General features: G+C 35.0%; 51 protein-coding genes (2 of these 51 cut by a window edge). 29 read left to right on the forward strand and 22 right to left on the reverse strand.

Annotation, left to right across the window (positions count from 1 at the left end):
- The 3 genes in view from BM371_RS11405 to BM371_RS11415 are tightly spaced (at most 3 nt apart) and all read right to left on the reverse strand, a layout consistent with a single transcriptional unit that may run on beyond the window.
- Positions 1-690, reverse strand: the 5' portion of a protein-coding gene (locus tag BM371_RS11405) for an anhydro-N-acetylmuramic acid kinase (RefSeq protein WP_034674364.1). Its footprint begins 360 nt before the window's first position; 690 of the gene's 1,050 nt are visible here — the first part of the coding sequence; the start codon lies at positions 688-690; the stop codon falls past the left edge of the window.
- A gap of 3 nt (positions 691-693) precedes the next feature.
- Positions 694-1,290 carry an LPS export ABC transporter periplasmic protein LptC gene (gene lptC, locus BM371_RS11410; protein ID WP_034674366.1) on the reverse strand — a complete coding sequence of 199 codons (597 nt, stop codon included), beginning with the start codon at positions 1,288-1,290 and terminating at the stop codon, positions 694-696.
- 2 nt (positions 1,291-1,292) lie between these two features.
- On the reverse strand, positions 1,293-2,567 hold the full coding sequence (locus BM371_RS11415) for a membrane protein (protein WP_034674368.1): 1,275 nt from the start codon (positions 2,565-2,567) through the stop codon (positions 1,293-1,295).
- A 250-nt stretch (positions 2,568-2,817) separates the two neighbouring features.
- On the opposite strand from BM371_RS11415, the gene BM371_RS11420 reads away from it, so the two are divergent.
- From BM371_RS11420 to BM371_RS11440, 5 genes are all read left to right on the forward strand, one after another.
- Positions 2,818-3,936, forward strand: coding sequence for a DNA polymerase III subunit (locus tag BM371_RS11420; protein ID WP_034674370.1), 1,119 nt, complete (start codon positions 2,818-2,820; stop codon positions 3,934-3,936).
- Positions 3,937-4,106: 170 nt separating this feature from the next.
- A complete protein-coding gene (locus tag BM371_RS11425; RefSeq protein ID WP_034674373.1) occupies positions 4,107-4,733 on the forward strand; it encodes a TetR/AcrR family transcriptional regulator in 627 nt (208 codons plus the stop codon).
- Positions 4,717-6,030, forward strand: coding sequence for a TolC family protein (locus BM371_RS11430; RefSeq protein ID WP_034674375.1), 1,314 nt, complete (start codon positions 4,717-4,719; stop codon positions 6,028-6,030). Before BM371_RS11425 ends, BM371_RS11430 begins: the two co-directional genes overlap by 17 nt.
- Before the next feature lie 19 nt (positions 6,031-6,049).
- Entirely contained in the window at positions 6,050-7,153 is a 1,104-nt protein-coding gene (locus tag BM371_RS11435) for an HlyD family secretion protein (RefSeq protein WP_034674378.1), read from the forward strand.
- Between the two features lie 235 nt (positions 7,154-7,388).
- Complete coding sequence (locus BM371_RS11440) at positions 7,389-8,966, forward strand: DHA2 family efflux MFS transporter permease subunit (protein ID WP_034674380.1); 1,578 nt, start codon at positions 7,389-7,391, stop codon at positions 8,964-8,966.
- A gap of 38 nt (positions 8,967-9,004) precedes the next feature.
- On the opposite strand, the gene BM371_RS11445 is transcribed toward BM371_RS11440, so the two are convergent.
- Positions 9,005-9,646 carry a response regulator transcription factor gene (locus tag BM371_RS11445; RefSeq protein ID WP_034674382.1) on the reverse strand — a complete coding sequence of 214 codons (642 nt, stop codon included), beginning with the start codon at positions 9,644-9,646 and terminating at the stop codon, positions 9,005-9,007.
- On the reverse strand, positions 9,633-11,621 hold the full coding sequence (locus tag BM371_RS11450) for a tetratricopeptide repeat-containing sensor histidine kinase (RefSeq protein WP_051882634.1): 1,989 nt from the start codon (positions 11,619-11,621) through the stop codon (positions 9,633-9,635). The genes BM371_RS11445 and BM371_RS11450 overlap by 14 nt, the downstream gene beginning before the upstream one ends.
- Positions 11,622-11,818: 197 nt before the next feature.
- Here BM371_RS11450 and BM371_RS11455 point away from each other — a divergent pair, with 197 nt between their 5' ends.
- Both BM371_RS11455 and BM371_RS11460 read left to right on the forward strand, forming a co-directional pair.
- Complete coding sequence (locus tag BM371_RS11455) at positions 11,819-12,235, forward strand: hypothetical protein (RefSeq protein ID WP_034674383.1); 417 nt, start codon at positions 11,819-11,821, stop codon at positions 12,233-12,235.
- Positions 12,236-12,424: 189 nt separating this feature from the next.
- Positions 12,425-12,838 (forward strand): hypothetical protein, encoded by a 414-nt coding sequence (locus tag BM371_RS11460; RefSeq protein WP_034674386.1) that lies wholly within the window; start codon positions 12,425-12,427, stop codon positions 12,836-12,838.
- Positions 12,839-12,913: 75 nt separating this feature from the next.
- Here BM371_RS11460 and tyrS read toward each other — a convergent pair whose 3' ends face one another.
- Positions 12,914-14,209 carry a tyrosine--tRNA ligase gene (tyrS, locus tag BM371_RS11465; protein ID WP_034674387.1) on the reverse strand — a complete coding sequence of 432 codons (1,296 nt, stop codon included), beginning with the start codon at positions 14,207-14,209 and terminating at the stop codon, positions 12,914-12,916.
- A 189-nt stretch (positions 14,210-14,398) separates the two neighbouring features.
- Here tyrS and BM371_RS11470 point away from each other — a divergent pair, with 189 nt between their 5' ends.
- Positions 14,399-14,959 carry an RNA polymerase sigma factor gene (locus BM371_RS11470; RefSeq protein ID WP_034674389.1) on the forward strand — a complete coding sequence of 187 codons (561 nt, stop codon included), beginning with the start codon at positions 14,399-14,401 and terminating at the stop codon, positions 14,957-14,959.
- A 156-nt stretch (positions 14,960-15,115) separates the two neighbouring features.
- Positions 15,116-15,982 (forward strand): lipoyl synthase, encoded by an 867-nt coding sequence (gene lipA, locus BM371_RS11475; protein ID WP_034674391.1) that lies wholly within the window; start codon positions 15,116-15,118, stop codon positions 15,980-15,982.
- A gap of 178 nt (positions 15,983-16,160) precedes the next feature.
- On the opposite strand, the gene BM371_RS11480 is transcribed toward lipA, so the two are convergent.
- The gene (locus BM371_RS11480; protein ID WP_034674393.1) at positions 16,161-17,012 is read right to left on the reverse strand and encodes an AraC family transcriptional regulator; all 852 of its coding nucleotides are present in this window, start codon (positions 17,010-17,012) and stop codon (positions 16,161-16,163) included.
- A 170-nt stretch (positions 17,013-17,182) separates the two neighbouring features.
- On the opposite strand from BM371_RS11480, the gene BM371_RS11485 reads away from it, so the two are divergent.
- The gene (locus BM371_RS11485; protein ID WP_177225352.1) at positions 17,183-18,385 is read left to right on the forward strand and encodes an MFS transporter; all 1,203 of its coding nucleotides are present in this window, start codon (positions 17,183-17,185) and stop codon (positions 18,383-18,385) included.
- A gap of 36 nt (positions 18,386-18,421) precedes the next feature.
- Here BM371_RS11485 and BM371_RS11490 read toward each other — a convergent pair whose 3' ends face one another.
- Entirely contained in the window at positions 18,422-18,802 is a 381-nt protein-coding gene (locus BM371_RS11490; protein WP_034674394.1) for a SpoIIAA family protein, read from the reverse strand.
- 111 nt (positions 18,803-18,913) lie between these two features.
- On the opposite strand from BM371_RS11490, the gene BM371_RS11495 reads away from it, so the two are divergent.
- Complete coding sequence (locus BM371_RS11495; protein WP_034674395.1) at positions 18,914-20,119, forward strand: NAD(P)/FAD-dependent oxidoreductase; 1,206 nt, start codon at positions 18,914-18,916, stop codon at positions 20,117-20,119.
- Between the two features lie 261 nt (positions 20,120-20,380).
- Here the strand turns inward: BM371_RS11495 and BM371_RS11500 are convergent, their stop codons facing one another.
- From BM371_RS11500 to BM371_RS11520, 5 genes are all read right to left on the reverse strand, one after another.
- Positions 20,381-21,571: a vWA domain-containing protein gene (locus BM371_RS11500; protein ID WP_034674397.1), complete on the reverse strand. Its 1,191-nt coding sequence runs from the start codon at positions 21,569-21,571 to the stop codon at positions 20,381-20,383.
- 148 nt (positions 21,572-21,719) lie between these two features.
- The gene (locus BM371_RS11505; RefSeq protein ID WP_034674399.1) at positions 21,720-23,315 is read right to left on the reverse strand and encodes a DUF4139 domain-containing protein; all 1,596 of its coding nucleotides are present in this window, start codon (positions 23,313-23,315) and stop codon (positions 21,720-21,722) included.
- A 297-nt stretch (positions 23,316-23,612) separates the two neighbouring features.
- The gene (locus tag BM371_RS11510) at positions 23,613-24,287 is read right to left on the reverse strand and encodes an SIMPL domain-containing protein (protein ID WP_034674400.1); all 675 of its coding nucleotides are present in this window, start codon (positions 24,285-24,287) and stop codon (positions 23,613-23,615) included.
- A 148-nt stretch (positions 24,288-24,435) separates the two neighbouring features.
- Complete coding sequence (locus tag BM371_RS11515; RefSeq protein WP_131430901.1) at positions 24,436-25,551, reverse strand: hypothetical protein; 1,116 nt, start codon at positions 25,549-25,551, stop codon at positions 24,436-24,438.
- A gap of 31 nt (positions 25,552-25,582) precedes the next feature.
- On the reverse strand, positions 25,583-26,155 hold the full coding sequence (locus tag BM371_RS11520; protein WP_034674405.1) for a hypothetical protein: 573 nt from the start codon (positions 26,153-26,155) through the stop codon (positions 25,583-25,585).
- Positions 26,156-26,285: 130 nt separating this feature from the next.
- On the opposite strand from BM371_RS11520, the gene BM371_RS11525 reads away from it, so the two are divergent.
- From BM371_RS11525 to BM371_RS11535, 3 genes are all read left to right on the forward strand, one after another.
- Positions 26,286-28,073 carry a histidine kinase gene (locus BM371_RS11525; protein WP_034674407.1) on the forward strand — a complete coding sequence of 596 codons (1,788 nt, stop codon included), beginning with the start codon at positions 26,286-26,288 and terminating at the stop codon, positions 28,071-28,073.
- A gap of 30 nt (positions 28,074-28,103) precedes the next feature.
- Positions 28,104-28,838 (forward strand): LytR/AlgR family response regulator transcription factor, encoded by a 735-nt coding sequence (locus tag BM371_RS11530; protein ID WP_034674409.1) that lies wholly within the window; start codon positions 28,104-28,106, stop codon positions 28,836-28,838.
- A 186-nt stretch (positions 28,839-29,024) separates the two neighbouring features.
- A complete protein-coding gene (locus BM371_RS11535) occupies positions 29,025-29,564 on the forward strand; it encodes a lipocalin family protein (protein ID WP_034674411.1) in 540 nt (179 codons plus the stop codon).
- Between the two features lie 124 nt (positions 29,565-29,688).
- Here BM371_RS11535 and BM371_RS11540 read toward each other — a convergent pair whose 3' ends face one another.
- A complete protein-coding gene (locus tag BM371_RS11540) occupies positions 29,689-30,171 on the reverse strand; it encodes a DUF7832 domain-containing protein (protein WP_034674413.1) in 483 nt (160 codons plus the stop codon).
- A gap of 120 nt (positions 30,172-30,291) precedes the next feature.
- Between BM371_RS11540 and BM371_RS11545 the strand changes: the two genes are divergently transcribed.
- The 12 genes from BM371_RS11545 to BM371_RS11600 all read left to right on the forward strand — a co-directional run bounded on the left by BM371_RS11545 (position 30,292) and on the right by BM371_RS11600 (position 45,025).
- A complete protein-coding gene (locus BM371_RS11545; protein ID WP_034674415.1) occupies positions 30,292-31,542 on the forward strand; it encodes a CinA family nicotinamide mononucleotide deamidase-related protein in 1,251 nt (416 codons plus the stop codon).
- Positions 31,543-31,850: 308 nt separating this feature from the next.
- Positions 31,851-33,905: a M13 family metallopeptidase gene (locus BM371_RS11550; RefSeq protein ID WP_034674417.1), complete on the forward strand. Its 2,055-nt coding sequence runs from the start codon at positions 31,851-31,853 to the stop codon at positions 33,903-33,905.
- A gap of 208 nt (positions 33,906-34,113) precedes the next feature.
- Complete coding sequence (locus BM371_RS11555; protein ID WP_034674419.1) at positions 34,114-36,213, forward strand: M13 family metallopeptidase; 2,100 nt, start codon at positions 34,114-34,116, stop codon at positions 36,211-36,213.
- A gap of 150 nt (positions 36,214-36,363) precedes the next feature.
- Entirely contained in the window at positions 36,364-36,900 is a 537-nt protein-coding gene (locus BM371_RS11560) for a type VI secretion system contractile sheath small subunit (protein WP_051882635.1), read from the forward strand.
- A gap of 23 nt (positions 36,901-36,923) precedes the next feature.
- Positions 36,924-38,285 carry a DUF5458 family protein gene (locus tag BM371_RS11565; RefSeq protein ID WP_034674421.1) on the forward strand — a complete coding sequence of 454 codons (1,362 nt, stop codon included), beginning with the start codon at positions 36,924-36,926 and terminating at the stop codon, positions 38,283-38,285.
- A 79-nt stretch (positions 38,286-38,364) separates the two neighbouring features.
- A complete protein-coding gene (locus tag BM371_RS11570) occupies positions 38,365-38,838 on the forward strand; it encodes a hypothetical protein (RefSeq protein WP_034674422.1) in 474 nt (157 codons plus the stop codon).
- A 33-nt stretch (positions 38,839-38,871) separates the two neighbouring features.
- The gene (mutY, locus tag BM371_RS11575) at positions 38,872-39,918 is read left to right on the forward strand and encodes an A/G-specific adenine glycosylase (RefSeq protein ID WP_034674424.1); all 1,047 of its coding nucleotides are present in this window, start codon (positions 38,872-38,874) and stop codon (positions 39,916-39,918) included.
- A 243-nt stretch (positions 39,919-40,161) separates the two neighbouring features.
- Positions 40,162-40,719 carry a gliding motility lipoprotein GldD gene (gldD, locus tag BM371_RS11580; RefSeq protein WP_034674425.1) on the forward strand — a complete coding sequence of 186 codons (558 nt, stop codon included), beginning with the start codon at positions 40,162-40,164 and terminating at the stop codon, positions 40,717-40,719.
- 71 nt (positions 40,720-40,790) lie between these two features.
- On the forward strand, positions 40,791-41,714 hold the full coding sequence (locus BM371_RS11585; RefSeq protein WP_034674427.1) for a PfkB family carbohydrate kinase: 924 nt from the start codon (positions 40,791-40,793) through the stop codon (positions 41,712-41,714).
- Positions 41,715-41,801: 87 nt separating this feature from the next.
- Positions 41,802-43,169 carry a peptidylprolyl isomerase gene (locus BM371_RS11590; RefSeq protein WP_034674430.1) on the forward strand — a complete coding sequence of 456 codons (1,368 nt, stop codon included), beginning with the start codon at positions 41,802-41,804 and terminating at the stop codon, positions 43,167-43,169.
- A 90-nt stretch (positions 43,170-43,259) separates the two neighbouring features.
- Positions 43,260-44,249 (forward strand): NAD(P)H-dependent flavin oxidoreductase, encoded by a 990-nt coding sequence (locus BM371_RS11595; protein WP_228376715.1) that lies wholly within the window; start codon positions 43,260-43,262, stop codon positions 44,247-44,249.
- Between the two features lie 2 nt (positions 44,250-44,251).
- On the forward strand, positions 44,252-45,025 hold the full coding sequence (locus BM371_RS11600; RefSeq protein ID WP_034674432.1) for an alpha/beta fold hydrolase: 774 nt from the start codon (positions 44,252-44,254) through the stop codon (positions 45,023-45,025).
- Positions 45,026-45,231: 206 nt separating this feature from the next.
- Here the strand turns inward: BM371_RS11600 and BM371_RS11605 are convergent, their stop codons facing one another.
- Positions 45,232-45,849 (reverse strand): HD domain-containing protein, encoded by a 618-nt coding sequence (locus BM371_RS11605; RefSeq protein WP_034674434.1) that lies wholly within the window; start codon positions 45,847-45,849, stop codon positions 45,232-45,234.
- A 53-nt stretch (positions 45,850-45,902) separates the two neighbouring features.
- On the reverse strand, positions 45,903-46,181 hold the full coding sequence (locus BM371_RS11610; protein WP_034674435.1) for a rhodanese-like domain-containing protein: 279 nt from the start codon (positions 46,179-46,181) through the stop codon (positions 45,903-45,905).
- Between the two features lie 105 nt (positions 46,182-46,286).
- Here BM371_RS11610 and queG point away from each other — a divergent pair, with 105 nt between their 5' ends.
- The 3 genes from queG to BM371_RS11625 all read left to right on the forward strand — a co-directional run bounded on the left by queG (position 46,287) and on the right by BM371_RS11625 (position 48,949).
- Positions 46,287-47,243, forward strand: a complete 957-nt coding sequence (queG, locus tag BM371_RS11615; RefSeq protein WP_034674437.1) for a tRNA epoxyqueuosine(34) reductase QueG — start codon at positions 46,287-46,289, stop codon at positions 47,241-47,243.
- 356 nt (positions 47,244-47,599) lie between these two features.
- The gene (locus BM371_RS11620; protein WP_034674438.1) at positions 47,600-48,283 is read left to right on the forward strand and encodes a TIGR02117 family protein; all 684 of its coding nucleotides are present in this window, start codon (positions 47,600-47,602) and stop codon (positions 48,281-48,283) included.
- Between the two features lie 6 nt (positions 48,284-48,289).
- Positions 48,290-48,949 (forward strand): murein L,D-transpeptidase catalytic domain-containing protein, encoded by a 660-nt coding sequence (locus BM371_RS11625; RefSeq protein ID WP_034674439.1) that lies wholly within the window; start codon positions 48,290-48,292, stop codon positions 48,947-48,949.
- Between the two features lie 6 nt (positions 48,950-48,955).
- Here BM371_RS11625 and BM371_RS11630 read toward each other — a convergent pair whose 3' ends face one another.
- The 6 genes from BM371_RS11630 to BM371_RS11655 form a co-directional block, all read right to left on the reverse strand.
- Positions 48,956-49,288, reverse strand: a complete 333-nt coding sequence (locus BM371_RS11630; protein WP_034674440.1) for a helix-turn-helix domain-containing protein — start codon at positions 49,286-49,288, stop codon at positions 48,956-48,958.
- Positions 49,289-49,334: 46 nt separating this feature from the next.
- On the reverse strand, positions 49,335-49,793 hold the full coding sequence (locus BM371_RS11635; protein WP_034674441.1) for a hypothetical protein: 459 nt from the start codon (positions 49,791-49,793) through the stop codon (positions 49,335-49,337).
- Positions 49,794-50,196: 403 nt separating this feature from the next.
- On the reverse strand, positions 50,197-50,712 hold the full coding sequence (locus BM371_RS11640; protein ID WP_065720512.1) for a hypothetical protein: 516 nt from the start codon (positions 50,710-50,712) through the stop codon (positions 50,197-50,199).
- An 84-nt stretch (positions 50,713-50,796) separates the two neighbouring features.
- Positions 50,797-56,799 carry a beta strand repeat-containing protein gene (locus BM371_RS11645; protein ID WP_143106488.1) on the reverse strand — a complete coding sequence of 2,001 codons (6,003 nt, stop codon included), beginning with the start codon at positions 56,797-56,799 and terminating at the stop codon, positions 50,797-50,799.
- Between the two features lie 34 nt (positions 56,800-56,833).
- Complete coding sequence (locus BM371_RS11650) at positions 56,834-57,397, reverse strand: hypothetical protein (protein WP_034679857.1); 564 nt, start codon at positions 57,395-57,397, stop codon at positions 56,834-56,836.
- A gap of 145 nt (positions 57,398-57,542) precedes the next feature.
- Positions 57,543-57,671, reverse strand: partial view of a hypothetical protein gene (locus tag BM371_RS11655; RefSeq protein ID WP_034679855.1) — the end only. Its footprint extends 387 nt past the window's final position; only the last 129 of its 516 coding nucleotides appear in the window; the start codon falls outside the window, past its right edge — the gene reads right to left on this strand; the stop codon is at positions 57,543-57,545.

Here is a 57,671-nt window from a genome sequence, read left to right on the forward strand (position 1 = left end):
TGGATGCGGTAGATTATAAAATTCCAAAGAATTTAATTTTGCTAATACGTCTTGATTAATGTTTCCTTTCCTGGCTAAATCACCATTTTCATCGTAATTCTGATTGAAATTCTGCGCCAGATTATTCAGAACAATATTTAAAGGAGCAATGTCAAAAGCAATTCTTTTGTTGTTTATTTTAAATGAAATATTAGAAAATCCTCCCAAATTAAGACAGGCGTCATACTCTGAAAAAAGCATTTCATCACCTATCGGAACCAGAGGCGCACCATTTCCGCCCAGCAAAACATCCTGAGAACGGAAATCGTAAATAACAGGAATTTCCGTCATTGTTTTTATAGCTCTTCCGTCACCAATCTGAAGGGTGAATTTTCTTTGTGGCTGATGAAAAACGGTATGACCGTGAGAGGCAATCAGATCAATTTTTTCAAGTTGATTGTTTTCAATAAAATTCCTGACAGATTTACCTAAATAAAAGCCATAATCAGAATTTAAAGCTAATAAATCCTGTGAAGAAAGGTATATTGAATTCCTTAACTGATCTTCTAAGTCTTTGGGATAGGGAAGTGTTTCAGCCTTTAATATTTTAAAATTCCATTTAGAATTTTCTTTCCAAAATTGAGCAAAACAAATATCCAGACCATCAAGACTGGTTCCGGACATCAGACCTATCGCTTTTAGAACAGTCATAATTTATGGTCTTGGTTGAGCAATCTGAGTTTTACTCACATCAAGATCCCCCGAATTATTGAAGAACTTGTATTCTGAGAAATCGTCTTTGGCTGTCATTCCGTTGGCATGAACCATTGTAGAACCATCTTCCATAGTGGCATAAACGGTATCACGTGTGTAAATTCTTTTCTTATTCTGATCCCAGAAAACACTTTGCGTTGCAAATCTCTGACCTTCACTGGTTAAAATCTTTACATTTCCGCGTGCCTCATAAAACTTTTTATAGTCGTAGATTTTGGCAAACTTTGCAGTAATATTACCTGGATTTTTTGGTTTTTTCTTATCAAAAAATTCTATTCTCATTCCTTTTCTGGCAACGGTATATTGACTGTCGATCAACTCATATTTTTCAATAATAGGAGCGGTCGCCCTTAAGGTAATAAATCCTGAATCTCTCTGAATGATTACAGCATTATGAATAACCTGCGAAGGAAAATTTTTATTATCATTCCCGTTTAATTTGGTGAGGTCTTCTTCGCACGATGTCAGTATAAAAAATATAGCACAACTGAAAAGGTATGCTATATTTTTAAATGCTTTATGTGAAATTAAATTCATTATTAATTATAAAGATTCTTTCTGAACCATCTGTCAGCAAAATTGAAACCAATTTTTAGGTTGAAGAAGTTCTGATTAATCAGATTGTCTTTAAGCGTTCCTCTTTTCCCAAGTTCTAAACCGATTTCCAGACCGCTCATTCTGGTGATACTGCTGGTCTTGAAAGGTAGCATAACTCCTGCAGAAATACCAAATTTATTAATGCTGTTTCCTGCAAGCTCTATATTTCCTTTTTCATAAAAAGCTCCGTAACGGTAAACGATTCTTGAGAAATAACTTCTGAAGTTATTGTAATTTGGCAAATACCAACCTCCTGCAGAAATTCTGTAAGAATCTTTAAAATCGAATGAATTTCCGAAATAGCTTACAGATTCTCCTTTTTTATAATCAATCTGCCCAGAAACAAACCATTGGTTTTCACTTCCGTAACCAACTCCCACAGAAGCCTGTAACGGCAAAAGATTGTTGGAGCTTGTACTTCTTTTTTCGATGATCGTTTCGTTTGCTTTTACGTCTACATCACTGTAATAATAAGTACTGTTAACATACTCAGTCGTCATATTACTGGTATTACCGAAAGTAGCAGTTGCACCGATCGTCAATTTATGATCATTACGATCTACACTTTGGTAACTTGATCCCAATGTGAAATTGAAGTTTTTTATACTGTTTTTGGTTTCGTAACCGTTGATCAATTCTGCATTAGATGCCGTAAATTCATTGAGGTCGTAAAGGTTTCCGAAATAGAAATTAGCTCTTGCACCAAATGATAAATTTGAATTGACCTTATAAGAAACAGCAGCCTGAGCTGTATTCAGAGTTCCGCTTCCTTTGAATTTGTTTCCGTAAACATTTCCGTCACCTAAAGTTTCTGTATGAATGATCTCATAGCTCTTAGAACTATAAGGCTGATACAAAAGTCCCATTTTTATTTTTGATGAAATAGGAAAAGCGATCGAGATATTAGATAAATACGTAGAATGTTTTGTAGACTTCGTATTGTTGTAATCAGTTTTAAAGTAATTATTTTCGTTTGTTGCTTCAAGTTTGATGCTTGTCAGTTCAAAATTGTTGTTGTTTGCAGGGTTTCCGAAATTAAAATTACTGCTGAAATCACTTATAAAAGCAGTCGAAATACCTCCCATAGAAGAGGTTTCAATCGTATTATCATATTTTACATCCCCAATTCCGTAAACTGCATAGGGAGAGTTGCTTAAACTCTGTGCGTTCAGGAAATACCCCACCGAAATGAATGATAGTACAAAAATTTTTTTCATTCTAGATTTTTAAAATAATGCGCAAATATCTTAAATATTAATGAATTGTAAAAATTTACTGAGGTTAAAGTTTGTTAAGGGGGATTTTGTTGTGAATGGTCAATAGCGAATAGTGAATCAGCTTCGCTGTGAATTGTGAATTCTCATTATTCAATAAATATTAAATTGTTATGTGAAATTGACCATTAACTTGCGAAGCAAAATTGATCATTGACAAATTATCAGTTCCAAAAATTATTATCTTTGGTGCATGAAATGGGAAAACATTGCCGGACAGGAAAATCTTAAAAAATTACTGAAAGACAGCATCACCGAAAACAGAGTGAGCCACGCCCAGCTTTTCATCGGAAAAGAAGGTTATGGTACGATGCCACTGGTTTTAGCTTACGCAAGAGAGATTTTAAAAGGTGAAAACGAGCATGCAGCTTCAAAAGTTGAACATCTTAATCACCTCGATCTGCATTTCAGCTTTCCGGTTTTTACGGAAGGAAAAACGGCGGTCAGCAAAAACAGGTTTGATGATTTTCGTGAAATGATTCTTAATTCCGCTTATGCAAGTTTTGATGACTGGACTGCACATTTAGAATCAGAGAATAAACAATTCTTTATTTCTGCGGATGAAGTAGATGACCAAAACCAAAAGTTTGCTTTAAAAAGTTTTGAAGGCGGAACAAAAATTCTCATTGTCTGGAGAGCAGATAAAATGAATGTTGCAGCATCCAATAAATTTCTGAAATTTTTGGAAGAACCGCCTGCGAAAACAATTATTCTTCTTACTGCAGAAAGCACAGACGATATTTTGCCGACAATCTTATCAAGAACTCAACTCATCGAAGTACCAAGAATTAATGATGAGGATATTGAAGCTTATCTAAAGAATAATTTTCAGGTTTCTGCAGAAAAAATAAGAGAAATTGTACATCAGGCGCAAGGAAATCTTAATGATGCCATTAATTTTTTAAACTCAGAAAACAAAAACCCGGAATTTGAAAAGTTATTTGTGCAATGGGTTCGCGATGCATTTATGGTGAAAAAGAAACCGGAATTTCTTAAAAATATCATTTTGTGGGCAAGAGAAATAGCGGGCTGGAACAGAGAAAAGCAAAAGAACTTCCTAAATTATGCTTCGGAGATTTTCAGATTGGCTTTGTTGCAGAATTATCAGTCGCAGGATTTGGTGTATAAAAAAATTGATGCGAATGGTTTCAATTGGGAAGGCTTTTCAAAATTCATCAGTGGTGCAAATATCATCAGTATTTTAGATGAAATAAATGATGCAGATCTACATTTAACAAGAAATGGAAATCCTAAAATTGTGTGGACTGATTTAGGAATAAAACTTTCAAGATATATTCATAAGAATTCTTAGAACTCTTTGTTATTGATTAATACAGGCGTTTTCATTCATTTGGAAACGTTTTTTTATTGATAAAAATTAAACATGAATTTTAATAAAAATTAAAAATAAATTAAAAATTCAATCAATCGTTTGATTTTATCAGAAAAGCATTGTACATTTGCACCCGAAAATTATTACATATGATTTCAAAAGAAGAAAATATATTATTTGCTGCCGAGAAACTTTTTGCCGAAAAAGGTTTTGAAGGAACTTCTACAAGAGAGATTTCGAAAGCCGCAAACGTAAATATTTCGATGATCTCTTATTATTTCGGTTCAAAAGAGAAGCTTTATGAGAAATTGGTAGAATACAGAATGAATGAAGGGCAGTTTTTTTCTAAAGATATTTTGGAACGAACTGATATTAATGAATGGGAGAAAATTGAAAAGATCGTAGACCAGTTTGCAGGAAGAGTAAGACATCACAAATGCTTTTACAGAATAATGCAGAGAGAGCAGCTGCATACAGAAAATCCACAGATTGTTCAGTTTTTAAAGGAAACTAAAATGAGTTTCATCTCAATGTATTCTAAAGTTTTGGAAAGTGGTATACAGAAAGGGATTTTCACTAAAAATCCACCCATTTATTTGTTGCATTCCACAGTAAGCGGAACTTTATTTTACGCATCCAACGCGAAGGAAATGTATAAAGAATTCCTTAATAATACAGATGAAGAGGAAGTTTTCGAAGAACAATATTACTCAGAACTTAATAAACATATTAAATATATACTAAAAGACCTTTTAGGTTATGAAGAGAATAAATAACTCAGTTATTGCATTGTCCCTTCTCGCAGGAATAATGTACACTCATGCTCAGGAGAAAAAGCAGTTAAGCCTTGACGAGGCAGTTCAGCTTGGCATCCAGAACAGTAAAAGTTTAAAAATTGATGCTGCCAAAATTGAAGAAGCAACGGCTGATCTTTTGGAAGCAAAAAACAGACAGCTTCCGGAGCTGAAAGTTTCGGGAAGCTATATGTATCTCCCGATTAAACCGACTATCGATTTGAAAATTCCGGGTGTTTCTTCAGCGGGCGGACCGGAAGTCCATCAGGTTGCATTTGGTTCGGCGAATTTAAGTGTTCCATTGTACAGTGGAGGTAGAATTAAATACGGAATTCAGTCGGCAAAATATTTGGTGGAAGCATCAAAATTAAGCTCAGAAAACGATAAAGTTGCGATTGCTTATAATGTTGCAGAAGCTTATAATAATTTATTCAAAGCCAATCAATCCATTAAAGTTTTAGAAGAAAATCTTACAGCTTCTCAGAAAAGAGACGAGACATTTTTAAAGCTGGAAAATAACGGAGTAATTGCAAGAAACGACCGTTTAAAAGCAAATCTTCAGACCTCAAATATTGAATTGCAGCTTTTAGAAGCAAAAAATAATTACAATATCGCCAATATCAATATGGATTTGCTTTTGGGACTTCCGGAATCTACGGAAATCGAAGTAGACCAAAATTACATTGGTGAATCTGATGAAGTAAAAACCGTCGACTTTTATCTGAATGAAGCAAAAGAAAACCGTAAAGATCTTCAGGCTTTAGACCAACAGAGAAAAGCGGCAGAATTGGGAACGAAATCGGCAAAAGCAGAAAATCTTCCTTCGATCGCTTTAACTGGTGGTTACGTTGCAGCGGATGTTCCGAAGTTTTTAACATTATATAATGCTGTAAACGTGGGAGTGGGGATATCTTACAACCTATCAAATCTCTGGAAAGAAAACTCTTCTTTAAAACAATCTAAAGCCAGAGAAATGCAATTGTCTGCAACCAATGAATTGCTTAATGATAATATCAAACTGGATGTAAACAGAGAATATCAAAACACAGATTACTCGAAAAAGAGAATTGCGGTATTTGAAAAATCTGCCGAACAAGCCAACGAAAATTACAGAATTACAAAAAATAAATACGACAACGGTTTGGCAACGATGACCGAACTTTTGGATGCAGATGCAGCACAAATTGCAGCAAATGTCGGTGTAATCAATGCCAAAGCAGATGCTTCTCTGGCATACAGAAAACTATTACAAACTACAGGAACTTTAACAATTAAATAAAAACAGAACGATACCCAAAATGGAAAATAATAATACACAGGCAACCGAACCTAAAAAGAAAAAAAGTTTAGTCTTTCCTATTATTTTGGCGGTGGTTTTAGTAGGAGGTGGAATCTTCGGATACAGATCTTACTCTTACGGACAAGTGCATGAAGAAACTGATGATGCTCAGATTGCATCAAACTTAGCTCCCGTGATTTCGAAAATTTCTGGTTATGTGACGGACGTAAAAGTGAAAGACAACCAGTTTGTGAAAAAAGGAGATACTTTGGTGATTCTGGATAACAGAGACCAGAAAATGGCTCTTCAACAAGCAGAAGCTGCTTTAGTTACGGCAAAAAGTAATATTTCCAACGCTGAAGCTTCTACAACAGCAACCTCAAAAAACATCGGTTCTTCTCAGGCAGCAGTGACAACCGCTAATGCACAGATTGAAGCAGCAAAAGTAAATGTTTGGAAAACCGGGCAGGATTTAAAGAGATACGAAATTCTTGTAAAAGATCACTCGATTACAGAACAGCAGTACGAACAGGCTTTAGCAGCAAAACAGTCTGCAGACAGACAATTGCAGGTTTTAGTTGATCAAAAAAATCAGATTGCTCAGCAGACGAATATTGCTTCTTCTCAGACAGCGGCAAGTTCTCAGCAAATCAGTGTTGCGGGATCTGTGGCAAAACAAAGAGAAGTAGATGTTGAAAATGCTAGATTAAATTTATCATATACCGTAATTGTTGCTCCTGAAGACGGTTTTGTAGGGAAAGTGCCTATTCAGGCAGGACAATATTTGCAGGCAGGTTCTCAATTATTTGCTTTGGTTAAAAATGATCAGAAATGGGTTGTTGCCAACTTTAAAGAAACTCAGGTTGATAAAATGGTTGAAGGACAGAAAGTAAAAATCGAAATCGATGCTTTTCCTGACAAAGATTTTGAAGGGGTTGTAAGCTCATTCTCTCCGGCAACAGGTTCTACATTCTCTATTCTTCCTCCGGATAATGCAAGCGGAAACTTCGTAAAAGTAGTACAAAGACTTCCTGTAAAAATAGATTTTGTAAATCTTGATAAAGATATTGCAAAAAGACTGAGAACAGGAATGAATGTAAAAGCAGAAGTTTCTTTAAAATAAAGAGACAGGTTAAAAGGAAAAGGTATAACGTTTATATTCTTTCTGTTTGGAAAGATTTTAAAATAAGTGAATTGTCAGTTTTGCTGAAGAAAGTCAATTGTGAATTGAAAATGAAGTAAGATTGATGGAGTTTTGGAAATGAAGTAGTAAAAATTGACAATGAAGTTGATTACTGATAATTCACTTTTTTTAAACCTCAACCTTAAACTTAGCCTAATAATACATTAAAAAATCAATGCAAGATTCATTAGTAGAATACGGAGCCCGAAGAGTAATCATTACGATTACAGCGATTCTTTGTGCTTTGCTGGAAATTGTCGATTCCACGATTGTAAATGTTGCCCTCAACGAGATGAAGGGAAACCTGGGATCTACACTTTCTGAAGTGGGTTGGGTAATTACAGCGTATGCCATTGGTAACGTAATTGTAGTTCCCATGACGAGCTGGCTGTCTCAACAGTTTGGACGTAGAAATTACTTTGCGGCATCCATCATTATATTTACCATTTTTTCTTTTCTCTGCGGAAATGCAGATAATATTTGGGAACTGGTATTTTTCAGACTGTGTCAAGGTATCGGAGGTGGTGCATTGCTGGTAACATCACAGACCATCATTACCGAATCTTATCCTATCGAAAAAAGAAGTATGGCGCAGGCAATTTATGGTTTGGGAGTTATTATTGGCCCGACTTTAGGTCCGCCATTGGGGGGATATATTGTTGATAATTACAGCTGGCCGTATATATTTTATATTAATATTCCAATTGGGATTGCGGCTACCTTAATGACTCTACAGTTTATTAAAAGTCCTAAATTTTCCGAAAAACGTAAGGCTTCAGATGTAGACTGGTTGGGAATTGCACTTTTGGCAGTTACCGTAGGATCTCTTCAATTTATTCTGGAAAGAGGCCATGAAGAAGACTGGTTTGAAAGCGGAATGATCGTCACCTTTACTTCTACAGCTGTTTTAGGATTTATATGTTTCCTTTGGCGTGAACTCACTTTCAAATATCCAATTGTGGAGCTCAGGGTTCTGAAAAACGGAAACTTAAGGATCGGAACGGTGATGTCTTTCGTGTTAGGATTCGGTCTTTATGGTTCAACGTTTATCGTTCCTTTATATACGCAAAGTATTTTGGGCTGGACAGCGCTTCAGTCAGGTGCTTTAATGATCCCGGCTGCACTTACAACCGCATTTATGATGCCGATTATTGGCCGATTACTTTCAAAAGGAGCGAAACAGCAGATTCTCGTTTCTTTGGGATTGCTTATATTCTTTATTTACAGTTTCTGGGGTTATAAGATTCTGACACCCGATACCGGGAAAGATGCCTTTTTCTGGATGCTGATTGTGCGAGGAATGGGATTAGGTTTATTATTTATTCCGATTACATCTTTATCACTAAGTACCTTAAAAGGTCAGGAAATCGGTCAGGGTGCAGCTTTTACAGGAATGATGCGACAGCTTGGTGGTTCTTTCGGAGTTGCGGCCATCACAACGTTTATTGCCAATGCAAGTCAGAAATACCGTGTGAACTTAATAAGTCATTTAGATTCTACCGATTTTGATGTTCAGCAAAGAATAAATGGTTTAAAAGCCAGTTTCATGGCAAAAGGAATGACTCCCGATGCTGCATTGAATGCTGCTTATAAAGTATTGGATATGTCTGTGACAAAACAGGCAACCGTACTTTCTTATATGGATGTATTTCTTTATCTGGGGATTGCGTTTCTCGTTTGTATACCTTTCATCTTGTTTGTGAGAGAAAGAAAAAGCAAAGAGAAAATAGACCTGAGTGAAGCCATGCACTAATTTTTCTTAGAAACCTCCGGATTTTTTCGGAGGTTTTTTTATTCCAGAATCATATTCTGCTGAATCGCCATATTTACAAGCTCGGCTGAGTTTTTTGCACCAAATTTATTAAGCAGATTTTTACGATGCGTATCAACAGTTAATGAGCTTAAACAAAGTTCATTCGCAATCTCATTACTCGTTTTTCCTTTTGCTAAAAACTGAAGAATCTGTTTTTCTCTTTTCGTCAGACGTGGAGTAGTAGTTAATTGCTGTGGAGAAGGCTTGCTGATGATGTTTTTGGTCTCGTTGCAGAAAACAATATTTCCTGAAAGTGCACCCTGAAAACATTCCATTAACTCTTCAATGGAAACATTTTTCAACAAATAACCACTGGCTCCATTTTGAATACACTGCATAATAATACTTCTTTCGGAGCGGTTACTGAACATAATAACAGAAGTATTCGGCGAAATTTTCTTAATCTCTTCACATAATTGTATTCCGCTGATGTCGGGAAGAGAAATGTCAAGCAAAACAATATCAACCTCATTCGTTTTCACAAATTTGATGACTTCAGAACCATTGGTAAATGTTTCGGAAATTTGAAAAAACGGTTTGTCGGATAACATGATTTTCAGTCCTTCAATGACGATCGGATGGTCATCTACAATAACAATATTAATTTTATGAGATTGCATGAGTATTGAGTTCTATATTAATTGCCGTTCCTTCATTATCAGAATTGATTTCCATTTTTCCTTTTAAATAATCAACACGGATTCGTAAATTATGAAGACCCATGCTTTTTGTTTTTGAATGATAATTTTCATCAAAACCTCTGCCGTCATCTTCAATGGTAATCATAAAAATATCATTTGACTGGGAACATTGCAGCAATATATTTTTTGCTTCTGAATGTTTAACCGCATTTGCCAGAATTTCCTGTACAATTCTGAAAATATTAATCTGAATAGCTAATGAAAGCTTTGAATTGATGTCGATTGCCTGAAAATCAATATGTAAATCGTTTCGGGTGTAAAATTCACAAAGGTCTTTTAATGCGGTTTCTAAACCAAATTTTAAAAGAGATTCAGGCATAAGATTCCGTGAAATATTTCTCAGCTCAGAAACAGATTGATCCAGCTGATTAAGAATTTCATTAAAGTTTTCTTTATTTTTTTGTTCTAAATTTTGCGAGGCCCATGTCGAAAAATTAATTTTCACTCCGGCAAGCATTCCGCCAAGTCCGTCGTGAAGGTCTTTTCCGACTCTTTCTCTTTCCTTTTCTTCACCTTCAAGAATGGCTTTTGTTATTTTTAATTCTTCCTGCTGCGCAATTTCTTTAAGTTTTTGATGGTGATTAATTTCCTTTTGCTTGCTTAATTTTTTAGTATAAAAATAAATGGCAATCATTAAAATAATCAGAAATAAAGACGCAAAACCAAGAAGCCATAAATACTGGTTTTTCTTATTGATTTCCAGTTCTTTTTGTGCTTTTTCAGTGTTCAGATTGGCAATTTCTTTTTGTTTTTCTGCGGTTCTGAATTTGGTTTCCAGCTTATTGAGTTCCAGCTTTACGTTTTCAGTATTTAAACTGTCACTCAATTTCGAATACTTCTTTTCCCAGATTAAAGCTTCAGGAAGATTTCCCATTTGTTCATTTAGGCTTGAAAGCTGGTTGTAAAACGTTTTTCTGTTATTTACATCAATAATCAGTGTTTTTTCAGACAAAATATCTTCCAGAACTTTTTTTGCTTCATTTAGTTTATTTTGCTTTCTCAGAATATCATATTTGTTGAGATAAAACATCTGGGTCAAAAGATTCTGATTCGATTTTTTAGCATAAACCAACCCTTTTTCAATCATCGGAAGCGCTTCTTCATTCTTTTGTTTGGTAATAAAATAAAGTGTCTTTCCGTAATAATAGGAAGCATTGGATGAAGATTCAGGATAAGGCTGAATCAATTTTTCTGCTTTGTCTAAAAACCTTTTCGCTTCATCTCCTTTAGCCTGATAACAGAAATTACTTGCCGTATTTAAGTAGGCAAAAAACAATTCAGGAGAGTTGGGTGCATTTTTTTCTAATAATTGAATGGCTTTTGTGTTGTATTCAAAAGCTTTTGCAAACTCAGCATTATAGGTAAGAATAATCGCAAGTTGAGAATAAAGCTGACCTAAAGTTTTATGATCCTTATACTTTTCCACCTGCGGAATGCTTTTTTCAACTAAAATTTTAACCAAAAAAGGATAACCTTCTTTATTCTTCTGCGTAACTCCATAGTTATACCATGAGGAAGCGATGTAAAAATCGGCTTCTTCAGTTTTAATTTTAGAGAATTCCTTTATAGCTTTTTGGAAAGAGAGTGCTGCTTTTTCTTTGTTTCGTTCTATAAAATGTTGTCCTTCATAATAATGATATTTTGCTTTGTTTAAAGGATTTTTTAAACCTAAAGTGGCGGCTTTCTGTAAATAATTTTTACTTGAAAGCGAATCTGTATTTCGGTAAAAGCTTGATAGTAAGAAATAGGCTGTTGCTTTTGAATGATTGTCGGTTTTTCCGTTGACCACATTTTTTAAGCTGTCCGAATACGCTTTTTCGTTAAGAGGAATAAGTTGTTGCGATTGCAGGTAAAGAGATAAAAAAATACAGAGGGTGATAAGGTGTTTCTTCATGCTATCAATTTCATTATTTGAAATAAAAACTCCACAATTTAGTGATAAAATTAATATCAGAAAATACCTAAAATCTGGTAGAAAATTTTACTTGATTCTGAGGATTGATTGCCGCTTCGCACAATCATAGTTTTGCAGGTACTAAATCAGACAGATTACGGAATTAACAATAACAGTAATATTTAACAAGAGAAATTATGAAAAAAATGAAATTGAAAAACGTTTTAAGAGGATCATTTGTAATGGTGATGATGGCGTTGATTTTTGGCTTTGTAACCTCGTGCAGCAATGATGACGATGACAACATTCAGGGAACGAATAAATCTCACAAAGTGGTTTTCAAAGCGGAAGCATCTGCGGGAAGCAATATTGAGATCGCTGTTTACGGAATCGACGGAAATCCTACCACTGCAAGCAGCTTAAGCGGTACAACATGGTCAAGCCCGGAAATTACTTCTGAAGCAGGAGCATTGAGTGCTAATGTTGCGGTAAATGCAATTGGAGCAAGCGCTTCATCTACTTTGAAAGTTCAGATCTGGGTAGATGGTGAACTTAAAAAAGAAGGAACTTCAAGCGGACAATATTTATCTGCATCTGCAGCATATACGTTCTAAAAATTAAACTGATGATGAAAAGGAATCCGGCTCAATGTTGAGTCGGATTTTTTATTACCGAATGAACTGAAAAATACCTGAAATAAGCTAGAATATTTTTTTTAAATTTGATGATTGACAGAATTTAGTCTATCATATTCTTGCGGATGCTCAATAAAGAGATTCCGGATAAGATTAACAAATAAATTTATGAAAAAAATAAAATTGAATCAGGTATTTAAAGGATTATTTGTTGCTTTGATAACAGTAATGGTTTTTAGTTTTGTTGAATCTTGTCGGAAAGATGATGATGATACTTCTGAAGATGTAAAGACACAAAAAATAGTCTTTAAGGCGGAGGCGTCACCTGGAGTTAATATAACCAAAGCCGTTTACGGGATCGACGGAAATCCTATTACGGTAACCGGTTTGAACGGAACGACCTGGACGAGCCCGGAAATCAATGCAGAAGGCGTAGTATATAATTCTAATGTTGTGGTAAATGCAACAGGCGTTGATGCTTCGTCTACTTTAAAAGTTCAGATTTGGGTAGATGGTGTATTGAAAAAAGAAGGTATTTCAAGCGGTCAGACTTTATCTGCTTCTGCAGCATATTCTTTCTAAAATTAAACTAAACTGATGATAAAAATAATCCGGCTCAAAAACTGAGTCGGATTATTTTATGTATTTTTTTTAAGATTAAATTACTTTTACAATAAAGTAGCTTTTCTTTCCTTTTTGTAATAATAGGAATTTACCGTCAATCAAGTCGCTTTCATTGGCGGTGTAAACTTCATTGATTTTATCTTTATTTACAGAAATTGCATTTCCTTTCAATTCTCTGGTTGCCTCACTTTTAGACTTTAAAAATCCAGATTTTTCTGATAATAAATCAACGATATTAATTCCTAAAACATCCGCTTTTGCCACTTCTTTCTGTGGAACTCCGTCAAAAATATCCAAGAAAGTTTCTTCATCAAGGCTTACCAAATCTTCTGCTGTAGAACGACCGAATAGAATTTCAGAAGCTTTCAAAGCTTTTTCGTACTCTTCTCTTCCATGAACCCAAACCGTCACTTCTTCAGCTAATTTCTTTTGAAGTTTTCTTTCGTGAGGAGCAGTTTTGTGGTCTTCGATTAAGTCTTCGATTTCTTCTTTAGCTAAGAAAGTATAGAATTTTATAAATCTTTCAGCATCATCATCGGTTGCATTCAACCAGAATTGATAGAATTTATAAGGTGAAGTTTTCTTTTTGTCTAACCAGTAATTTTCTCCGCTTTCAGATTTTCCGAATTTTGAGCCGTCTGCTTTTGTAATCAACGGAACGGTTAATGCAAAAGCTTCTCCCTGAGCTTTTCTACGGATTAGTTCTGTACCCGTGGTGATATTTCCCCATTGGTCAGAACCACCCATCTGAAGCTTTACATTGTTATTTTGGTATAAATGTAAAAAGTCATAACCTTGGATCAATTGATACGTAAATTCTGTAAAACTCATTCCGTCTGCTCCCGATTCTCCTGAAAATCTTTTTTTCACAGAATCTTTCGCCATCATATAATTTACCGTAATATTTTTTCCTACATTTTTTGCAAAATCCAGAAAAGAAATATTTTTCATCCAGTCATAATTGTTAACCAGTTCAGCTTTATTTTCTCCACTTCCGGAAAAATCTAAAAATCTTGATAATTGGTTTTTCAAACAGTTAACATAATGTAAAAGTGTTGCTTCATCCAAAAGATTTCTCTCTGCAGATTTTCCTGACGGATCGCCAATCATTCCTGTTGCACCACCAACCAAAGCAATTGGTTTGTGACCGTGTTGCTGAAAATGAGCTAAAATTTTAATCTGAATAAGACTTCCGATATGCAAAGAATCTGCGGTAGGATCGAAACCGATATAGGCAGTTGTCATCTCCTTATTCAGTTGCTCGTCTGTTCCGGGCATCATGTCTGCAAAAAGACCGCGCCATTTTAATTCTTCTATAAAGGAATTCATTATTTTTTCAGTTTAAAATTTAAGGTGCAAAGATAATCATTTCGTGCGAGTTTTGGAATCGAGTTCCGAGTTTCACATTCAAGGTTCGAGATTCAAGATTTATTTTCAAAGCTGTAAACTTTAGACACCAATTCCCCAACTTCCAGCTCTTATTGTTTCATTAGCAAAATTCAATTATATTTGTTAGTAATGAAAGACGAGCAATTATTTCCTCTCATCCAAAAAGCAAAGGAAAAAGACCAGAAAGCGCAGACCAAACTCATCAATGTTTTTTGGGTGGATGTTTTTTCTTTTGTGATGAAAAAAGTTCGTGACGAAAACGATGCTGATGAAATTACAGTGAATGTTTTTTCAAAAGTTTTGTCTAAACTGGATATGTATGATCCGCATTTTCAATTTAAAACATGGATTTTAACGATTGCTCAGAATACCATTATTGATTTTTGGAGAAGAAAATCAAGGGAAAATCAGGATCCGACAGAAAATTTGGATGAAGTGAAAAATCAGTTTGCAAAATCTCCGGAAGAACTGATGATTTCGGAAGAAGAGCAGAAGAAAATTATCAAAACCATTGAATCTTTAGACGCCAATTATCAGGATATTATAAGATTAAGATTTTTCGAGGAAAAAAGCATTAAAGAGATTGCTGAAGAATTGGGGATTTCCGTTGCCAATACGAAAGTTCGTGTGATGCGCGCTAAAAAAGTCTTAGCTGAATTGCTGAAAAATAATGAGTTTGAGGATAATTAATATTATTAATGCCACAAATGCATGAATTTATATTTAAAAATTACCAAATAATCATTCGTGCATTCGTGGCAGATTTAAATTATCATTTCCATCAATTAGTATCGTAGACACAGTCGATAAAAAATTCCTTAACTTTGAGGTCAATTTTAGAAATAAATGGAGAATTTAGTTCAGGATACTACCGTTCAGAAACCAAAATGGATTCGCGTAAAACTTCCTACCGGAAAGAATTACAGAGAATTGAGAACTTTGGTTGATAAATATAAATTAAATACAATTTGCCAAAGCGGAAGCTGCCCAAATATGGGTGAATGTTGGGGAGAAGGAACAGCAACTTTCATGATTTTAGGAAATATCTGTACAAGAAGCTGTGGATTTTGTGGTGTAAAAACAGGAAAACCCATGGATGTCAATTGGGATGAACCTGAAAAAGTAGCACGTTCTATTAAATTAATGAAAATAAAGCATGCTGTTTTAACTTCAGTTGACCGTGACGATTTGAAAGACATGGGCTCGATTCTTTGGGGTGAAACTGTAAATGCTGTAAGAAGAATTTCTCCGGGAACGACGATGGAAACATTGATTCCTGATTTTCAAGGGTTGACAAAACACCTTGACAGATTGGTAGATGTTGCTCCGGAAGTGATTTCTCATAACATGGAAACGGTAAAACGTCTGACCAGAGAAGTGAGAATTCAGGCGAAATATGAAAGAAGCCTTGAAGTTTTAAGATACCTAAAAGAAGCAGGACAAAACCGAACTAAAACAGGATTAATGCTTGGTTTAGGAGAAAATAAAGATGAGGTTTTCCAGACGATTGAAGACATCAGAAACGCTAACGTTGACGTCATTACGATGGGACAATATTTACAGCCAACAAAAAAACATCTTCCTGTAAAGAAATTTATCACTCCGGAAGAGTTTGATGAATTCGGAGATTTTGCAAGAAGCTTAGGTTTCAGACACGTTGAAAGTTCGCCTTTGGTAAGAAGTTCTTATCACGCTGAAAAACATATTCACTAAAAATATCAATCGCTTCAAATTCAGAAGCGATTTTTTATTGTCATTGCGAAGAGCGAAGCGATGAAGCAATCTAGTTGAATAAACAAAGTATATAACTCTCGCAGATTACGCAGATGTTGCGTTATATTATTAAAATCAAAAAAAATCTGCGTAATCAGCTAAATCTGCGAGAAAAAAACTAATCAACCTTACTCAAATGCTTTTTCTTAAAAGCAGAAGGTGTTTCACCAATATATTTTTTAAATAATTTATTGAAATAGGAAAGACTTTCAAAGCCAACGTGGAAGCAAACATCAGTAACGCACTCATTTTGGAGAAGTAAAAGTTTTGCCTGATTAAGCCTATAATTATTCACAAAATCGGTAAATGTCATATTGGTTTGCTTTTTAAAATAACGACAAAAAGCAGGAGTACTCAAATTTACATTTTCTGCAATTATGTTGACATTTGGGTGTTTGTCATAATTCTCATGAATATAATCGTAAATCGTTCCCATCCTGATTTTATCATTCAAAAACCATTTTATTCTGGTGTCTTCGTTATTCAGTTCTTTTACTTCATTTGAACTTGCAAGAATCTGCAAAATCTCAATTAAACCCATGAAAGAACTGAATGAATTTTCATTTTTAATCTGATGAAGTTTTTCGACAACTGTTGCTTTGGTTTCGCCTGAAAAAGATAAACCTAAATAAGAACGTTCCAATAATTTTTTAATATTGTCAAATTCGGGGATAGGAAAAATAAGCTCCTGAAGGAAGTTTTCTCTCATTTGGAGAACCAATTGTTTGCATTCTGTCTGAATTTTATAATCAAAATTAAGGTGCGGAACATTTGAACCAATCAATAGCAGCTCGCTATCTTTAAAATCTGAAATATTTTTCCCGACATGACGGATTCCTTTACAAGCTTCTACGTATACAAGCTCTATTTCAGGATGATAATGCCAAAAAAAACAGTCTTTCAAAGATGGAGAGAACAGTTTGAAAGATTTGCCATCTTCAAAATCGATGATTTCCTTCTGTATTTTCATTGGGTTCTATTTTGATTAATATTTGATTTAAATTAAAATAAAAAAGTTAATACAGAGCAAATTTATATCATTTCTGTTAAAGTTTAAATGATATTTTCTATCGAATTTTGTGCTGTTAAAAGAAGCAATGAATAATTGCTCAAATCAGGTTTATTTTTAAAGAATTTACAATGCAGATTGATAAAAGAATTATTCCGCTCGCAATAGGCGGTTTGGGAATTGGGACAACGGAATTTACGATTATGGGATTGCTTCCCGATTTGGCAAGAAGTTTACAGATTAGTATTCCGGAAGCGGGACATCTGATTTCTGCATACGCTTTTGGAGTTGTTGTAGGAGCACCAATTTTGATTGGATATTCGGTGAAATTTCCACCTAAAAAAGTGTTGATGGTATTAATGATGATTTTCACATTGTTTAATGGATTGTCTGCAATAGCTCCTGATTATAATTCGATGATGATTATTCGTTTCTTGTCAGGACTTCCACATGGAGCATTTTTCGGTGTGGGAACAGTGGTTGCAACGAGAATGGCTTCAAAAGGGAAGGAGGCATTTTATATTTCCTTAATGTTTACGGGATTGACTGTGGCTAATTTGGCGATGGTTCCATTAGTGACTTACATTGGTCATATGTTTCACTGGAGATGGTATTTTGCAATTGTTGCGGTGATTGGTTTATTTGCTTTGCTATTTTTAAAACTTTGGCTTCCCGCAATGGAGGCAAATCAGGATACCCATTTCAAGGAAGAAATTAAATTTCTGAAGAGAAAACAGGCTTGGTTGGTTTTGGCGATAACAGCGATCGGTTTTGGAGGTTTGTTTACATGGTTCAGTTATATCACGCCATTAATGACCGTTATTTCGGGAATTGCAGAAAGCAGCATGGCATATGTAATGATTCTTGCCGGAGCCGGAATGGTAGTCGGAAATCTTGTCGGAGGATATTTATCTGACCGATTAAGTCCGGAAAAAACCTGTATTTTATTGCTTGCATTAATGATGGTTTCTTTATCCGGCGTATTTTTTCTTTCAGAATATCAGTATATTTCTTTAGGATTAACCTTTATCTGCGGTGCGTTATCAATGTCCGTTGCAGCTCCGATTAATATCATGATGATGAAAGCAGCACCGAAAAGTGAAATGATGGCGGCTGCGTTTATGCAGGCTGCATTTAATATTGCCAATGCAATGGGAGCATTTCTCGGAGGAATTCCTTTGGAAAACGGATTTTCATATAATTATCCTTCGTTGGTCGGAGTTTTTATGACATTGATCGGATTGGTCATAAGCATTCGATACATGTTCCTTTATCGTTCTGCACAACCTGTGGAAAAAGAAGTTGCTGTGGAATGTGTCCCTTGTGATAAATAAAAAAAGAGAAGCAATTTTGCTTCTCTTTTTTGCTAACTAACTTTCGACTTCGTTACCGTTTTCACACCAGTACAAAGCATTATAAAGATTTTCTTTTGGAAAGGATTTAAATTCTCCGGGCATTAAAACACTGAAAATATCAGTAAAATTCTGTACGCCTTCTTTATCCGTTACAATGGCGCACCGGTTCCATTTTGAAAGATTTTTTAAACCTAAAAGAGCGTCCTGAAGCCATGCTCCCATTGTGAAATTGCTTAAATCTGTATCTAAATAAAGGAGGTAATTCAGTTCATCAAATTGTTCGACTTTGCTTTTGACGTATGGAATAACTAGATTTTCAAAATCTTCTTTCGTTATATCACCTGCTGCATTGAAAGCAGCCACATTTTCCGGAGCGTCATTAATAATCGTTATCATAATTTATATTTTAAATGGTTTTGGTGAGATTAATTGATCAATAATTAAACCATAAATGTAGAAATGCTGTATTAAAGGCGCAATTCTTGATGAGATTTTGAAAAATAATCTATGGACCTGAAATCTAACGAACCTTTCTGGCTTTTGAAAAATGGGTTGGTAGCTTCCTATCCCTCGCTTAAAAATGATGAAGAATGTGATGTTCTTATTATCGGTGGCGGAATTACCGGCAGTTTAATTGCCCATCAAATGATAAAAGACGGATATCAAACAATTTTAATTGATAAAAGGGAAGTCTGCAACGGAAGCACTTCAGCAACTACTTCAATGTTGCAGTATGAGATTGATGTTCCGCTTTATAAATTAATTGAAATGATTGGCGAAAAAGGTGCGGTAGAAAGTTATAAAGCCTGTTCAAAATCCATTGACCAAATAGCCAAACTCACCAAAGAAATAAAATCACGTTCAGGTTTTAAAAGGAAACAGTCACTGTATTTCGCTTCAAAAAAGAAAGATGCCATCTGGCTTGAAAAAGAATATGAAGCCAGAAAAAAAGCCGGATTTGATGTGGCTTGGCTGGGAACTGAAGAGATTGAGGAAAAATTCAGTTTTCAGAACACCTATGGCGGAATTTTATCGAAACATGGCGCAAGTATCGATGCCTTTAAATTTGCGCATGAATTACTGAGATTTAACGTTAATAAGGGATTAAAGATTTTTGATAAAACAGAAATGAAATCCGTGAAATATCTTCGTGATCATAATTTGGCTTTAACAACTGATGGCTTTAATATTAAAGCAAAAAAAATTATTTACTGTATCGGCTATGAAAGTAAAATGCTCATTAAGGAAAACTTTGTCAACCTGAAAAGTACTTATGCGATTGTTTCTGAAATTGATAAAGATAAGTTTAAAAATATTGAACATACTCTCGTCTGGAATACCGATGATCCTTACATTTATATGCGGTCAACCGATGATGAAAGACTTTTGATTGGCGGTGGAGATGAAGATTTCTACGATCCCGAAAAGCGTGATTCTGTGTTGGATAAAAAAGAAAAAGAAATTCGCCGACATTTAAAGAGAATACAGCCTGATTATCATTTTTATACCGATTTTATCTGGGCAGGAACTTTTGGTGAAACAAAAGACGGATTGCCTTACATAGGAACACATGATCAATTTAAAAACTCCTATTTTGTTTTAGGGTTTGGCGGAAACGGAATTACTTTCTCGGTTACCGGAATGGAAATGGCTTCCGCATTTATGAAAAATGAAACGCATAAGCTTTCTGAATATTTTAAATTTGGCAGATGATGTAAATTTTATTTTTTGAAGATCAATATAAATTGAAAAGTTTCGGGCTCGGCGAAGCCGAGCCCGAAACAAAATAAACAATAATAACATTCACATCATCCAAAGGGATTTTTAATCATATGTGGAACTGGTGTTTGAGACCAATTCTTTTATTTATTATTGATAGGACTTCATCCTATCCTCTAAAAGACCGTCCTTTCAGGACTATGGATTTTAAATCTTGAATCTTGAATCTTGAATCTCGAATTTCAAATCTCAAATTCAAAACGCGTATCCATTTTTCTTTGCAATCTCGGCAATCGATTTTTCAATCGCTTTTCCCAAATCATCAGAATCTGAATTGCCACGTTTTTTGGTTTCAACATTAATGAATTCCTGGCGTTTTTTTGCTAAAACCTCAATTTCTTTCTGAATTTTTTCCCGGTCTGCAGATTTTTGAGCCACAATTTTTGTGATTTCGGCTTTGCTTTTTCCTTTTAATTCTGAAGGCAGTTCTTCTTCTTTCATCGATGAAATGTAAGCTTTATCTTTTTCAATTCTGTCTACCAAGTCCCAATGGTCATTTTTGTAAGCATTTTTCTTTGATTTGCTCACGGCTCTTTCCACTGCATTTGAAGCTGATAACGATTCCGCATTAACATCCTGAACTGCCTGTTTGTTTTTCATTTCAGAACCTCGGTTTCCGTAAGAAATATAAGTATTATTCAATTGGGAATTGTACTGTGAAATCTTTACGTCATAAGGCGTTTCAATGTAAATTACCTTTTGGTCGCTGTCGATATTAAAGAATTTTCCGTCTCCTAAAGTCGCTCCGGTTTGCCAATGCGACTGAATTCCTTCCTCACGACTTCCGCAGAAAATCGTATTGGTGTAAATGTTTTTGGTTTTAGCTTTAGAAATCACATCTTTATAACCTATTCTTCCCTGATCAAAAGGTTCGTTTCCGGCAATGTAAATCAGTTTCATGCTTTTTTCGTTTCCGTCCCATTTCAGATTGGTGGATGCATCACGAATGACCGCTCCGCAATATTCATTTCCGCCATTGGTTTTTAAAGCGAACAGTTTTTCCGAAACCAAATCCAAATCTTGTGTAAGCGGAGTAACCTGTCTGATGTAATTTTCATCCTGCAATCCATCATTTCCGTATTCATACAGAGCAATTTCCACTTGTGGCGATTTTCCGTTGTATTTTAAAGTCGTTAGAGTATTAACGATATTCCACAATCTCGATTTTGCCTGATCAATCAGTCCGTCCATACTGTTGGAAGTGTCCAAAAGCAAGGCAACCTGAATTTTATTATCCTTTGAAACCTCCATTGGTTTTTCGGAAACATTGCTTTCAAGAATTTGTCTTTCGTCTGTATTTTTGCTACAGCGAATTCCTGAAGTTTTTTCTGCGCTTAAAAATGCTGCAATACTTAAGCTAACTGTAATTAATTTTAAGGTGTTCATATTGTTTTGTTTTAATGATTTTTATTTTTTGTTACGAGTTACGAGTTACGAGTTACGAGATTCGTGTCATCACTTAATTTTAAATCCCGAACCTCGAATCTCGAATCTCGAATCTCACATCCCGGAACCCGAACCTCGTATCCCGAAATTACCTGCTGTAATACTGGATCTGCACTTCTTTAGGATACTTCAATTCATAAGAGAAGTTGATTTTTTCTGATGCTCCGCTGGAAATTTTTCTGTTCCAAAGAATGCTTCCGGTTTTTGCATCAAACTTTCCGTTTCCGATATCTAATGTTTTGACTGTGATTTTCTGATTTTCGCTTAATGGAATCTGGTCTAAAATTTCCAGTTCGATATTTTCTTTCGTATTATTTCTGATGGATATTTCGTAAGATTCGGTTTCTAACTTATTTGAGCTGAGTGATTTTTGAGCGGTTTTATCTTCTATTTTAATGCGTTTTACCACAATTCTTTCATCAATGCCAAGTGAAATCGGGAATTCATCTTTTACATAATTGCTTGTGATATTGGTTTTGCCGATATAATTGTCTTCAAAATAAATATTCGCTTCACCTGAAATAAGATTTAAATTCTGCCAGTTTTTAACAAAAGCCATTAAGAAAACCTGATTGTTCAACTTCGGAACGGTGTGATATTTATATGTAGATTCTACATTTTTCTTATCTAAAATCACATATTGCTCTTTTTCCTGACTTAGAATGGTTTGATTATAATTTAATTCATACAAAATATTCATCTGATTATCTGAGACTGTTGCTACAGGAATCTGACTTGGTGCTGCAACTTCTTCTCTCATCTGATAAGAATTAGACATTTCAGCTTTTGCTTTTTGCATATATCCAACTTTCACATCTTCATTATTGTAAGCGGTATATTCTGCAACGTAAAGTGGCGATAAAATCGGACGGTTTTGATTGTAAGAAGGTCTGTAAGTGGAGACAAAAAGTTTTACGTTGTTCCAGTCTTGTCCTGTTTTCTGATAAATTTTCCCTTTATATACAATCTCCAATGGTTTTTTCGTAGACTGCGCTCGCAAATCATAAGACGGAACCCATCCTGCATTGGAAACGATGTAGCTCACTCCGAGATTCAAATTCATTTCATTTTCGGCAAGAATTTCAAGAATTAGCTCTTTTCTGTTGCTGTTTTTGTGGGTTTGTTCTTCAGAGAATTGTTTGTTGATTTTAGCAATACTTTCATCCAAGACAGATTTTTGTTCGTTCAAAAGAAAAACCTGATTATCAATTTCCAGCATTCTTTTTCTGTAAAATTCTGTCAGTTTAATTAACTGTTCCTGCGGAGTCGATTTATCGTTGGTTGAAACTTTAAGATTATCATTAATGATATTTTGTTCGCCCGTCAGATTTTTAATCTGAATATTTAGTAAATTCACCTGTCTCTGAAATTTTTTTCTTTCATCATCTAATTTCTTTTCTCCTTCGGTCAGTTCATCATTTTTAAGAAAATTACTTTGTGGAGTGATCGATAAAAGCGTTGTGTTTTTTTCAAGATTTATTTTGTAGGTGTTTTCATCCAAATCATTCGGAAGATTGATGATTTTGACGGTGTTTCTTCCTTTTTGAAGATTTACATTCGTGCTTCCGAAAACTTTGGCTCCCTGCAAAAATACAGTTGCCTGTTTCACATCGATTTCTTTTTTAATTTCCTGAGATTTAAAAAACGAAAGCGAAAAAATGAGGATTAAAATGGAGTGTCGCATTGTTTATTATTTAAAGTTCTACAGTAAAATTACCCTGATTTTAAACCGGAACTTTGAAGACTTGGTGAACAGAGGTTTTCACTTGGTGGAAGTTTTTTAGAACAAAAAAAGACAGTCATTTCTGACTGCCTCTGTAGGATTTTTTACCGCAAAAGAAACAAAAGATCGATTCAGTTTGAGCTATTCAAAAGTTTGCAAAATCATCATTAATTGATAGAATTCTACATTTTGTCAACTTTTGAAATCTTTTTCTCAATAATTTCTTTTGATTCTTTTGCGGTAAAAATTTATGCAGCATCAAAGAATCTCGTATTTTGTTTTAATGCTGTATTTCAGCTTGATATTTTCAATGTTGTCGAAAGAATAATCCAGACTTTGGTCGGCTGCTTCCAGTTGCACATTGGCCATTTTGCTTCTGTAAGCTACAGGAAGCACAGAATCGCTCATGTAATCTTCAATTTCTAGAATTTCGAGCGGTGTTCCGGTTTTTTTGCCAATACTTTCCAGAAGGTAATCTGCTTTTTCTTTTGCGGCTTTCAACGCATTGATTTTTACCGTTTTTCTGAAATCTGCAATTTTTGTGTTTTTAATTTCAGCAATATTCAGATTGCTTACCCATTTTTGATTCAGTTCTTCAAAAAGCTTACTCACATTGGTTTTTGCATTGACTTTAAACTGAAAACTCTTGGTAAACGTGGTTGTTTTCGAATACAAATTCTGGTACATCGACTTAAATTTGATGTCTTCGTTTTTTACACTGTTATTTTTCAGGGTTTCAAACAAAAGCTTTTCGCTGTCTGCCAATTGATTTTTGTTATCGGCTTTTATTCCGATGTTAAAGATGATTTCATCCGGTTCTACTTCCATTTCGGCAACTCCGGTTACTTCAATGGCGTTTTTCTTAATTTCCTGCGCATTCACCAAACTTCCTGCTGCAAAAATTCCTACTAATAAAAGGTGTTTCAATTTCATAATGTAAATATTTATTGTTTTTGTTTGTCTTCAATCGCTTTTGCGATTTCATCATGTTTATTTTAAATTTCTAAAGTAAAATTACTGCGATTAGAAACCGAATTTTTGTAAACTTGGTAAACTTGGGTTTTCACTTGGTGGAAGAAGATTAATCTACCAAAATGTGAAATCTATCCTGCAATGCATTCATTTTTTCATACTGAACAGGTTTAGCATGAATGGTCTGATTCTTAAAAGTAAAAGTAATAGAATTGTCTTTGTTTCTGATCACGAAATGTTTGGAAATATGATGATTATAATCTTTGAGTATAATTTGGCTGTCAAAAGAAACATCATAATGAAATACAGTCATCTTTTCCGAAGATTTTTCCATCAAAATCAAATATTGGTCTTTATGGAAGAATAAATATTGAAACGGACTTTCTAAAGCCGTCACTTCATAAGCCTCATTGAATTGCATTAAATTCTTTTCTTCTTCTGTATTGAAATAAGGTAGTCCTATTTTAATGAATATAATTCCGGCAATTAAAATTTTAAAAAATGTTTTATAAGGCAATATTGAATTTTGGTCTAAAAAAGTTCTTTTCGGAAGCTGAATTATTCTAATGATTAATTTCCATCCGTTTTCTCTTACCAGAAAAACACTCATTAAAAGTAAAATCAGCGAAAAAAACTTCACAGAAATATCAAAGCTGATATTGATAATTAATATCTGAGTAAAACTGATCATCGCCAATAATAATCCTAAAAACCGGGAACGTCTGAGCAACAATAAAATTCCTGAAAAAAGTTCAACAGAACCCATAATCATATTGTAGATTTTGGAAGTTCCAATCGTGCTCCAGAATAAAATATCTTTATCTAAATTCCCAAATCTTGTAAAAAGAATATTAGGTTCCGGTTCTGGAAACTGAGCTTTGAAGATTTTATCGAAGCCGTATTTAATCAGAATAATGGAAATGTAAAAAATACAAACATATTCTGTGATTATTAAAAATCTTTTAGTCTTTTTCTGGTTAATAATGAAACTGAAAATTACCGAAGAGAATAATAAGATGATGATTAAAACCAACATCGAATAACTATCCGAACTGTAATCTATGCGAGTGTTTTTTTTCTTTAGAAAAAATTCTAAAACAAGTTGAGTAAAATCTCCAAATATAAAATGCGTAATTTTCAATTGAAAATCATTCAAAAAACTCAATGGAAAAAACAGAATAAACTGAAGAAAAAAAGTACCTGAAAAAATAACTGATTTTCTCAAAAACACGGATTTGAATTCCACAAAAATATTTTTATCGGTTTTTTCTGCAAATAAATACAGCTCCAAAAACAGCGATTGCCAAAACCAAAACATACATGATCCCTTCTTTAGATTCAAGGCTTTTTATTTCAGCTTTTTTGATTTTTCTTTTTGTTGAAATGGGCTTGTATTTTTTCGTTTTCTCGTCGTATTTCAGGAAAACGGTACTGTCGATGTCATTCTGGAAGTTGTACTTTTCTTTAAGCGTTTTCTTCATGGTTTCAATATTCCTGTCTGAAAAAACGCGATGGTTGTAAACGGTATCTCTTCCGGGTTTCCATTTTTCGGAAATATCAAAATCTGTCATTTTGCAAGTTTTGGAAGTTACAATTACACTTTTATCATCGTCGATGATAATGACGCTGTCTAACCTCGAAGAGGTAACATATCTTTCAGGCCTTATTCCAAGATTTGAATAATTGGTGTTGTAGCTGTTTTCTATGATACTGTTTTCAAAATATTTCATATCTCCGCTGTGACTTTTAAAGGAGATTAATTTGGTCTGAGCATTAATCTGAGCAGTAGGAAATAGTAGCATAACCGCTAAAAAAGATAAATTTTTCATGAGAATTAAGTTTAAATGATACTGCAAACTTAGCTTCATACTCACAATTAGATGAGGTAAACTTGGTAAAGCTAATCTTTCACTTGGTGAATCGTTTTTCATACTTCATATATATGTATATCTTTGTTTTATGAAATTTATCAGGCTTTTTGTGTTTGTTCTTTTATTGTTTTTTGCGAATAACTTGTATTCGCAGAGCAGTCGAGATACAAAAGAAATTGTAGCTGAAACTTCCAAGCTTAAGAAAGCAGTCGACACCAAAAACGAATCCGCAGAAGCTGATTCTTATTACAATATTGGCGAAACCTATTTTAATAGTGGAAATTTCCCGAAAAGTGAAGAATATTTCATCAAATCAAAAGGTATTTACGAAAAACTTAATGATAAAAAGAACCTTGAGAAGGTTACCCGAAAACTTGCGCAGTCTCAGGAAAGTCAGAATAAGCTGAAAGATGCGGTTTCAAATTATGAAAGCGCTTCGAAAATAGGCTATTCTAAAGCAAGCAAAAAGATGAACTCTAATGATGCTTCAAGAGTTGCAGCACCTTCCGTAAGCCAAAAAGAAGAAGCCATACGAAGCAATCTTGTCATTAGTGAAAAAGAAAATAATAAGGAAGATCTTGCTGCCGGTTATAGCCAAATGGCGGAAGTGAATATTGAAAATAAAAATATTCCTAAAGCTGAAGAAAACCTTAATACTGCCTATAAAATATCAAAAGAAGAAGCGCCTCAACAAGCTTTGGCAATCAATCAGAAATTAACGAATCTGTACGTTGAAAACAAAAATTTTGACAAAGCTATTGAAGCCAAAAAATCTGTTCTGAAAGAAGATTTTGTGAAAGAAAACTCACAGAAAAAAGTGGAGCAGATTCAGGAGCTCGCAGAAATTTATATCAAAAAAAACGATCCTAAAGAAGCCATTGTTTTATTCAAAAATGCTTATGACATTGCTTTGCAAAAAGGTCATACCCTCGAAGCTCAAAAAAGTGTTCAAAAACTCGATAGTTTGTATCAGGATTCAGAAAATATTGATGCTTCGGTCAAGTTATACCGTGATTTTTTAGGAAAACTTCCTGATCTCGTTTCAAAAGACAGAAGCTTAACAGATAATAAAATACTGGAAGATACCGAACAGAAAATTCAACAGCTCGAACAGGAAAAAAAGCTGAAAGACGAACTCATTCGCAAGAAAAATCTGTTCAATTATAGTTTGATTGGAGCTTTGATAGTATTGATTGGGCTAATATTTTTCATTTTCAGAACCCTTAAAAAAGTTCAGGTCAAAAATAAAAAAATAGCATTGCAATCTCTTCGTCGGGAGATGAATCCGCATTTTATTTTCAATAGTTTGAATTCGGTTAATCATTTTATATCAACCAATAATGAATTGGAAGCCAATCAATATTTAACCAAATTTTCAAAATTAATGCGTGGTGTGATGGAAAATTCTACGGAAGATTTCATTCCGTTTCAGCAGGAATTAGATTTACTTCAGAATTATTTGGCTTTAGAAAAAACACGTTTCGCTGATAAATTTGATTATGAAATTGAAGTTGATGAAAGTTTAAATACTCAAAGTCTGAAAGTTCCGGGAATGCTCATTCAGCCTTTTCTTGAAAATGCAATCTGGCACGGTTTAAGATACCGAACTGAAAAAGGTTTTTTAAGTTTAAAATTTGAAAAAAATAAAGATTCTCTGAATATTTTCATCGAAGACAACGGAATCGGCATTGAAGAAAGTAAGAAACAGAAAACCGAGCATCAGAAATCCCGAAAAGGCCGCGGAATGAAAAATACGCTGGAAAGAATTGCCTTATTGAATGATTTGTACAAACAAAATATCGAATGCAGAATCACCGATAAAAAAGATTCACAAGGTGTTTTTGTTGAGATTTCATATAAATTAATCAATAGCTAAACCTCAAACTTAATCTCAACCTCAAATAATATGAAAATAAAATCTGTAATCGTAGACGACGAAGTTATTGCAAGAGAAGTTCTTAGGAATTATCTCACAAAATACTGTCCGCAAATTGAGATTTTGGGTGAAGCAGAAAATATAAAAGAAGCCGTTCCTCTGATTGCTGAAAAGCAACCGCAACTCGTTTTCTTAGATGTTGAAATGCCTTTCGGAAACGCTTTTGATGTGCTGGAAGCGACCAAAGAATTTTCATACGAAACTATTTTTATCACAGCGTTTTCGCAGTATTCTTTACAGGCTCTGAATAAGTCGGCGAGTTACTATATCTTGAAACCTATCGATATTCAGGAATTGATTTTGGCGGTCAATAAAGTTGCTGAAAGCATCGAAAAGAAGGAAGAACTCAACCGAAATAAAATCCTCCTCGAAAATTTAAAATTAAAACCCGAAAAACAACAACTGATTCTTCCAACTTTACAGGGTTTTGATGTCGTGAAAACCGAAGATATTGTAAGACTTCAGGCGGACGGAAATTTTACTCAAGTCTATCTCACAGACGGTTCCAAGAAAATGGTCTGCCGATTTTTGAAGCATTTTGATGATCTTTTAGAAAATCCTTTCGTTCGGGTTCACCGCTCTCACATCATCAACACTGCTTTTGTGAAATCTTACCACAAAAGCGGAACGGCAACACTTTCCGATGATACTGAAATTGAAGTTTCGGGAAGTTTTAAAGACCAGTTTCTGAAAGTTTTTAACTAAAAATTTATTTAACCATTAAGAACATTTAAGTTGTTAAGTTTTATTAAGGAAAATCAAATAGATTTAATTAGCATCCGCTTAAAGCGAAGCTCAACTTAACTTATCTCAATTGCTTAATAAATCTTAATGGTTAAAAATTAAAAGGCATCATTTTTGAATTTTTCATGATATACAAATTACAATATTATGAGAACCTTATATAAAATCGCCATTCCGGTTTCTTTAGGTATTTTAGGATTAATTATACTCAATTCTTGCTCAGTTGGAATTCCGAAAGAAGCAACAGCTGTGAAAAATTTCAATTCAGATAAGTATCTTGGAAAATGGTACGAAATTGCCCGTTTCGATTATAAGTTTGAGCGGAATATGGATAATGTAACGGCAGATTATTCTCAAAATCCAGACGGAACCATTAAAGTTCAGAACAGAGGGTACAATTACGTGAAAAAAGAATGGAAAGAATCGATTGGTGAAGCAAGATTTGTAAACGATAAATCGGAAGCTAGACTGAAAGTTTCATTCTTTAAACCGATTTGGGCAGGTTATAATGTGATTGATATTGATGATGATTATCAGTATGCTTTGATAGTCGGAAACAGCACAAAATACATCTGGATTCTATCCCGAACTAAAGAGATTCCTGAAAGCATCAAACAAAGATTTTTAGCAAAAGCTCAGAAAATAGGTTACAATACTGATGATTTGATTTGGGTAAAACATGATTAATAGTCATTGCGAGAAGCGTAGCGACGAAGCAATCCCCAAAATATACATACAATTTGTCATTCTGACGAAGTAAGAATCTATTTTATTGTAGAAATTCCTTCGTCAGAATGACAAGCTTTACGTTTTAATTCATATTCAAACTTTTATACTCTTTCCACTCCTCAAAACGATGGTCAATAATCTGTTTCATCAGATCATAGTTTTCGTAAGTGTCTTCAATATGATAAAAAGTTTCATATTCAAAATCGCTTTCTTCGGCAATACTGTCAAAAAGATTGATATAATCGGTAGCAAACGAACTGTATCTATTTCCAAAATCGGTTTCATCTACATAATAATCTTTGGCAAAATCGTTTCCTAAATCATTCAGATCGTATTCGGAAAATTTTCCGTCCATAGAATCGATAATCAATTCTGCGCCGGTAATTTCTCTTTTTTTTAGTTTTTCAATTTCTTCTTCGGCATCCTCTTTAAATTCTTCAGAAACAAAATTTCTTTCAATGCACCAGTTGAGAAACATTCCTGTATGTGTTGCTCCGTTTTTTTTAGGCAATTCTTCAGGGAAATCACCTCCGTAATGCCATGAAGCATCATCATATTTAGACATAAATTTATTTTAATTATAGTTTCAGACAGTAGGGTTCAAAGATATAAAAAATGGTTTTCTTTTGTTCACTACACAGAATTTTCCGTCATTTGTAAAGAATTTTTTTTCGAAAATAATTATATGAAAAACGCAGTTCTTATCACCATTGGTGACGAAATTCTTTCAGGAAATACCGTTGACACCAATTCAAATTTCATTGCAAACGAACTTAAAAATATAGGCATAAAAGTTTCTCAGATTTTCACCATTTCAGACGAAATCGACATTATTAAAAGTACATTGAAATCTGCTTTTGAGATTGGGGATTTGGTGATCACAACTGGTGGTTTGGGTCCGACAAGAGATGACAGAACCAAAAAAGCTCTGGCTGAATTTTTTGATGATGAAATTGCTTTGGATAAGGTTACTTTTGAGCATCTTAAAGCCTATATGGAAAAGCGTGGCCGAATTGAAATTCTGGAAAGAAACCGCGAACAGGCTTTTGTTCCGACGAAATCCGTTGTTTTTCAAAACCATTACGGAACAGCACCTTGCATGATGATGCAGAACGGAGAAAAACTGTCTTTCAGTTTACCCGGCGTTCCTTACGAAGTGAAACCGTTAATTAAAGACCAGATTATTCCTTATTTAAAAGAAAAATTCAGTCTGAATTATATTTCTACGAGAATTGTTTCTGTTGTTGGGATTCCCGAAAGTATTTTAGCTGATAAAATTGAAGAATGGGAATTGGCGTTACCTGAAAATATGGCTTTATCTTATCTTCCTGTAGGGACAAGAGTGAAATTGAGATTAGCAGCAACCGGAGAAAACGAACAGTTTTTACAAATTCAGCTTGAAAATCAGATTCAGAAATTATTTCCGATTATTGGTGAAAATATTATTGCCACCGATGAAGATAAAATTGAAAAGATTTTAGCAGAAATTCTGAATGAAAAAGAATTAACGATCTCAACATCAGAAAGTTGCACTGGCGGAGAGTTGGCGAAATTACTGACTTCAAATTCAGGCAGTTCGAAATATTTTATCGGCGGCATTGTAGCATATGCAACGGAAAAAAAAGTTGATATTTTAAATGTTTCAGAAGGCACGATCGAACGTTTTACGGTGGTGAGCGAAGAAGTGGCAAGAGAAATGGCAGAAGGTTGTCAGAATCTTTTTAAAACAGATATTTCACTTTCTACAACAGGAGTGGCAGGTCCCGGAAAAGGAGAGGACGGAAAAGATGTAGGAACAGTTTACTACACCATAAGAGTACATAGCAAATCGGAGACTTTCAAGTTGTATCTTCCGCATCTTGACAGACCGGATTTCGTTTCTTTCGTTTCTCAGAAGGTGATTCAGGATTTGGTAGGGATTTTAATTAATAAATAAATTAATTGTAACAATTAATTTAAATCTTCGTGATCTTTTTAAGTGAAATCTAAGATTCGACGTAGTCAAACGCCTTGGCGAACTTAAAAACAGGTAGTAGTAAAAAACTTTGTGCACTTTGCGTTTAAATTATTCATAGCTTTTCCGAAAATTGAATTTTAAAATAAATTAACTTTCCCGTAACAAAATTTAAATTAAATATACATATTGTATAAATTATTATTACAATGAAATCGCTGTGATTATTAGTGAATGAAAAGTCACCAATTACGGCGGTTGCATAAGACCCTAAAAATAAAAAGTTTCTTATGAAAAAACTAACGCTTTCTTTGTTTTTATTGGCAGGAGTTTGTTCGCAAAACACGCTGAACGCTCAGGCTAAATCTGCTAAAACAGCAACTACAGGAGATAAAGGTTTAGACATCAGTCTGATGGATAAATCGGTTCGCCCACAAGACGATTTCTATAATTATGTGAGCGGAACATGGATGAAAACGGCAAAAATCCCTTCGGATAAGCCAACTTGGGGAAGTTTCAATAAACTTGCTGATGATACGGATAATAATTCCATGACGATTTTAAACTCGCTTCTGAAAGATAAATTCAAAGACGGAAGTGAAGGTAAAAAAATTCAGGACCTGTACGCTTCTTATATGAATCTTCAGAAAAGAAATACGGACGGGATAAAACCTATTCAGGATAATATCGATAAAATTGATGCGATCAAAAATCTTTCAGATCTACAAAATTATTTGACTTCTGTAACGAAAGAAGGTGAAAATAACTTCTACGGATGGGGCGTTTATGCTGATCTTAAAGATTCTAATATGAATGCTGTTTATCTTGGCGATGCAACATTGGGAATGGGCAGAGATTATTACCAGAAAGAAGATGCCAAAAATACGGAAGCTCTTGCAGAGTATGAGAAATATGTAGCCTCTATGCTTGAGGAACTTGGCTACAACAATGCTGGAGAAGCTGCAAAAGCAGTTGTGGAATACGAAAAAACGATTGCCAAAACTTTATTGACGAATGAGCAGAGCCGTGATAATACTTTGCAGTATAATCCTAAAAAATTGATTGAACTGTCTGAATTGGTTAAAAACGTAGATCTTCCTGCTTATCTGAAAAAAGTTGGAGTAAATTCACAGCTTGTAATCATCGGTGAACTGGGATATTATAAAAGTCTGGATCAATTAATCAATCAGGAAAATCTTCCCGTGATTAAAGATTATTTGAAATTCCACATGATCAACGGAAGCGCTTCTTATCTCACTGAAAAACTGGGTGACAAAAAGTTTGCTTTCTATGGTAAATATTTAAGAGGTCAGCAGGAGCAGAGAGCTTTAAACAAAAGAGGTTTCGAGCTGATCAATGGTTCTTTGGGTGAAGCTTTCGGTAAATTATATGTTGAAAAATATTTCCCGGCTTCAGCAAAAGCACAGATGGTTGAATTGATCGACTATTTAAAGAAAAGTTTTGCCGTTCATATCAATGGTTTGACATGGATGTCTGATGTAACCAAAGAAAAAGCAATGGCTAAGCTGAATAAGTTCACTGTGAAAGTTGCTTATCCGGATAAATGGAAAGATTATTCTAAACTAAATATTGTTCCGGAAGCTAAAGGTGGAAACTTATACTCAAATCTACAGAATATCTCAGAATGGCAATACAATAAGGATTTAGCTAAAATCGGAAAACCGGTTGATAAAACAGAATGGGGAATGACGCCTCAAACGGTAAATGCATACTACAATCCGGTTTATAACGAAATCGTTTTCCCTGCAGCCATTCTTCAGCCGCCTTTCTTCAATCCTCAAGCTGATGCTGCCGTTAATTTTGGTGGAATCGGAGCGGTAATTGGTCACGAAATGAGCCACGGATTTGATGATTCTGGAGCACAGTTCGATGCAGACGGAAACTTGGTTGACTGGTGGACTCCTGAAGATAAAGCTAATTTCGAAAAAGCGACAAAAGCTTTAGCCGCTCAATACGATAAATATGAGCCGGTAAAAGGAACTTTCGTTAACGGAACGTTCACAAATGGGGAAAATATTGCAGATTTAGGTGGGGTAAACATCGCTTACGATGCACTTCAGATGTATCTTAAAGATAAAGGAAATCCTGGATCAATAAGTGGTTATACACAGGATCAGAGATTCTTCCTAAGCTGGGCAACCGTGTGGAGAACTTTATCAAGCGAAAAATATATGGTAAACCAAGTGAAAACAGATCCGCATTCTCCTGGATATTTCAGAAGTTTTGGGCCTTTAACCAATGTTGATGCATTCTACAAAGCATTCGATGTAAAACCTGGTGACAAACTTTACAAAAAGCCGGAAGAAAGAATCAAAATCTGGTAATCAATATCAAAACCGTTCAGAAATGAGCGGTTTTTTCATTCAATAGGAACGGGCTTTAGCCCGTTTTCATCATGAAAACATTCCAATGGCTTTAGCCAAAACCTATTTTTATTCCTTATTTTCAAAGGATATTAAAAAATCTTACAAAATAAATTTAACATAAATTCCTATATTTGATCAAACTGTTTTACACATCAAAATTATTTTAATGAAAAAACTAAATATTGCAGCACTTGCATTTTCGGGTGTTGTATTTCTAAATTCTTGTGGTACTGCTCAAAAGACTGTCGAAAAAACAGAAAAAGCATCCACAAATCTTGTTGTTGAAAATTCCTCTTTAACTATTTATCCCGAAAATGGTCTTAATTTATCGTATATGGATAAAACGGTTCGTCCACAGGATGATTTCTTCAGCTATGTCAACGGAAACTGGGTGAAAGAAACGCAAATTCCTTCGGATAAAGCAAGTTGGGGATCTTTCAATGCATTGAGAGAAAATGTAGATGATGCATCACTCGATATTTTAAATAAAATTTTAACTGAAAAATATGCAGAAGGTTCAGAAGGTCAAAAAATCCAGAATCTGTACGCGTCTTTCATGGATGTTGAAAAGAGAAATAAAGAAGGAATAGCTCCGATCAAATCTGATTTGGCTAAAATCGATGCGATTAAAAATGTAAATGACCTGCAGAAATATCTTTTGGAAGCCACAAAACTGGGTGATAATTCATTCTACGGTTGGAGAGTGGGCGCAGACATGAAAAACTCCAAAATGAATGCGGTTTATTTAGGTGGTCCGGATCTTGGTTTGGGAAGAGATTATTATCAGAAAGTAAATGAAGCCAATACAAAAACACTTACGGAATATCAGAACTATGTAGCTAAATTATTTGGAATTTTAGGATATAAAAATTCTGATTCGGCAGCCAAAAATGTGGTTGATTTTGAAAAGCAATTAGCTAATTATCTGTTAACTTTAGAGCAAAACAGAGATGCCAATTTAAGATACAATCCTAAAAATGTTTCCGAGCTTTCAGGTTTGGTAAAAAATGTCAATTTAGCAAAATACCTTACTGATGCCGGCGTAAATACAGATAAAGTAATTGTTGGCGAACTGAAATATTATCAGAATATGGATCAGTTTATCAACCAGAAAAATCTTCCTTTGTTAAAAGATTATCTGAAATATCATGTGGTTAACGGAAATGCAAGTAACCTGGGAGAAAGTTTGGATAATATCCGTTTCGATTTTTATTCTAAATATCTTCAGGGACAAAAGGAGCAACGTGCGATGGATAAAAGAGGTTTGGCGCTTGTAAACGGAGTTTTGGGTGAAGCTTTCGGGAAATTGTATGTAGATAAATATTTTACTCCGGAGTCTAAACAGCAGATGGAAATGTACATCGATTATCTGTTGAAGTCATTCAAAAAACATATTAATGATATGGATTGGATGTCGCCTGAAACCAAAGTAAAAGCTCAGGAAAAATTATCAAAATTCACTGTGAAAATTGCTTATCCGGATCAGTGGAAAGATTATTCTAAATTAAAAGTGGAAGCTCCTGCTCAAGGTGCAACTTTATATTCAAATCTTCAAAATGTTTCAGCTTGGCAATATCAAAAAAGCTTGGAAAAAGTTGGAAAACCTGTTGATAAAACCGAGTGGGGAATGTCTCCTCAAACCGTAAACGCTTATTACAGCGGTTCAAATAACGAAATCGTTTTCCCTGCAGCGATTCTTCAGCCGCCTTTCTATAATCCAAAAGCAGATGCGGCAGTTAATTTTGGTGGAATCGGGGCAGTTATCGGGCACGAAATTTCTCATGGCTTCGACGATAGCGGTTCAAGATTCGATGGTGACGGAAATCTGAATAATTGGTGGACAGATCAGGATCGTAAGAACTTTGATGCAAAAGTAGGACAATTAGCTGCGCAGTACAACGCTTACGAGCCGGTAAAAGGCAGTTTTGTGAATGGTAAATTTACAAGTGGTGAAAATATCGGAGATCTTGGTGGAGTAGCGGTTGCTTATGATGCGCTTCAAATGTATTTAAAAGATAAAGGAGATGTCGGTTTAATCAGTGGATATAATCAGGATCAGAGATTTTTTATGAGCTGGGCAACAGTCTGGAGAACAAAATCTACCGACCAGTATATGATTAATCAGGTGAAAACAGATCCGCATTCTCCAGGGTATTTCAGAGCATTTGGTCCTTTGGTAAATCAGGATTCTTTTATGAAAGCATTCGATATTAAGCCGGGAGACAAATTATATAAAGCTCCTGCAGACAGAATAAAAATCTGGTAATTTTCAATGTAAAATTATTGTTAAAACGCATCTTTTTGGTGCGTTTTTTTATTTATTTTTCATAGATTAGTGATACCAAAAAAGATTGTTAATCATTTAATTACAACTGTGTAGTCGAATTGTTTTAAAAAAATCTTCACAAAATTTTGTATGTTAGACTTTTTTTATAAATTTAAACATTGGATTGGTCAAATATTTGCTAATTCAAACCAAAATCAGGAATCACAAAAAAATAATAATATGGCAATGTTCAATTATGGTGTTGGCGGAAACGAGGTAAAAGTTGATGCTAATGAAGCAATCCAGGAAATCCAGGAAAATAAATCCCTTATTGTAAGTCAGCTGACTACAGACGAATCTTATGTTCCAGAAATTGTTACAGGATTAAAAACAGTAGATGATGTCTTCAAACATTTTCAGCCTTCAGTTTCTGTACAACATGAAACACAGGATGGAAGCATGGTAGAAGAGGAGTTTCGTTTTCAGAATCTTGCAGATTTCACTCCCAAAAGTCTTACTCAAAAATCAGATTACCTTCAGCAGCTTAGTATGGAGCAGGAGCAATACAATAAAATTGTTCGCCAGCTTAAAACTAATAAAATTCTTAGAAATATGCTTGAAAATGAACAGACAAGAGCTGCTTTCATTGAAGCATTAAAGGATGTGGCACAAGAACTTGAAAAATAATTAAACGAAATCACACTAAAATCATGGATAGTAAGTTACAGGCTGCAGAAAGTCAACAGCATAATCAGCAACAACAGGCTGGAAGACCAAAAGGAAATCCGCTTGAAGAATTAAATAAAATAGGTGGGTTTGGCTTTATAGAATCTGTTGTAGACGGAATCGCCAATATGAACCCTACCAGAAAAGCAAGAAAAGAAATTTTCCTGAATGACGGTAATAAAGCAGACGAAAGAAAAGAGCTTCTCCAGAAGATCAATCTTTGGGTAGATCTTTTAAGTTCAAATGAACCTGCCGAAAAAATGGCAGATACCTGCAAAACAAAAGCACAGAATGCAGAGCAAAACCTGAAGCATAATCTTAAAAATGCTTTGGATGCTTCACGTCAGCTTGAAACCTCTTACAGAACAGTTGCCCAATTCTACAAAAATACAGAACTTGATAAAGTAGATAACGTAAGCATCGTGAATGCAACCTTAGATCAGGTTTCAGATTTAGATAACCCTATCTTTATTGAGGCAATCGCTGAAGAATTTAAAAACTATTATGACCGTCTTGATTTGAGAGACAACTATTCTATTTTGGCAATTCCCGGTTATTTGGGATCCAATAAAGTAGTTGAAAAATGGGCGAAAATCTGTAACGAAAACAAAGTAATGATGGTTACCGATTTTGCCAATCTTGATAAACCGGATGATGTTGTAGATTTATTTCATTCTGCGAATCTTACAGGAGGTGAATTGCACAGAAGTAATGTCATCATGACTTGTAACTGGCTGGTTGGTCGTGGTAAAGCAGAAGAAGTAGGAGAGGAAGAAAACGTAGAGCTTCCACCGTCAACTTCATTGGCAGGAAAAATCCACAAAACACTGATGTCTCAGGTTGCTGCCGGTAAAAAACACGGTAACATCAACGAAGTAGATGCTGTAAAATTCGAATTGAAAAAAAGTGAAATTTCTCAGCTGGAAAAAATGGGCTTAGTTCCTATGGTGAACGAATACGGTAAGATCATGGCATTCTCTGCAAAAACATTGTTTACGGGAGATAATATCGGTCTTCAGACATATTCTGTCGTTCGTGTATTCGATTATGTAACCAAAGTTTTATTGGATTTCTTAAACAGAAGAGCCTTCGAAAACTGGAATGCAAGAAACGAAGACGATTTGAGAAGACAGATTGTAAGTTTCTTAGACGGTATCAAAGGTGCTGATAAGCTGATCGAAAAATTCAAAATTGTACGTTTCGAACAGGATAAGGTAAATAAAGACAGAGTTTGGCTAGACATCAGACTTACTCCTTATTTCCCGACAAAAAGTTTTGTTATCAAACTAGACGGTCATAAAGGTGATGACGGTAATGAGTGGGATGCAGAATATATCCAGGATTAAATTTCCCAATATTTAATATACAAACCGGTGCGTCAAAACATCGGTTTTTTATTTTTTAATTAAATTTTAAAATCGTTTAATGAAAAATTATTCGTTCATCATTTTCGTATTTGTCATTTTATTTTCAATAATAGGTTGTAAAAAAGAATATCAAAGACCTCAGAAATATGAGATCGACCTTTTTGCCAATGAAAAAAAAGATACGGTAACAGGATATATAATGTCTGAAGATGAAGCTTACGGAATCAGTGATATGGTAATTGCGAGCTCAGATATTTCTGTTTCAGACAGTTCTTCTGGGCGTGGAAAACCGATTTATATTTATAGCGTTAATTCCGGTGATCTATTGTTCAGCAAAAGAGATTCTGCAATTTCGTATCCGTATCATTTTTTATCTAACAGTAAATTAGATTTAAAAAAAGAAAAAAATGATTCGGTGTATGTTTTTTTAGAAAAATTAAGAGGCTACAAATCTATTGCTGAGATGAAAAATATTAAATATCAATGGCTAAAAGGAGCTCCTGTTTATATTCTTGATAACGAGAAAAAATAATTTTATCTTTGCTCATCTAAATGAATTGGTTTTTTGGAAAAGAATAAAAATACTTCAGACTTTCTTCATATTGGTAACAAGCTGTTGAAATGGTATGACAAAAATGCGAGAGATTTACCGTTCAGAAAAACCAAAGATCCTTATAAAATCTGGATTTGTGAGATTGTTTTTCAGCAGACCAGAATTGCGCAGGGTCTGAATCATTATAACAATTTCATTGAAAGATTTCCCGATGTACAAACTTTGGCAAAAGCTCCCGAAGATGAGGTTTTGCTGTATTGGAAAGGTTTGGGATATTACTCACGTGCGATAAACATTCACAAAGCGGCACAGCAGATCATTAATGATTATAAAGGAATTTTTCCTTCAGAATATGAAGAAATTTTAAAATTAAAAGGAATAGGGAAATATACCGCAGCAGCAGTTTCCAGTATTTGTTTTGACGGAAAAATGCCTGCAGTGGACGGAAATTTTTATCGTGTGCTGAGCAGAATATTCGCAGATGATTTTGATATTTCAAATTCTAAATCTTTTACTTATTTTTCTCAGCTGTCAACTCTGATAATGCCCGAAAATGTCGGCGATTTTAATCAGGCGATGATGGATTTGGGCTCGGAAATCTGCAAACCTAAGAATCCTGTCTGCGGTGAATGTCCTGTAAATGAAGATTGTCTTGCTTTTTCATTAAATAAAGTTTCGGAGTTTCCTATTAAAACAAAAAAAACAAAAGCGCAGGATTTACAATTGCAATATTATTTTGTTCATCGAAACGGTCAGTTTCTTATTCAGCAAAGAAAAGATGATTTTATCTGGAAGAAATTGTTCGAATTCCCATCAAAAATTTCTGATGATTTAAAACCATTTATAAAAAGTGTAAAAACCATCAGTCATAAGCTTACCCACAAAAATTTAAGCATAGAAATTTTTAATGTTGAGGTTGATTCTGAAACAGTTTGGGAAGATTTTATTACTAAAAACAATTATATCATCACTGATGTTGAGGGTTCTCATGAAAGATCTTTTCCAAAACCTTTGGAAAATTATATCCAGAATTATGAAGCAGCTTATAGGATTTTGTAGGAAGGAAGTTGGATGATGGAAGATTACAGTTTTAAGAATAAAACTTTTCTAATAAGTGAAATTTTCGATTGAAACTGGTCTTAGCTGAGTGAAACGCCTTTGCGAACGAAAAATATGCAATAACTAATAAAAAAATCTTTGTGGACTTTGCGTTAAAAAAATCTTCTCCAACAAAATTCAAAACTCATTGAAATGCTGAAATTTGTATCTTAAAATCTGAAATGTAATTTGTATTTTTGCCGGATGATTAAAAAAGTCATTTTTATTTTTGTTTCGATGCTAATTATTTCGTGTGCAAAAGAAGCTACTCCAAAACCTTACGGAGAGCTGAGACTGGAGTATCCTGCGCCGAAATATCAGAAATTTGAGCCTAACTGTATGTACTCCTTTGAGATTTCAGATTTTGCCAAAATTTATGATGCCAAAAGACCTTGTTGGTATTATCTGAACTATCCGAAAATGAAAGCCAAAATTTTCCTGACCTATTATCCGATCAATAATGATTTTGCACAGCAGATTCAGGAAACAGAAAAAATGGTTTACAAACATACCATAAAAGCAAGTTCGATCGATACAAAATCTTTCGAATATCCTGAAAGAAAAGTCTACGGTAATTTTTATGAGCTGAAAGGACAGGCTGCTTCCAATCTGCAGTTTTATGCAACCGACAGTACAAAACATTTCGTGACAGGATATTTATATTTCAATTCTAGACCAAAACCCGATTCTCTAGCTCCTGCAATAGATTATATCAAGAAAGATATGATGCATTTGCTGGATACTTTTGAATGGAAAAAATAAAAAATTTTAAAAACACATAACAACAGATATGCAACCTTTGGATTGCATATGACATTAAAAAATAACAGTATATGAAACTTTTAGTCGTAGGAAGCGTGGCATTTGATGCAATTGAGACGCCGTTTGGTAAAACAGATAAAATTTTAGGAGGAGCAGCTACATATATCGGGATCACATCTTCTATTTTGGGAGTGAAATCCGGAATTGTATCGGTCGTTGGCGGAGATTTTCCACAAGAATATCTGGATATGTTTACCAACAGAGACATAAATATTGAAGGAATAGAAATTGTAAAAGAAGGTAAAACATTCTTCTGGGCAGGAAAATATCATAATGACCTGAATACAAGAGACACTTTAGCGACTGAAGTGAACGTTTTGGAAAATTTTGATCCTAAAATTCCAGATTCTATGCAGGATGCAGAGATTTTATTATTAGGAAATCTTCACCCGGGAGTTCAGCTTTCTGTACTTGAAAAAATGAATCAGCGCCCTAAATTGGTCATCTTAGACACGATGAATTTCTGGATGGATTCTGCAATGGATATTCTTAAAGATATGATTGCAAAAACGGATGTTATCAGCATCAACGACGAAGAAGCAAGACAGCTTTCAGGAGAATATTCTTTGGTAAAAGCAGCGAAGAAAATCCACACAATGGGTCCTGATTATGTGATCATCAAAAAAGGGGAGCACGGTGCATTATTATTCCACGACAACAAAATATTTGCAATTCCTGCGCTTCCTTTGGAAGAAGTTTTCGATCCGACAGGAGCAGGAGATACTTTTGCAGGTGGTTTTGCAGCTTATCTTGCTAAAAAAGGAAAATTCGATTTCGAAACCATGAAATCTGCATTGATCGTAGGATCTGCAATGGCGTCTTTCACAGTGGAAAAATTCGGAACCGAAAGATTAGAAGAAGTAAATGAAGCAGATATTCAAAGCAGATTAAAACAATTTAAAGAATTAACGACTTTTGATGTAGAACTGCAATAAATAATCTCTTTTAAGAAATATTTATAATAAAAAATTTAGTGCAATTCATTAAGAATTCTAAATTTGCAACTTGTTTAAAAATGTAAAATGATAAATAAACTAAAAATCACTTTTCTTCTTGGAGTTTTCACGATGTTGTTCTCAGGGAATATGAATGCTCAGCTAAAGAAAGGACAGTTGGTAGACGGTATTGCAGCAGTAATTGGTGACGAGATCGTGTTGGAATCTGATGTGGAAGAGCAGATAAATTACGGAAAACAGCAGGGAGCTTCAACTACCGACAGATGTGAGTTTTTGGAAAACTTAATCAACAATAAACTTCTTGTTTACGAAGCAAAAAGAGATACCTTAATTGAAAACCGTTCTGCTATGATTAAAGATCAGGCAAACGCAAAGTATAATCAGATGCTTTCACAGTTTCCTGACGAAAAAACAATGCTTGCCGCATATAAGTTCAGAAATCAGTATGAGATGAAAAATATGATCGAAAAAATCGATACAGATACTTATTACGGACAGGCAAAATACCAAAGAATTACCGAAAAGGCAGACGTTACCCCGAACGAGGTAACTGATTTCTACAATATGTACAAATCTCAGCTTCCGGAAATCAAAGACGAGGTTTCTCTTTCGCAGATTATGATGTTCCCTAAACTTACGGAAGCTCATAAAGATGAACTCATTGGTAAGCTTAAAAAAATCAAGGCCGATATTCAGGGTGGAGAAAGTTTTGACAGTCAAGCCAGAATTTACTCTGATGATAAAGGAACCGCTGCAAATGGTGGTTTGATGAAAAACATCTTTAAAGGACAGATGGTAAAACCTTTTGAAGCTGCAGCTTTAAACCTTCAGGAAGGCGAAATTTCGGATCCTGTAGAGTCTGAATTTGGGTATCATATTATTCAATTGGTGAAAAAGTCTGGTAAAGCTTACGATGCAAGACACATTCTTTTGATGGCTACTCCTACCGATGAAGAGATTACCACCGCTAAAAAGAAATTAGACAGTATCAGAGGATTGATTTTGGCGGAAAAAATGACTTTTAAAGACGCTGCATTTAAATTTTCAGATGATAAAAGAACCAAATTCAATGCAGGGGTAATTCCGGGAGCAGATGGTTCAAGTAAAATTGAGAGAGTAAGTATTCCCGGGATTATCAGTTATGAACTTGCAGGTTTGAATAAGAACGATATTACTACCGCATTTGATGATACCGACGAAAGAGAAAGAAAAGTGGTGAAGATTGTAAAGATCGATGATGTAATCCCGTCACACCAGATTACTCTTGAAACGGATTATGACAGAATCAAACAGATGGCTCTTAATAAACGAAAAGGTGAAATGGTCGAAAAGTTTGTGAACTCAAAACTTCCAACAACATTTATCTCTATCGATGGAAGATATGACAGTTGTAGTTTTAAAGGCAACTGGAAAAAAGAATCACTTAGCAAATAGAATATAAACCTTCAGATTTTCTGAAGGTTTTTTTATGGAAAATAATCTTTAGATACATTGTAAAATCTACGTTTTTAGTATTTTTACCTGATGAGCAATTTTATAGATTTCAACTCCGCTAAAAAACTTCACGCAATGAACGAAAGCAGAAATAAAATAACAGAACTTTTTAATATTAAATATCCCATTATTCAGGCAGGAATGATCTGGCATTCCGGTTGGAGACTGGCTTCAGCTGCTTCAAACTGTGGCGGATTAGGTTTAATCGGTTCTGCGAGTATGTATCCCGATATTTTGCGTGAAAATATTCAGAAATGTAAAAAAGCCACGGATAAACCTTTTGGTGTAAATGTAGCGTTGCTCTATCCGAATTTAGATGAAATTATTCAGATCATTTTGGAGGAAGGAGTGAAAATCGTTTTCACTTCTGCCGGAAATCCCAAAACTTATACAAAAATCCTTCAGAAAGAAGGTATAAAAGTCGCTCACGTAGTTTCTTCGACAAAATTTGCAGTGAAATGTGAAGATGCAGGAGTTGATGCGATTGTTGCAGAAGGATTTGAAGCAGGCGGTCACAACGGCAGAGATGAAACGACAACATTTTGCCTGATTCCCAATGTAAAAAAGCATATTTCTAAACCCTTAATTGCTGCAGGTGGAATTGCTTTAGGTTCTCAAATGAAAGCTGCCATGATTTTAGGCGCAGACGGTGTTCAGATTGGAAGCCGATTTGCTGCAACCATCGAAGCAAGTGCCCACGAAATCTGGAAAAAGAAAATTACGGAACTGAATGAAGGAGATACACATCTTACTCTGAAAGAATTGGCACCCGTAAGAATGGTTAAAAATAAATTTTTCAACGAGCTGGAAGGGATTTATAATGTAGGAAGAAATACCGAAGCTTTAATGGCTTCTTTAGGCAGAGCAAGAGCAAAAAAAGGTATGTTCGAAGGTGATATGGAAGAGGGCGAACTGGAAATCGGTCAGGTTTCCGCTTTGATTGACGAAGTTCTTCCGGTAAAAACAGTTTTCGAAAATCTTCTGAAGGAATTTAATGAAGCAACAAATCCCAGTTTGTAATAATGTTTGAAGGAATCATTGATGTAAAAGGTAAAAGTTTATTTGTAAAATATAATCAGACATACGAATACCAACCTACAATTGTTTTTTTACATGATTCTTTAGGTTCGGTTCAGCTTTGGAGAGGTTTTCCAGAAAAACTGGCGGAAGCTACTCAATGTAATGTTTTACTGTATGATCGTTTAGGCTACGGAAAATCGTTCCCGATGGAGACTCACAAAAGAGAAAACGATTATATGGTGCAGGAAGCAGATGTATTGAATGATTTACTTTCAGAATTAAATATTAATAATGCAACTCTTTTCGGACACAGTGACGGAGGTACAATTGCTTTGATTACAGCATCAAAATATCCGCAAAAAATAAAGGCTGTCATTTGTGAAGCCGGACATATTTTTGTCGAAGACATTACCGTAAAAGGAGTGGAAGAAGCATTACACACTTATAATACGACCAATCTTCCCGCACGTCTGCAGAAATATCACGGCGATAAAGTAGAAACCATGGTAAAAGCATGGACAGAAATCTGGCTCAGCAAAAAATTCAAAAGCTGGAATATTGAATATCTTTTAAAAAATATTACATGCCCGTTATTGTTTATCCAAGGAGAAAATGATGAATACGGAACTTTAGATCAGGTTGAAAAAACAATATCTCAGGTAAGCGGAACTGCAGAAAAATTTATTATTCCGAATATTGGCCATACACCACACAAAGAAGTTCCGGAAATTGTTTTGAATAGATCGGTTGAATTTATAAATTCTTTGGTCAATTAACGTAGTGAAATTCCCCTCCTTTGGAAATCGAGGAACGAGATTCGCCGAAACAAAAAATAAATAAAAAAATAATGAGGCACTGGTGGCGAAAATTCGAAGAATTTTGACGGGGTGGTAAAATAAATTTTAAATTATCTAAATATCAATTGATGTGGGCTTTAGCCCACCTTAATTTTGGGGTAAGAAAGGGTGGCTTTAGCCAAAACCTACAAATTTCTCAATTCCACTTCAATATTTTTCCTTGCCTGAACTTCATATTTAGCTTTAATAAAATCTGTTTTAAAAATACTTTCCAATTCCAAAAAATGCTCTAAAACTTTTTTCCTTCCAGGTTTATAAAGAAAATTGGGATAAATAGAATACTCTTTTCTGATTTGTTTTGTGTATTCCAAATAAGCCTTGTTATCTTTTCCAAGAATTGATAAATCAGCATCTAAAAGAAAATTAGTGTCTTGGTCATCAGATTTTTGATGTGATTTTGTAGCCAAAATCTGCGCATATACTTTTTGAATATCTTCTTTAGCTATATTTAGATCTTCAAGTCTTTTTTTTGAAAATTCTGCACTTTTCTCCTCATTAGACTTTGAAGAAGCATCATAGATTATATCATGATAAAAAATGGAAAAAGAAACATTGTTAAAATTTTTGATCTGAGCTTTTACACTTTCCACTTCTTCAAACATATTTTCTAAATGTCGAAAATTGTGATAATGTCTGCTTTCTGCAGAATATTTTTTTTCAATTTCATTCCAGAAATTGACAATCAGATTTTTATTATCTGTAAAATTCAGGCAAAGTATTTCAAATTTTTCTTTTAAAATCATCCATTCAGGGTTTAATTAAAATAAAAAAGGAACTTAAAAAAGTTCCTCAGTTCTTATAAGCTGGCTTTCAATTCAGCCCAACCGCCACCGTTGTAGCCGTCTTTTAAACCTTGAGAATTAAGATATTCCAAAGCTTTTCCGCTTCTGTTTCCGCTTCTGCAGAACAAAACGACAGGCTTTTCGATTGATAAAATCTCATCTTTTCTGTCCTCAACTTCTCCTAAAGGAATGTTTGTTGCTCCTTCTATATTTCCGTCCATCTCAAGCTCCATTGGCTCACGAACGTCGATTAATGCGTAATTTCCTGATTGTAATACATCTGCTAATGACATAATAGTATGTTTTATTGTTAAATGGTTTTTGATTGATCAAATTTTTTCAGACCTCCAAATTCCAACAAATTTATAAAATAATCTTAGTTTTGCAATGCGAAATCTATGAATTCAACAGCCGAAAAATATTCACAACTTATTAAATCTAAAGCTAAAAGTTTTGGGTTTCAGAATTGTGGAATTTCGAAAGCAGATTTTTTGGAAGAAGATGCACGACATCTTGAAAAATGGCTGAAGAATAATTATCATGGCGAAATGAAATACATGGAAAATCATTTCGATAAAAGACTTGATCCCAGGCTTTTGGTGGAAGGTTCAAAATCAGTGATTTCGCTTTCTTACAATTACTTTCCTGAAGAAAAAATTTCCGCTTTAGAGAATTACAAAATCTCAAAATACGCATATGCGGAAGATTATCATGAAGTGGTGAAAGAAATTCTCCGTGAATTGGTTGCTGAGCTTCAGACCGAAATTGGAGAGTTTAATTTTCGTGTTTTTGTAGATTCTGCGCCGGTGATGGAGAGAAGTTGGGCAAAAAAATCAGGAATTGGCTGGGTCGGAAAAAATGCAAATCTGATCACCAAACAAAGTGGTTCGTTCTATTTTTTAGCTGAAATTATTTGTGATTTAGATTTAGTTTCAGATCATGAGACAACTGACCATTGCGGAAGCTGCAGGAAATGTATCGATGCTTGCCCGACCGATGCTATTGTTTCTGAAAAAATTGTTGATGGAAGCAAATGTATTTCATACGCAACCATTGAACTGAAAAATGAAATTCCGGATTATTTCAAAGATCGGATGGAGGATTGGATGTTTGGCTGCGATATTTGTCAGGACGTTTGCCCATGGAACCGGTTTTCTGCACCGAATCTTCAAAATAAATTTAAACCAAATGATTCTTTAAAAAATTTCAAAAAAGGAGAATGGAAAGAGCTTACTCAGGAAATGTTCTCGGAAATTTTCAGAAAATCTCCTGTAAAGCGTACAAAGTTTGCAGGTTTGAAAAGAAATATTGAATTTTTGAACCGATCTTCAGACAAGAATTCTGAAATATTGTAGGATAAAATCACGGTCCGGAATTTTATTCCCGGAAAATAAAGGTGGTTAGTTCATCATCCTTAAAACAAATGGTTTTAAAGAGGTGACAGAATTTTAGCAATAAAAAATCTAAAAAGCCCTTTCTACAAAAGAAAAATTGACTTTCAAAAAGATAAAATCTCTTAGAAAATCAACGTTTTTTCTGTACTCTTTTTGGAGCTGTTTTTACTCTTATTTTAAATCTCTTTTGGGATTTGTTATTTTTGTGCATATTTTCATGTGTTTGATATCTAAATTTAACTAATTTTTCAATTAAAATAAATACTTTTAGCGAAAAATTTAAAATTAATTTTTATTAACCTCAATTTTCAAAAAACATGAAGGTGAAAATCATATTATTCTATTTCCTGAAAACGTTGGGAATCATTCTTGGGATTGTTGTTGTGTATGCTCTTTTAGGGTATTTGCTTCCGTTTATAGAAATTTCAGCGAAAGATGACGGTGAGAAAAAAGAAATTCCGATTTACATCTATACCAATGGTGTTCATACCGATATTGTAATGCCTGTGAAGAACGAATTGCACGACTGGAGTGCAAAAATTCCATTTAGCAATACAAAATCAAAGAGAACCGATTATCAGTTTGTGGGAATCGGGTGGGGCGATAAAGGTTTTTATCTCGATACACCGACCTGGGCTGATCTGAAGTTTTCAACAGCTTTCAATGCTGCATTTTGGCTAAGTGAGTCGGCAATGCATTGTTCATATTATACCACAATGACGGTGGCAGATGACTGTAAAATGATCATGATCAGTAAAAGCCAATACAGAGATTTGGTGAAATTTATAGATGAAAAATTTGATAAAGATGCAGCCGGAAATTATATTTTGATTCCTACCAATGCAGTTTATGATGATAATGATGCATTTTATGATGCAAAAGGAAAATATAGTTTCCTGAATACCTGCAACACCTGGGCGAATGACGCATTAAAAGCTGCCGGACAAAAAGCTGCTTTCTGGACGCCTTCCGATTACGGAATTTTTCTTCACTATAAATAATTTACAATGAAGTTTTCTTCAATGATTTTTATAATGATTCTTTTTCTCTCGTGTCAGAAAGGGAAACAACTTTCTGTTTTTGAAAATGAATTGAAAAAACAGAGTGAAGTTGTTCAGAACGAAGAGAAACCTGTTTTAGATTTAATTAAAACTAAAAATAAGGGTACAGAAGCTTTAGAATTTTGCAAAGAGAGAAAACTGAATACGGATTTCTGTATTTTAATCGATATGAGTCTGCATTCGGGAGTAAACCGTTTTGTCGTCTGGGATTTTAAAAAACAGAAAATTGTGAATAAATATCTTGTTGGTCACGGATGCGGAACAAATTCCTGGAGCGGTGATGAATCAAAAGATCATCCTGCATTCAGCAATGAAGACGGAAGTCATCTTTCTTCGTTGGGAAAATATAAATTGTCTGGAAGAGGGTACAGTGATTGGGGAATTCATGTGAAATACCTCATGCATGGTCTGGAAGAATCAAACTCGAATGCATTGAAGAGATTTATTGTTTTTCATTCCTGGGATCTGATGAGTGATGAAGAAACTTTTCCAAAAGGCTCACCGGAAGGGTGGGGATGCCCTACTGTTTCAAACAGTGCTTTGAGAGCAATAGATCCGATGATCCAAAACTCTCAAAAACCTGTTTTGATGTGGATTTATAACTAAATCCAATTAGTATTTCAAATATAATCTTCGCCATTTACTTACCGTGTTTCTGCTTAGATTGAAGTGATTGGCAAGTTCTAGATTATTCAGCTTTTCGGTTTGTTGATAGGTAAGCATTTCCAGAATGGTTTCATAATCATACGATTTGTGCTGTTGATTAAAGCTCATTGTAAGTTTATCTTTCAGCCCGAATATTCTGTTGTTGATTTCAATCACATCCAGAATAGTAAGGTTCTCTTTATTGAAATAGTACTCGAATTCCTGATAACGTTGCGGGCATTTTTTCAATACAATATCTTCAAATATCTTTTTGTAGTTTGGTTTAAAATCTTGTGACATAAGTTGTGTTTTTAATGTTTATGTTTGAATAAAATAATCTTTAAAACTAATCTTTTGCTCTCTGAGGATTCGCATTGTATTTAGAAAACCATTTGTATAAGGTAGTTTTGGGGATATGATAAATATTGATAATATCCTGTTTGGTTTTTTCGCCTGAATTTACAGATTCAAGAATAAATTCAATAATTTCTTTGGTATAAATGTTCTTTCGAAACTGAGGGAGCGGTGAAGAACTGTTTTTGCCTTTATTCTTTTCTGATCTTTTTTCTTTATGCACAGAAGAAAATAGCAGGATGTGCTGAGAATAGACCCTGAAGAAGTCGTATTCCAATAATTTGCTCCATCTCAAAAGGGTATAAGAGTCAATGCTTTCTGATGTATACATTTGCTCGACTTCCTCTGGTGTAGATTTCAGGAATGTACATATACGGTTCATATCAATGTTTGTTTCATGCACTCTTTTTTCGATTATTTGACCGATGTGTATGTTTTTAAAGTCAATCATGATTATGTTTTTTTAGGTAATTATTTTTTATCACGTGTTGTATTTTCAGAATCTTCGTTTGTTGCTTTTACATAAAAATAGAGGGATATTTTTATATAAAGACTTGATAGGAATAATCTGGTGTTAATTATATTGTTGAGATTTTACCATAGTCAATATTTTTTTGGATTAAATTTATCTGTTTTATCATGCCAAAGTATATTTCAACTTTGACATGAAAACAGATTTTTTAAATGTTAATCAGAACATGCTTGTGTCGTAAGGCAATGCCATCCGCAGCTTGTTTCATTATTCACATTTTTTAAAGATTTAAAACATTTTTTGGTCGTATCATAGCCATTTCTTTTTGTCTAAGTAAACTGTTTAAATACGTACTGGTAAATATTTTAATTAATAGTCAGTTTTATTTCCAGTAGTTCCAGTTAGCCCCGTCATAAACAGCAAGCATTGATGCTTGAGTATCATATACCATTGTACCTGCCACAGGACTTGGAATATTTAGGTTTGCCTCACTTACTTTCGGAAGTACCAAAGCTTTAGTGGTAGATTCGAGTACCAAAACTCCCGGTTTGCTGCTTGTTGCAGCACCCATCACAACTCCGTTTATTCCTGGAATGGTATCTGTTCCTGCATTGGCATAAGGATTTGCCGTTGCCTGCCCTGCAGTTGAAAGATCCGTCCAGGCACCGTTTTGCATTACTCTTACCGATTTTACGGTGTTGTCGAGCACAAAAGTTCCGTTTACCGCTCCCGGAGCTGTGTTTACGGCGGGAAGAATGATTCCTTTAGCTTCAGTACCGAACTCAAGAAGCACGCTGTCATTGGTCATTGTGGTTTTTCCGATGGCAATCTGCGCTTTAGCATTGCCTGAAAAAAAGAATGCTGCGGGAATAATTGCCAGTGTTATATATTTTTTCATGATTTTAAAAATTTGATATTTAATTATTAATACTTTCAAACCCGGCAATTCTTTATCAGTTTACCGGGCTGAAAGTTTAATTATTTACTGAGCACTGAAGCCTACTTTTTGCAAAGCATAAGACATTAAATTGTGAATGAATATCTCCTGTGGAGTGTCGATAACTGTACCTCCTACAGCCCCCGCACGATAAATTCCTTCATCATACACGAATATTGCTCTACCTGATGCACCGGTGATGTAAACCCCTGCATTTGTTGTACTTGTTACGGTAGGGAAATTCATATATGCTGTGATAAAAGAACCTGCAGGAATATTAGCCACCGGTGGAACCGCCTGTCCGGCTGTTCCTATAATGGTTGCACCACCACCTGTACCGAATATTCCGTTACTGATGCTGTTATTTAATGTTCTTGCCTGTGCATTTCCTCCTGCCTGTGCGTCAGATCCATTACTGATGTTACCTGTACCTCCGAATGCAGTATTAAGCGCATTTCCTGCAGACTGTAATCCATCCGCCAAGACAAAAACAACACCTCCTAAATCTGTATATTCCTTGATTTTAGCAGCAGAAGCAGCGGTCATATTATTATAACCTGTTACGATCATATCGTATTTAGCCTTCATCTGTGCAGCGGTGAATGTAGCAGCAGTAGCATTTACATCGGTATTGGCATCAATCCAAGTCCATCCTGAAACACCTTTGAATGTTCCAGTAGGTCCATAGTTTGTAGTAGCCTGCAGCTGGTTTCTGAAAGTACCGTGATTACTGAAGAAATTATATCCGCTAGGTCCCCAATATCCGATGTTTACGTTTCTTTGCGGTATTCCGTCACAAGCAGTTTCCAGACAGTTCCAACCAGTTCTTCCTGAGTCTACAGAAGGGGTAGTTCCTCTGTAAAGCTGTACGCAGTTTACAGTGGTATTATAGATCATCATTCCTTCTACCGGAACAAGAGCATCTCTTTCGGTAGTTGTCATGTGCGTGATAACAAACCCTTTTTCGGCACCATCAAGAACGATGTGTCCGTTTGGTACATTCTGAGGCCATTGCGTTGATGGGTTAGATTTTGTAAGGATTCCTACTTTTGTCGGAAGAGGAGTTCCTGCCACTCCCGGTTTGATACAGTCAAAACCTGAAGTTGTATCACACTCATTAAACAAAGTAGTTTGAGAGAATCCTGCACCCTGTCCCTGATCACCAGTAATATCGGCAGCACCTCCTGAGTTTACAACTGTAGGTACTCCTTGAGCATCCACACATCCTGTACCTGCGCAAAGGTTTTGGTTAGAAGCAGAAGAGCCTGTTCCCACACCAAGTCCGTTTGCAGCAGCAACCAATTGTGCTGAAGTTACGTTATCACCTCCTTCGATGGCATCCAGACATCCGTCGTTATCAGAATCTAAATCCAGAAAGTTTGGTATTCCATCGGTATCGGTATCCTGACATGCATTGATTACAATATCTCCAAGAGAAAAATCGTCAGAATCGGCAGGTCCTGCAATAAAATCAATTTTTAAATCTCCTGAAGAAGGTACACCATAAGGTAAATCAATCACCCAATTATTATAAACCGTACCCACTGCAATAGTTGCTAATGAACCTGACGCTCCGTTGCTATATGTAAGTGTAGATGTAGTATTAACCCCATTAGCTGTTGCAATTCTCATATATTCAACTCCTGCATAAGACAAAATCAATGTAGATGAGTTTGCTAAGCTGGTGCCATTATTGGCTGCAAATTTAGAGATCAATACCTGAGGTCTGTCATAATGATAAAGATTTGTTATTGATTGTGTAAGAGATTGTGTTTCACCATCTCTTTGGAAACGGATACCATTACCAAAAGCAAAAGGAGCTGTTATATTATCCCAGAATATCTGGTTTCCTGCACCTACTGCGGTAGAAGCAAAAACCCAATCAGGATTTGCTGTCGCAAATTGAGCAGGCGTCAAAAATCCTGGTGTAGTTGGTAAGGTTGTGAAATTTCCTCTTTCAATAATATTTGCAGATCCGCATTCATCGGTATCTAAAATACCATCATTATCATCATCCAAATCACAGTTGTCTGCAATACCATCTCCGTCTGAATCGGTTCCTGAACAAGCAATTCCTTCAGCAAAAGTAATATATCTTGCAGTAGGGTTGCTGTCAAAGTTATAATTAAATACCCATTTTCCAGATGTAAAAGTTCCTGTTACCGGAGATACATTGGTTGTAAAAGCATCATCATCTGCCACGAGCATATAAACCGTATTTCCGGCTGTAAATGTGCTTCCGTAAGCTGATAAATCAGACTCAAAATAAAGAGATCCTGTTGTATTGGTACGTTGAGATAACCATATTCTTTGGATTCTGTGCAAAGTATTTGCTCCTACTGTAACGTCGATAAGCGGAGTTAAGGTATTGTTGTTATCTCCCAATAGGATGTAGCTTTCGTCTACAGGCAATGCTGTTCTTGCAGGAGCAAGATTACTCGATACAAAATCATTGTCTTTCGCAATAGTAAGAATAGTACCAGCGTTGACACTTTTCGATACTTTTTGATCAAAACCTCCGATATCAGCTCTTGCAATACCAAAAATATTGTTATTATAAGCAGTATTAAGAGTTCCACTCCATACAATTGAAGTAGGAGAGGCTGTAGAACCAAGGTAATGTTGATTAGCAACTTGTCCTAATGTAATACCGTATTTAATTGCCATGTAAGAATCTACTCTTCTACGTTCTTCTGCAGATAAATTACCTGCACCATAGATAATAGTTTCTCCTAAATGACCAATAAATCCTCTGTTATCACTACCATTACCACCAAATTGAGAATCTCCGAAAAGATGTCCTCCATTTAAATTTCTAACACCAGTACCACCATGATTAGTAGTTGCAAAATTAGCACTTCCGTTTAATGCTTTTGTAGTTGTATTAGCAGTAAATGTATTATACATGATACTTGGAATGGTTGTTGAGAATGCTCCTGCTGCTGTAAATAAACCAGTATCAGTATTTCCGCCTGTATTGGAAAGCCTTTCCATAGCGTTATCTATTTGGATACCCAGACCATCCCATCGGCGTATACCTCCTGTTAGAAATGCATTGTCTACTAATGATCTGAAAATACTAGAGAAAGCTCCTCCGCTCGTCATTCCTTCCTTAGTGAATGTGAAAACATCGTATGAATCTGCAGAAAATGTTCTTACAGAAACAGTACCAAGTGTTTGAGTTCCTGCTGTAAAGTTAACTCCCGGGTTGAAGTTGAAGTAATTTGCAGCTCCATCAACATATTTTGGAAAAGCATTAGTTCCCATTTGGCCAATTACATTCCCTGAAAAATAATCAGTCCAAGTGGTTACATCAGTTCCTACACCTGTATTGGCAGCATTTTTATCTGCTCTGTACCAATAGCTTAATGAATTAACTACACCACCTGGTGCACGCCCGAATCCTGCAAATGTGAAGAATTCACCATTACCTAAAGTAACTGTTGCAGTATTGTAAATAACACCGTTTATAGTAACTTCAGTAGCCATAGGTGTAAAAGCATCTGTGGTATCAAAAGTTTCATTATTTGATTGTACTAAGTACAAATTCTGAACGCCTTTTGGCCAAGCTACTGTTACCTGACTAGATGGCAAAGTATTCTGAACTTTCCAGATCGATTCAAATCTAAAGTTAGTTGGTCCGTTTGTAGTTCCTGTATACGCTAAAGAAGTACTCAATCCCTGTCTCAATCCATTGTCTCCAACAATTAAATATTGTCCTGCAGCTAAACTGTTAGTATTTGCAGCATTGGTATCTGCTAAAGAAGTACCAGCTCCAATAATCATTTTTTGATTTGCATTAACACTCTTTGATTGCTTTTGGTGCAATGCTGAAAGTTGGTCATAGGCGATTCCAAAAATATTATTATTATATGCTGAGTTGGCTGCACCATCCCATACAATTCCGGCGTCTGATGCTAAATAGTTATCTGTAGCAACACGTTCTAATGTAATACCATATTTTATAGCCATATAAGAATCAATTCGACGACGTTCTTGAGCCGTTAAATTCCCTTCACCATAGATGATGGTTTCCCCTATATTTCCAATAAAACCGCGGTTGTCACTGCCATTACCACCAAACTGAGAATCTCCGAAAAGATGTCCTCCATTAAGGTTTCGTATACCTGTTCCTCCATGGGTAGTTGTCGCAAAATTAACATCACCATTCAAAGCTCTGGTAGTTGAATTAGCAGTAAATGTATTATACATTATACTTGGAATGGTTGTTGAGAATGCTCCTGCTGGTGTAAATAAGCCGGTATCAGTATTTCCGCCTGTATTGGAAAGTCTTTCCATAGCGTTATCTATTTGAATACCCAGGCCATCCCATCGGCGTATGCCTCCTGTTAGAAAAGCATTATCAACCAAAGATCTGAAGATACTAGAAAAAGATCCTCCACTGGTCATGCCTTCCTTAGTGAATGTGAAAACATCATATGAGTCTGCTGAAAATGTTCTTACATTCACGTTTCCTAATGTTTGAGTACCTGCTGTAAAGTTAATTCCCGGATTGAAATTAAAGTAATCTGTCGACCCTGGATTAAATTTAGGTAAAGCATTGGTTCCCATCTGTGCAACCACAGCTCCTGAGAAGAAATCTGTCCACGTTGTTACATCAGTACCTGTTCCTGTATTGGCTGCATTTATATCTGCACGGTACCAGTATGATAAATTATTTACCACCCCTCCCGGTGCATTTGCAAACCCGGCAAATGTAAAGAATTGTCCATTATCTAAATTCACTGTTGCAGTATTGTAAACCACGCCATTCACTGTAACTTCTGTAGTCATAGGAACATATGCATTTACCGTTGCAAAAGTCTGGTCAGAGGATTGTAGCAAATACATGTTCGCTATTCCTTTTGGCCAAGCAACAGTTACCTGTCCTGCAACGTTGGTGTTCTGTACTTTCCATACAGATTCAAAACGGTAATTGGTTGGTCCGTTAGGTCCGCCAGTGTACGCAAAAGGAACAGCTAGTCTTTGTTTTAAACCGTTATCTCCAACCATTAAAAACTGACCGTTTGTAAGAGCATTTGTATTTAAAGCGTTTGTATCAAATAAACCACTACCGTTTCCGATAATTAATTTTTGATTCGGATTCGTACTTGTTGATTGCTTTTGGTGTAACGCAGATGCATCATCTCTTACAATTCCGAAGATATTATTGTTGTATCCAGTGTTAGTGGTTCTGCTCCAAATAATAGCACTACTTGCAGTAAGATAATCTTCACCCAATGTAGAACCGTTTTTCATCGCAAGATAAGAGTTGACTCTTGATTGCTCATTAGCCGTTAAAAAACGGTTGTACCAGACAATTTCCATAATGTCTCCTGGAAAAGGTCCTCCGTGAGTCCAGCCAGATTGACCAATTCTTAGTCTTTTACCAACTAATTGGAATCTATTTCCTCCTGTAAATGTTGTTGTCTGATAGATTCCGTTTAACCCTAATCGTTTTTCGCCACCAGAAAATGCAGATGTACCCCCGCCAATTCCTGAAGGATTATTGGTTGTCGCAGAAAAGATATTTATTGCTCCTGTTGTATAAGGAGTCGTAAAATCTGTATCTGTTGTAGTTCTTGAGAATTCATAATGGTTTGGTAATCCGGTGTTGGTAATCGATAATCCTGGCTCAGCAGAACTTGTATCGTCATCGATCCCTATAATACGTCCTTCGGTAGTTGCCGATGTAGGTCTTACTACTGAAAAGATCGAGTGATTTGCTTCAACTCCAACCCCTGTGCTTGAATGCAAAGTAGAGTTGTTGTCATTGTAAAAATATTTTGAAGCAGTGTATCCTGTCGTATAAGGATGAAAATTATGTGCTCGATCAGCAGGAGAAAGAGCCCATCCGCCTACCGCAGGTATATCATTAGCATTTGCGGAGTGATCTTTCCATGCAGTAGCGATATTTCCAGCGTCGTCCGATTTGACCCAGAAATCTGGTGCCGCAACTCCTCCTGGCGATTGGCCGAATACGGAAAGCATGGGCAAAACCGTACATAGAGTTAAGAGAAATTTTTTCATGGTTTCGTTGTTAATCATTTTTAGTTATTTTTTTCATACCAAATTTTTGGTATCACGCATTAGAAACTGTCTTATTCTTCATGAGATTAAGGTTTCCAGAAAGCCCATTTGTATTATAAATGATGATTTCTTTTTCGACAATTGCTGCCCGATTTTTTGTATCTGCAAATTCCAAGGATACCGAATGGTTTGTGATAGTCGGTTTCCCAATAGCAATTTGTGATTTTACAATACTTGTGAGTGTAAGTATTGCTACTAAGGGTATTACTCTTTGTTTCATTTTCACTAAGGTTTTAATATTATGGATTAACGCAATGTTATCTGTTATTTTGAATTGCAAAATAGCATCTGAACTAAAAGCAATAATTCCTTCGATAAAAGCTATTGAAGGAGTTGGCATTTCATGATTTATTTTAAGGGGTAAATTTTTGCCAAATTGTATGTTTAAGTTTGTTAGAAATATATCTGCACTGCCGCAGTTTATGGCGGAAGCGCAGATGTTTTTTGTATCAGATAAAGCCTCAGTGGCATTTTTTGCAATGAGATTATTTAGATTATCTTTTTTTATAAGAATTTTCTTATAGAGATAAAATTTTATTTTTTGTAACCTTGGCATTTATGCTGTGTATTAAGTTGTTAGACCTTAACAATAAATATTTTCTGTAATGATTATTAAGATCTAATTTTCTACCTTTTTTAATAAGACAGAAGAATAATTCTCTGTTATATAATGGTCTCCTCTTTCAAACAGAAAGTTTTTATTACTTCCAGTAGTTCCAGTTAGCCCCGTCATATACAGCAAGCATAGAAGTTTGAGTATCATATACCATTGTACCTGCTACAGGACTTGGGATATTCAGGTTTGCCTCACTTACTTTCGGAAGTACGAG

It is taken from the genome of Chryseobacterium formosense, from assembly GCF_900116415.1.
In the GTDB taxonomy this organism is placed as follows: Bacteria; Bacteroidota; Bacteroidia; order Flavobacteriales; family Weeksellaceae; genus Chryseobacterium; species Chryseobacterium formosense.

Bases quoted from the DNA above. Each gene is read 5' to 3' on its own strand.
- lptC (WP_034674366.1), bottom strand. From the start codon at position 1,290: ATGAATTTAATTTCACATAAAGCATTTAAAAATATAGCATACCTTTTC.
- BM371_RS11415 (WP_034674368.1), bottom strand. From the start codon at position 2,567: ATGAAAAAAATTTTTGTACTATCATTCATTTCGGTGGGGTATTTCCTG.
- BM371_RS11420 (WP_034674370.1), top strand. From the start codon at position 2,818: ATGAAATGGGAAAACATTGCCGGACAGGAAAATCTTAAAAAATTACTG.
- BM371_RS11425 (WP_034674373.1), top strand. From the start codon at position 4,107: ATGATTTCAAAAGAAGAAAATATATTATTTGCTGCCGAGAAACTTTTT.
- BM371_RS11430 (WP_034674375.1), top strand. From the start codon at position 4,717: ATGAAGAGAATAAATAACTCAGTTATTGCATTGTCCCTTCTCGCAGGA.
- BM371_RS11435 (WP_034674378.1), top strand. From the start codon at position 6,050: ATGGAAAATAATAATACACAGGCAACCGAACCTAAAAAGAAAAAAAGT.
- BM371_RS11440 (WP_034674380.1), top strand. From the start codon at position 7,389: ATGCAAGATTCATTAGTAGAATACGGAGCCCGAAGAGTAATCATTACG.
- BM371_RS11445 (WP_034674382.1), bottom strand. From the start codon at position 9,646: ATGCAATCTCATAAAATTAATATTGTTATTGTAGATGACCATCCGATC.
- BM371_RS11450 (WP_051882634.1), bottom strand. From the start codon at position 11,621: ATGAAGAAACACCTTATCACCCTCTGTATTTTTTTATCTCTTTACCTG.
- BM371_RS11455 (WP_034674383.1), top strand. From the start codon at position 11,819: ATGAAAAAAATGAAATTGAAAAACGTTTTAAGAGGATCATTTGTAATG.
- BM371_RS11460 (WP_034674386.1), top strand. From the start codon at position 12,425: ATGAAAAAAATAAAATTGAATCAGGTATTTAAAGGATTATTTGTTGCT.
- tyrS (WP_034674387.1), bottom strand. From the start codon at position 14,209: ATGAATTCCTTTATAGAAGAATTAAAATGGCGCGGTCTTTTTGCAGAC.
- BM371_RS11470 (WP_034674389.1), top strand. From the start codon at position 14,399: ATGAAAGACGAGCAATTATTTCCTCTCATCCAAAAAGCAAAGGAAAAA.
- lipA (WP_034674391.1), top strand. From the start codon at position 15,116: ATGGAGAATTTAGTTCAGGATACTACCGTTCAGAAACCAAAATGGATT.
- BM371_RS11480 (WP_034674393.1), bottom strand. From the start codon at position 17,012: ATGAAAATACAGAAGGAAATCATCGATTTTGAAGATGGCAAATCTTTC.
- BM371_RS11485 (WP_177225352.1), top strand. From the start codon at position 17,183: ATGCAGATTGATAAAAGAATTATTCCGCTCGCAATAGGCGGTTTGGGA.
- BM371_RS11490 (WP_034674394.1), bottom strand. From the start codon at position 18,802: ATGATAACGATTATTAATGACGCTCCGGAAAATGTGGCTGCTTTCAAT.
- BM371_RS11495 (WP_034674395.1), top strand. From the start codon at position 18,914: ATGGACCTGAAATCTAACGAACCTTTCTGGCTTTTGAAAAATGGGTTG.
- BM371_RS11500 (WP_034674397.1), bottom strand. From the start codon at position 21,571: ATGAACACCTTAAAATTAATTACAGTTAGCTTAAGTATTGCAGCATTT.
- BM371_RS11505 (WP_034674399.1), bottom strand. From the start codon at position 23,315: ATGCGACACTCCATTTTAATCCTCATTTTTTCGCTTTCGTTTTTTAAA.
- BM371_RS11510 (WP_034674400.1), bottom strand. From the start codon at position 24,287: ATGAAATTGAAACACCTTTTATTAGTAGGAATTTTTGCAGCAGGAAGT.
- BM371_RS11520 (WP_034674405.1), bottom strand. From the start codon at position 26,155: ATGAAAAATTTATCTTTTTTAGCGGTTATGCTACTATTTCCTACTGCT.
- BM371_RS11525 (WP_034674407.1), top strand. From the start codon at position 26,286: ATGAAATTTATCAGGCTTTTTGTGTTTGTTCTTTTATTGTTTTTTGCG.
- BM371_RS11530 (WP_034674409.1), top strand. From the start codon at position 28,104: ATGAAAATAAAATCTGTAATCGTAGACGACGAAGTTATTGCAAGAGAA.
- BM371_RS11535 (WP_034674411.1), top strand. From the start codon at position 29,025: ATGAGAACCTTATATAAAATCGCCATTCCGGTTTCTTTAGGTATTTTA.
- BM371_RS11540 (WP_034674413.1), bottom strand. From the start codon at position 30,171: ATGTCTAAATATGATGATGCTTCATGGCATTACGGAGGTGATTTCCCT.
- BM371_RS11545 (WP_034674415.1), top strand. From the start codon at position 30,292: ATGAAAAACGCAGTTCTTATCACCATTGGTGACGAAATTCTTTCAGGA.
- BM371_RS11550 (WP_034674417.1), top strand. From the start codon at position 31,851: ATGAAAAAACTAACGCTTTCTTTGTTTTTATTGGCAGGAGTTTGTTCG.
- BM371_RS11555 (WP_034674419.1), top strand. From the start codon at position 34,114: ATGAAAAAACTAAATATTGCAGCACTTGCATTTTCGGGTGTTGTATTT.
- BM371_RS11560 (WP_051882635.1), top strand. From the start codon at position 36,364: ATGTTAGACTTTTTTTATAAATTTAAACATTGGATTGGTCAAATATTT.
- BM371_RS11565 (WP_034674421.1), top strand. From the start codon at position 36,924: ATGGATAGTAAGTTACAGGCTGCAGAAAGTCAACAGCATAATCAGCAA.
- BM371_RS11570 (WP_034674422.1), top strand. From the start codon at position 38,365: ATGAAAAATTATTCGTTCATCATTTTCGTATTTGTCATTTTATTTTCA.
- gldD (WP_034674425.1), top strand. From the start codon at position 40,162: ATGATTAAAAAAGTCATTTTTATTTTTGTTTCGATGCTAATTATTTCG.
- BM371_RS11585 (WP_034674427.1), top strand. From the start codon at position 40,791: ATGAAACTTTTAGTCGTAGGAAGCGTGGCATTTGATGCAATTGAGACG.
- BM371_RS11590 (WP_034674430.1), top strand. From the start codon at position 41,802: ATGATAAATAAACTAAAAATCACTTTTCTTCTTGGAGTTTTCACGATG.
- BM371_RS11595 (WP_228376715.1), top strand. From the start codon at position 43,260: ATGAGCAATTTTATAGATTTCAACTCCGCTAAAAAACTTCACGCAATG.
- BM371_RS11600 (WP_034674432.1), top strand. From the start codon at position 44,252: ATGTTTGAAGGAATCATTGATGTAAAAGGTAAAAGTTTATTTGTAAAA.
- BM371_RS11605 (WP_034674434.1), bottom strand. From the start codon at position 45,849: ATGATTTTAAAAGAAAAATTTGAAATACTTTGCCTGAATTTTACAGAT.
- BM371_RS11610 (WP_034674435.1), bottom strand. From the start codon at position 46,181: ATGTCATTAGCAGATGTATTACAATCAGGAAATTACGCATTAATCGAC.
- queG (WP_034674437.1), top strand. From the start codon at position 46,287: ATGAATTCAACAGCCGAAAAATATTCACAACTTATTAAATCTAAAGCT.
- BM371_RS11620 (WP_034674438.1), top strand. From the start codon at position 47,600: ATGAAGGTGAAAATCATATTATTCTATTTCCTGAAAACGTTGGGAATC.
- BM371_RS11625 (WP_034674439.1), top strand. From the start codon at position 48,290: ATGAAGTTTTCTTCAATGATTTTTATAATGATTCTTTTTCTCTCGTGT.
- BM371_RS11630 (WP_034674440.1), bottom strand. From the start codon at position 49,288: ATGTCACAAGATTTTAAACCAAACTACAAAAAGATATTTGAAGATATT.
- BM371_RS11635 (WP_034674441.1), bottom strand. From the start codon at position 49,793: ATGATTGACTTTAAAAACATACACATCGGTCAAATAATCGAAAAAAGA.
- BM371_RS11640 (WP_065720512.1), bottom strand. From the start codon at position 50,712: ATGAAAAAATATATAACACTGGCAATTATTCCCGCAGCATTCTTTTTT.
- BM371_RS11645 (WP_143106488.1), bottom strand. From the start codon at position 56,799: ATGATTAACAACGAAACCATGAAAAAATTTCTCTTAACTCTATGTACG.
- BM371_RS11650 (WP_034679857.1), bottom strand. From the start codon at position 57,397: ATGCCAAGGTTACAAAAAATAAAATTTTATCTCTATAAGAAAATTCTT.